Source organism: Sphingomonas sp. 3-13AW, assembly GCF_049311085.1.
Lineage (GTDB): Bacteria > Pseudomonadota > Alphaproteobacteria > Sphingomonadales > Sphingomonadaceae > Sphingomonas.
Genome location: NZ_JASNVZ010000001.1, coordinates 281,200 through 338,870 on the forward strand (window position 1 = coordinate 281,200; position 57,671 = coordinate 338,870).

Genomic DNA, 57,671 nt, shown 5'->3' on the forward strand with positions numbered 1-57,671 from the left:
GCCAGACCTGGATCGGTTCATCATCTCCGAACATGGCTTAGATCCGTTTCCGCTTCTGCTTCTGGTTTGTTTTTGTCCACAGTTCGTAGACACGTGGCCCATGTAGATCCCGATGGTAGCTGGTGTTCCGCAGGATGCGGTATTCGGTCACCGCATTGCGTGTGCACCAGTCGGTGATCAGGCGGCGCATTTCCCAGCCGCTCTCGTTGCCGGTATAAATCAGGTCGTCGGGCGGACAGTCAAAGCTCGCGCACGAGAAGCGCAAGGCGTATCCGTCGTTCCGCAACGTAGCTTCGATGACGGCCCACCTGGAGCTACCGTCGTACCATCTCATAGTCGGTACCAGGGCATGAAACGGCAATCGTCCTCGGCCACTCTACATCTCCTTCCCGATTCCGCACGCCGCCTCGACCAAGATCAGCGATCCTGGCCGGGCTCATGACCTCTACGACCGTAAACATGGCGGGTGCCGCGGGTTTACGTCCCCACGGGCGACAAGAGCTCAGTCGCACGACCGCGGCCGGCGATACCCTCAACGAGATCCAAAAGTCGTTCGGCAGTGCGAGCGTCTCTTTGGCTAAGCGCCAGGAAGCTATGTCTAAGCCCGGCAATAGATGCTTGATCCGACTGGCGATCCACCCGCAACAGCTCCACCAAATCCATGACGATGCTGAGGCCGGCGGGCGGCAGGGCGTCGGCGGTCTGGTTCACCAGCTGGACGAGTTGTTCGCACGCAGCAGCATCAGCCGGGTGAAACTCTGGCCGTTCGTGATCCGGATCCAAGCCTCCCTCGATACACAGCTCGCGGTACCGAGGAGTGTCCCAATGGTAGTCGGGTTCTTCAATGGGAAACGCGGCAACAGCCTTGAGCCATGCATTAGTCGTGGGCGGCAACGTGCCCTGAGTAAAAAACCACGGCGGGTTATCCACGTCGAGGATGCTCAGATGTGTGCGACCACGCAGTGGAAGCACCCTGACTGCCATTCGCCGGCCGTCCTCCGACGTCACGATCACCTCGCGAACGTTCTCGTTCCGCGGGTTGCAGCCGCTCATTCACTCTCTCCGGTATGCTCTGGGAAAACGTGGGGCGTAGCGAGCGGGCGCGGGCCACCTGCGTCGACGACCACATGATGGGCGAACGAGGCGTTGAGATGCTGAGGCTCAAGGCTGGATCGCTCCTGCATGCCCGCCAGTTCGGCGATCTCTCCAGCATCCTGGGTCGTCACGCCGCGGATCATGCTGACAACCTGGTCGAAGCGGGGGCAACACTCTGGATCTTTTCCCCACCAGCGCCGTGGATGCGCCAGTGGAAGGCGCTGGTCCACGATTAGCAGGGCTGTGCCCGGAGGGGCGCCATCCGAGAGGATGCGCTCGATTTCCGGGATTGGAGGCAGCTTGGCCGCTTCGTCGATGATGATCTGGAGTGACCTCGCAGAAGGGCCCTTTTCGGAACGCCATCTCGCCACAAGGTCAAGGGCAAGCGCAGCAAGCGGGCCTGCGCCAAGGTTCTGTTGAGGATAGATGAAGGCGGTTGTCGCCTGGTCCCGGTCAGCGAACGCGCGGATGATCGATGCCCCGTCGTCCGGCATGACTGGATCAAGGACCTTGCGCACCAACGAGCATTTCGCGATGATCAGGGCCTGGTCCACAGTACCAAGGATGCCGCTACGCTCTCTTGGCGCCATCCTGATGAGTGGCGTCACCTCGGATGCAATCTGCGCCGGCGCCCCGGACGCGAGGCAGTCTTCTACAACCAGCATCAGAGCGTCATCCAAGCCACTACGCAGGACGCTGGATAGCCAATCGACGACAGCGGGAAGCGAGGCGATACGAGTCCGATAACCGTCAGTCGGGATGCGGTGCGGATGCAGCATCAGATATGAGCAGAGTGCGGCGAGCAGCAGACGTGCGCGTTCTTGGAAGTAGGGGGTACCGCGGCCACCCAGGGGCACCAAGACGCGAGCGACGCGGAGCGCGTGGCCCCAAACGTCTTCATCGACGGCAAAGTCCGGATGAAGAGGGTTGAAGGCAATGGTCTCGCCGCCCTGCAGCGGTGCCTGAGCCGAGATGTCCAGCACCAAGATGCGCGATTCCGTTCGGGCATCAAGAGACAGGGTTGCACGGAGGATTTCCAGCTTCGGGTCGTGGATGATCTGAGAGGCATCTGGTGACAGCGCGATGGTCGGCAGGACGATGCTCATCGTCTTACCGACGGCCGGCTCACCAACGCAAAGCACTGCGGCTTGGCGCGAGCTGCGAACAAGGCGCTCATCGGCGACGCCTAGAACGATACCTTCCCCGCCTCGGACGTTGAGGATCCGGTCCTCGCCCGATGGTTCCGATCGCACGGGAGGAGAGGAGCCGGCGATGATCGGCGCGCGGTCGCCCCTCGGCCCTGCTCGTGGATCTCCGGCGCCCTGCTGGATCAATGCGGAGCCTGGCATAGCATCGAGCTGCGTAGCCGGCTCGCCACCGGACCGGACATCAGCAGGATCGGCGAGGAAGGCGCCCCAGTGGGCGCGGCCGGCTCGCCGAGCCACGATGTCGAGGCATTCCTGGTAGGTTTCGGCGCGAGTTCGCGCGAGGCGGCGGGCGGCGCGCTTGGCGTCCGCAATCATGCGCGATTTGTTGTGAGTCATGGCGTGACGACGCTCCAGATAGGGCTTCTTGGATCGCACCGTCCGCTCATGCGCGCCGCGCCCCGTTGGGAGGGTCGGGGGCCTGGTCGATCAGCGGTCCCAGGCCGGGTTCGTCAAGGCGGACGACCGGCCCCCGCGTGGGCCGTGCCTTCTTTCTGGATGAAATTGGTAGGCGCGTCAATACTTGCCGAAGGGGCCGCCTTGCTCTTGCCCCTCGGCGCGTGGGGTCAGGCTCGATTTCTCTCCAAATAGCCGGCGATAACAGACCGCATTCCCTCAAGGGACTTCTTGCCGAAATTTGGCATCTCAAGGAGTACGTTATCCGCCGGGTGCTCGACGTCGCCAGTAAGCATCCGGAGAGGGCCGCGTTGATCTGCGGGAAGCGGTTTCGACGCTCAGTCGGCTACCTTTCGACTCTCCACGTCAGGACGTCGTGAGTTTCGCCAGCAGCGTCCCGGACATTCTTCATACTACTGGTTACGACGAGACCTTCCTCCCGCAGAGCTGATTTGGTTTTTGCAAGCAGGCGCATGGGGCGGTCAATTCCGGCGAGCCAGAGCGAAACATCGCTGATGGCTCCACCTGCCTTCAGATGCGATACCGCCCAAGCGGTTTGTTCATGCTCGGACTCGCACTCATAAAGCCTTTTGCCCATTTTGCCTCCTGTTATGCGGTCATGCCGCCTTTGCGACGAACTCTGACTTACATGATTGCCAGTTCCAGGTCAGTAATTCGTCGAGCCGGGACTGGGGTATGTCGGCGATACGGGCGAGTACGTCGGCAAGCCAGGCCTGCGGGTCGTTGCGGCCTCCTTTGGGAGGAGCGCCTCTCCACCAGCTCTTGCGAATGGTAGGCATCAGAGTTCGCTCCTATCAGCGAATAGAGGGCGGCTGCTCCATCTTATGGTTGGCCGCCCAGAAGACGGCTCGGGCTGGCTCTCGCCGACATGCTGCGAGATGATGGCGCTTGCCAAAGTCATGTCGATCACCTGCTTGTCACGCTTGGAATAGAGCGCGTTCAACTGCGACAGCTTCTGCTTGGCGTTGTGCACGAGAAACAGGCCGTTAGACGCTTCGCGATGCATACCGCCCGAACCAGCAACGAGCGTCTGCCCGTGCGAGTTAGCATGCTCGATCGCTACAGGGTCGATAAAGGGAGTAAACGCTATCCCCTCAAGCCGGGGGTCGCGCGGGTTCTCGTCTTGGTACATCCACAGCAGTTCGATGACCTCTACTTCCCGCTCCTCGGTCGGACGAGCCACCACGAGATGGCCACGGACCCGACGTGCAGCCGCGCAGCCGTCAAGCATATCTTGGAGTTCGGCATCGGGGTCGTCAATCGGCTGCAGATTGTAGCGAAGGCGCTCGTAGTGTTCCTCCATGCGAGCCGCCTCCTCCAGTGAGATCGGCTCGTACGGTCGGACGGACGGGGAGGGGCGGGCCGAACGGAGTGAACGCTGCAAGTCGCCCCAGGTCGCAAAGCCCTTCTCGCGGGCGAGTGCATTCAATTCGGCTTGATGCGGAGTTCCGTTCGCTACAGCGCGCAGACGTGCCTGCTTCTTGAGATTCCGAATGGTCTTCATCGAACGCGGTCCTTGCCTTCGTCGGATTTGCGCTCGCTGCCCGCTGGCGACCACTTCCGACTAGGTTGGACGGTCGAAGGTTCACATTTGTCGCCGCTCCCGGTGGGTTCGCCGTTGCGGGCGGAAGGCCTGCGGTGTGGCCTAGAGATGTTGTAGGATCTACCGATACGAGTGGTCAAGACATGGATCTTGCCTTTGTGCGCGCAAAACTTCGTGATAAGGGGACGGGACCCGCGCTTATGACAGCCGGTGAACGAGCTCTGCGTAAGCTCTCTGCGCAAACGCCTCCGGAGACACCCCGGGAAGGTTACACGTCGTCCCCGGTCGCGCTGCCGTTGTACCGCGAGGGTCGGTCGTCCGTTTGTGATAGAAGTCGCGGGTGACGAAGGCGATCATGCCATCTCCATCGGACCGAGTGCCATGCGGCTCGTCAGAGTTAATCACGAAGATAGTGCCAGGCTTCAACTCGAACTCAGCGTCACCGACAAACATCACGTGCCGGCCCTCGGCGATGACCACCAGCCCGTACGTGTAGCCAGCGCCATCCTGGTGCTCTGCGATCCCTCCTCGATGGGCGTAAAGATCACCACACCTAAGGGTGAGAAAGGGCCCATTGCTCAACGTGATCTCTTGATCGAGGTACGATCGACAGTTTTCGTTGAGGTACGCGCGGACATCATCCGCCACACCTGGGGCGATCTTGACGGCGTCCGGAAGGATCCTCGGAGCAACGAAGTCGACTGCGAGCGACGCGGTTGCAGCGCCCAGGGACGCTCGCTGATCTCCCGCGGCTGTCTGCGTCAGCAGCCGTTCCGAGGCCAGGAGGGCAGGTGTTGACGCGGCCTCGTCCAAGCGTGGCTCTAATAGCATTGTGGTTTCCCGACCCGCCGCAGTCACGATCATGGCTTGCGCACCGAACGGCTGAGGCTGCGGCTCATCTTCACGCCCGACAACACCGAGTAGCTACCGTTGGCCCGTCGCGAGATCGTTGCCGGGCCAAGGCCCTGCCTGTCCATCTCAGCTACTTTCATGCGCACGGTTTCGCGTTGCTCCTCCGGGACCTCAGCGATGGTCACAACGCGGGAGCCCGCACCCGTTCCGGTCATGGTCGCCAGGACGTCAGCCAGATCCATTCCGCGCATTTTCCTCATGTTTTTCCCATCCTTATCGCATTCTAGGTCGCGCCTTGATCTGCTCCTCGGCGAGTTGGAAATTCGTAGAGGCAGTTGCAGTGCGCTTCAGGCCTTCAGGACAGAGTGCGGCACCGGCGGCTGTATGTGCAGTAGCAGGTCGAGCGCAGCCGGCCTGCCTTCTTCGTTCAGTCGGGCACGCATTGCGGCGATCTCCTGCGGGTCAAAGGGGCAGGGGACGAGCATCTCGCCCATAACCTCGGGGTGACGCTGTCGAAGGACCGCGATCAGGAAGGATCTGGGGTCGAGACCTACCTCCTCCGCGATGCGTTCGGCGGAGCCGATCGGGACGGGATACAAGCCGGTAGCGTAATGGCTCAGCTGCGAGCGGCTTTTGTAGCCGAGGGCGCGGCGGATCTCGCTTTGGGTACGGTTCGAGGCCTGGATCGCCGCGTCCAGCATGACACTGGCAAGCGTGTCTTGGTATGCGTGATTATCATTCGAATTCGGACGACGCCTTGCTGGCATAGGAACTCCTTGTTGAGGATGGATCATCTCATGCGTTGCTGGCACGTGTCGAGCGACACACATCCAGATTTCGTGCACATCGCTCACGATCTGTCGGGCCGGTCCGTCGTGAGTGTGAGCCGCAGTTAGAGCTTGGGGACTCGATGTCCTGGTCGGGGTCGGAGGTTTGCGAAGGCAGGGGATGCGCCCCGCAAGCACGCCCTCGCAACGAGTGATGCGATAGCGATGCGAAGTAGCGCCAGATACCCGGCATCTGGCCCGCCCCTTGAGCAAACCGGACGTCCAGGTGCAGCAGCGTGGAAGGGCAATCGCGTCGGTACATCTCCGCCGCCAGCTTTAAGCACTTGCAAAGGCGGCGGTGCCGCCAGCTCGAGCGACACCGCCAGATGCCATACCTACTTTTTCTCGGGCTCTGCCCGAAGAGCGTTCAGACACTTATCGCCTGCTGCGGGATCCTTCTTCACCGCCTCCAGGACGTCGACTGCGTATTTGGCGTTGAGCTCCGGCCCGGGCTCGCCATCCTTGGTCGCCGTCTCGTACCGACACGAAAAGAGGTTCTGGTAGGAGATCTTCAGCGATGCCGGGACCACCTTCTCGACCTCAAGGATGGAGGCCATCTTCGAATAATCCGGTCCGGTTGGCTTGGGTGGCTCTTCTTTGCCGCACGCGGTGAGCGCGAGGACAGCGAAAATGGCGACAGGTCGGAGGTGCATGGCGATTTGGTCCCACGTTGAAGATTCGCCCATCTTTTAGGATGACGCGTCGGGGAGGGCAAAGCTCCATCGTAGCGAGCGGCCGGCTAAGGGCGCTTGACTTTGCCAGTCTCAGGAGACAGTCGTCCCATCCAGAAACTACCTTACGCCGAGGCCGCCTTGAACAATTTCCGCACGCGTGCCCTCATGCTTCTCCTGTCGGGGGTCGCGTGTCCCGTTGTCCGCTGCAGCGCAGGTAGCTCCCGGCGATAAGATCCTGATGCGCCGTGTGATCACGGCCCCGCTGGCAAGGCCGTCTGACCAAGTGCCGCTACCCCCCGAGGAGGTAAGGGAGTTCCGGCTGGTGCCGACCGTGGTCTAAGGATGACCATTTTCTTGGCGCCTTTGTGAGCAGCAACTGTGACGCTTATCTGGCGTTGAAGGCAGTTTCTGGTCGGCGGTGCCACTGAGTGAGGCAAGAGCCGGTCGTGAAAACTCTGCCGGCTATAGACAGCTCCACTCGGGATGTTCGGACGCGTATACGGGTTTAAAGGACCTACACGTCGCGGCGGCCGGCCCGAAGGCGTATGCGCGGGTTACGCATATCGACCCTACCATATGCCCTCGCAGCGCCCTGGCCGCACTGCGAGGGCGTATGGCATTCAACGCTCGCCGGCCTGATCGCCAATTAGGGCGCGAACAGCGTCAATGCGATCCTGGCAGTGCCTCGCCAGCAGGTTCGCTCGCTTGATCAGCGGCTCGATTGCGTCGACGTCCGGTATTTGCCCCTGGTTCGGCTTCAGCCTTGCTGCGATCGCCTGGAGCTCCTCGTAGGCCTCTGCGAACTTTTCCGGCGCCGGTTCCTCTGGGCTTCTTATCGCTACGCTGCTCATTGTCGTCTTCCTTCCTGTCGGTCGTGATGGGGGCAAGGGCGATGATGCCGTCGCGCGTCTCAGCCTGAAGCGTCCCAGCGCTTCGCAAGGCTTCAATGCCAACGAGCGGGGATCCCACGGCGTCTCGCAATATAGCGTAGCCAGCGGCCAGGACGGTGCGAGGGTGCAGTGCGTCGGCGCGATCGTTTGCCATTGCGATGGAGGCAGTGCAGTCGTCTAGCGTCTGGACCGCGAAGGCTTTGATCTGATCCGCAAGTCGCCTGACCTCGTCCAAGGCTGCCTGCGGGACAGCTTCAACGCGCGTCGAGATCTCACTGACGGACCGGCCACGTCCGAGCTCGAGTTCTCTCAACGAGGCCTCGGTACTCTGCTGGATGTAGCGCTTCATGTCGCGCAATGCACCCGAGGCATCCTCTCGGCGCTCTCCGGCAAGAATGCGGATATGCTCGGAGGCATGGGCAAGCAGCTGCTGGGTGTCGTCGAGGAGCGCTCGAGCTCCTGGCTCAATACCAGTTGCGGCCGCTCGCACGGCATTGTCCGCGAGCCGCACAGTCTCCTTGGCGTCGCGGTCGATTGCATGCCGCGCCTCTGCGAACCCGGCCTGTGCTGCGTCGAGTGTGCGTACCCCCTGGGAGAGGATGATCTCATAGGCGCGCTGCCCTGCCATGGCCGACCGGGTTACCGCACTGGTGATATACTCGGCCACTTTTGATGGGGTGTCACACGAGATGCACGACACTTCGTCGAGCAGGTTCTTGTCGCGCTCGTGCCCGATGCCGGTCATCACCGGAACATTCATCCGGCACACAGCTTCGGTGAGCTTGTGATCGATAAGCCATGCGAGATCAGCGGAGGCGCCACCACCCCGGATGATCGCAACTGCACAGTAGCGCGTGTCCGGATCCATACAGTCCCGATAGATGCCCCGGAGGAGCTCCACGATACGCGCCGGCGCGTCACGCGTCTGGAACGGCGCCTCGAAGTAATCGAACTGCACGAGGCCGAGGAGCGTCATCCTGTCAGCTGTCGATCGAAAGTCGCCGAGGCCAGCTGCACCCGAGGGTGAGATAACCGCCACCCTGGTGAAGTCGGTTGGCGGGGCAAGAGACCGGTTCCGGCTCCAGTGCCCTGCATCCTTGAGCTGCTTGCGAATGGCCTGGATGCGGGCGTTGAGGTCTCCTAGGGCAAAGGTAACATCGATCTCGAGCACGCTTACGTTGAACCCGTACGCCGGGTTGATCGCCGCCTGCAGCTTGACGAGGACCTGAGAGCCCTCTTCGAGCGGCAGGCCGGCATCTCGAAAGGCACCGTCGATGCGCTTCCAGACGTTTGGGAAGCAGCCGCCATTTGCCTTGGCAACCTGCTTGCCCTGGCCGTCGAGTTCGATGAACTCCATTTTGGTGAACCGGTCGCTCACCTTTAGTGTGTGAAGTTCGCATCGGACCCATTGGGATGGCAACTCACGCACGGCGGCGTCGGCATCCTGAAGATAAGCCTTCAGGCTGATTGACGAATTGCGGTCCTGCGAGCTCATAAGGCCCGCTCGATTGACGGCTGGTTCATATGAGGCTTCTCCATGTCTGGGGCAGGTCTGAAGGTGAAGCGCATGCCGGATGCCTCCAGACCCGCGCTACTCAGCCCTCGACCAAAGGTCGATCAGCGGGACCGGGCTCATCCTCAGCGGGAATTGGCGCCGCCGGTTTGGCCGGAGGAATAGCGTCCTCAATGCTCATCGCATAGAGGCGGCGAAGCACATCCTCCCGAATGACCGAGAGCATCCGCTCGAACAGCATGAAGGATTCGCGCTTGTACTCGTTGATGGGCGTCTTCTGGGCATAAGCGCGCAGATGAACGACCTGGCGAAGCGCGTCGAGCGTAGCCAGGTGCTCCTTCCAATGGTGATCGAAAGATCGCAACATCGCATTCTTCTCGATCTCGACCCAGGCTTCGGGGTCCGCGTCCGAGGCCTTGCTGGCGAGAGCGCTCTTGGTCGCGTCCAAGAGCCGCTGCGTGATCCATTCAGGGTCGACACTCTCCTGCTCGCGCCAATCCGTGATCGGAAAGTCCAGTGAGAACAGGTCCGTCACCCGATGAGCCAGATCCTCGACGTCCCACTGTTCCGGGTAGGATCCTTGAGAGCATGCTTCAGACACTAGCTGTGCGACCGTCTCTTCGCGCATCTCGTCAACGAGATCGTCAACACGCGTAGCATCCATAATCTCGCGCCGCTGGGCGTACACGACGTTCCGCTGGTCGTTCATGACGTCGTCGAACTGCACGACCTGCTTACGATTGTCGTAGTTCCGGGCTTCAATCCGCTGTTGAGCCTTCTCGATGGCCTTGGTGAACATCGGGCTCGAGAGGGCCTGCCCCTCGCCGAGATTGCTGTTCATCATCTTGCCCAGCAGAGAGTCGGCGCCGAAGATGCGCAGAAGGTCGTCTTCCAGGCACAGGTAGAAGCGGCTTAGGCCCGCATCCCCCTGGCGGCCTGAACGGCCGCGCAACTGGTTGTCGATGCGACGGGTCTCATGCCGCTCGGTGCCCAGGACGAACAAACCTCCAGCCTCCTGGACCAGACGCTTCTCCTCGGCGATCTCACGCCGCACGACGACTGCGGCATCGTCATACGCGGGAGTCCCCACCTCCAACGTCGGATACTCATCGAGCATCCGGAACTCGAGGTTTCCACCGAGTTGGATGTCCGTGCCTCGGCCGGCCATGTTGGTTGCGATCGTGACCGCCCCTGCACGGCCGGCCTGCGCGACGATGTGGGCCTCCTGCTCGTGATAGCGGGCATTCAGCACGCGGTGAGAGACGCCTTCATCGCTCAGGTACTGGGAGAGCAACTCGCTCTTCTCGATGGAGACGGTGCCGATGAGAACCGGCTGCCCGGCCGCCTGCCTCTCACGGACGGTGCGCGCGATTGCGGCATATTTCTCCTGCAGGTTCTTGTAGAACTGATCCTCCTCATCGATCCGCCGCACCGGAAGGTTGGTCGGGATGGTGACGACTGCCATCTTGTAGATGTCGTGGAACTCGTTGGCCTCGGTGGCAGCGGTGCCGGTCATGCCGCCGAGCTTCGGGTACATCCGAAAGTAGTTTTGGTAGGTCACCGAGGCGAGCGTTTGATTCTCTGCCTGGATCTCGACCCCTTCCTTGGCTTCGACGGCCTGGTGCAGCCCATCCGCCCAACGGCGGCCTGGCATCATTCGGCCGGTGAATTCGTCGATCACGACGATGCGTCCGTCACGAACGATATAGTCTGCGTCACGTCGGTAGACGGTGTTCGCTCTCAAGGCCTGAGCGAGATGGTGAACGACCTGGGTGTTTTCATAATCGTATAGATTGTCACCCGAGAGCAGCCCCGCTGCTTCCAGCAGCCTTTCCACCTTCTCTGTCGATTCTTCCGTCAGGACTACGGAACGACGCTTCTCGTCGACCTCGTAATCCGCCGGGTTCAGCTCCTTCACCACCGCATCGACGCCGGCATAGAGCTCCGATCGGTCCTCGGTCGGGCCAGCGATGATGAGAGGAGTGCGCGCTTCGTCGATCAGAACGGAATCCACCTCGTCGATCAGGGCGTAGTGGAAAGGCCGTTGAACGAGATCCCCGCGGTCGAGCTTCATGTTATCCCGAAGGTAATCGAACCCGAACTCGTTGTTGGTTCCATAGGTGATGTCGGCGGCGTACGCGGCTCGGCGCTCCTCCGCCTCGATGCCTGGAACCACCACTCCGACGCTGAGCCCGAGGAAGCGGTATAGTCTGCTCATGGTTTCGGCGTCACGCCGAGCAAGGTAATCGTTGACGGTGATGACGTGAGCGCCCTTGCCTGGAAGAGCGTTGAGGTATGCCGCCAGCGTCGCAACGAGCGTCTTGCCTTCACCGGTGCGCATCTCGGCGATCTGCCCACGGTGAAGGACAATGCCTCCAAGCATCTGCACGTCGTAGTGACGCTGACCGAACACGCGAAGGGACGCCTCGCGAACGGTGGCGAACGCCTCGGGAAGGAGCGCGTCGAGCGTCTCGCCGGCGCCCAGCCGCTGGCGAAAGCGAAGGGTTTGACCGCGAAGGTCGTCATCGCTCATGACAGAGACAGTGGGCTCGAGATCATTGATTTGCGCAACCAGGCCGCGCAGCGGCTTGAGGTAACGGTCGTTCGATGACCCGAAGAGAGCCTTGGCGATGCCAGCTAGCATGAAGGTGTGTCCTGACTTGTCATATGCCGGCGGCGAGCGCTCACCTAGAAGAGGCGTCGCCGACCGGTACCGTAACGGCAGTTATAGGATGGAACCTAGAGTTCGGGAACAGCGTGGGCTGGCGGCGGGGCAGGCGGATGTCGCCAATCCGCGTACGCGGCCCTGCACGGTTGTTTCGCTTACGCCTTGGACGGTTCGACCGAGCGGGGGAGGGCTCTCAGACGCCGCGATCAGTTCTTGATGATTGCCGCAAGCAAGACGCCAGCGTCCACAGGCGAGAGACCTAATGCCGACTGATACAACGATATAGTCACTCGACATTGATCGGCCGCCGGGAGGGAGGTGAGCGTATCCTCAGCCAGTGCGGATATTTGCACGTCGGTGATGCCGCCTGCCTTCATACGCTGAACGAGCTCAGCGAATAACTCTGGCGCCGGAGATTTCCGGGTTTGGGGGGCGCTCGTCGCATCGCCAGCTGCGCGGATCTGTACAGCAGCAAGACCCGCAAGCGCCCGTGAAACCTCCAGGGTCTGGGGTAGCGTCGTGTCGCCGCCTTGCGCCGCATAGCGGGCACACGCCTCTGGATCGCTGGTAGCGAGGGTGGTCAGCAGCGCGTACTGCGCGGCCGCAACCTTGCGGAGACTTTCATCGGACGATTGGCGAACGCGATCTTTGATGCCGGCGAGTGACGTCCTCGTCAACTTCATCGCCGACTGCTCGGGATCGTTGGCTGGATTATCGGACTCCAGTTCCGCAAGCAGAGCTTCCTTGATCGCCTCGTAGCGCTCCGGGAATTCTTCACGAAGCGCGAGGTACATAGGCGAGGCTGGCCCAGTCTGTTCCAAAGCGCCGAATATGGCTTCCAGCCTGGCTTTTCTGCCCGCCTTGATTGTCTCCGGATCAGCGGCAATGGGCTTCACCTCCTCTTGAGCGGAGGATGTCTCAGATTTCGGTCCGCGGGGCGTCGGACCATCCTGTGTGGAAGAGTAGAAGGTGAGCGCAACGACGCCAGCGCTCACGGCGAGGGCACCCCCTGCGATTTTATTCCGAAGCCGCATCAACTTTACCCTGATTTCAGGATGAGATATCACAGGAGAGCAATGGATGCCAGAAGCCTAGCGCGTCGTCCGCCGGGCACCCGTGCTCTGTTCGGCAGCCATCGAGGGGGCCGATCGATGTCCAGCTAGGTTGGGTGGCCGCGACACGGTATCAATCGCCGCCGCCGCAACCGCCGCTGCAGCTAGAACCACAGCTAGAACCGTCACTCGCCGCCGACCCGTCGGAGTCACAGCCCTTGGCTGAGCAGCTAAGCAAGGCGATCTGGGAACCGTCGTCGACTATAGCCTGATTGCCGCCGTCTCCCGGAGAACGAGTCTTGGCCGGGTATACCCGGCCGGTATCGGGGCGCGCTCCCGGGACGGCGCGGGGCTTGGGCATCGGGGCGACTTTCCGGCCCGGCGGCGTCGCCGCGCGCGTTCTGTAAAGGAGGATACCCCCGCCGAGAAGCACCGTCATCGCGATCGCTGCGTGCCCCGTTAGCGTTGCTACGACAGCCCCCGTGACCACGCCGGTTTGTGCCGCAACCATCTTCAGGGTTCTGGAAGGCTTCGCGTCAGGCAGGGGCCGATCGTCTGACCCTGGGCTGGGCCAGATGGAAGAGGGCGGCTGATCCTGAAACATCCTCCGGTAGAGGAGCAACGTCGCGGCGTACAGGTCTGCGTGGAGGCGACCGTCGGCGTCGGTTTCCAGTCCGGGTTCGTGGTGTAGAGGCCTTCCCAAAATGGTGCCGCAAAGGACTCCCCAATAGTGTTTTGTATGTGTCAGATGCAGATGCCACGCCCGGTCCACATCTTGCGACGGAACGACCATGGTCGGCGAATACCAAGCCATCAGCAGAAAGCGGAGGTATTCGGCGTACACTTCCTTTGCGTAATCACGAGACCACCGGTTCTCCTTGGCCAGTTTGCCGATAAAGTCGATCCTGGCTGCGGGATCCACGATCGTCATCTTCTGGAGAAGGCTCGCGACCTCCGAAGGCGGTCGATATGATCCATTCGCCGCAGCATTTCGCGCGTCGTTCATTCAGGAACCTCCCCTTATTGTGACCGGAAAACTATCGGCACGTATCAGTGGAGCGGCGGGAATAGCGCCCGCTTCACTGCAATCTTAGAACTTTCTGAGCCAATCGACGAGCCGGTCCGTAACGATCTGTTCGTAGACCTCTGTGTCGGGCATGTCGAACCGCGGCAGATACACCTCTCCAACATTTGGAAACTTGTCCGCGATACGCCCAATCGTCGGGAAGCTTCTCTTGTCTGCTCCCACACCGACGAAGTGGAAGAAGATCGGAAGCCGCTGCGCATCGGCGAGAGCCCGGTCTAGATTATGGTTGTCGTCTCCGTCGTTCTGACCGTCGGTCAGGACCATCATCAGCGCTGGTGAGGTATCGTAGACCTTACCGCCGAGTAGCCCCCTGATGCCCGGTGCCCGCTGCGGGGAGAAGAACATTTCCGTGCTCATTCTCACGATCGGAGCATAGCATGTCGAACCGGTCGCATTGAGGTGACGGCTGACGAATCCCGCAAAGTTCGCCGGCGTGGCGACGCCGATAGCCCGACACTTATGATTGAAGGCAAGGCAATCAAGCTCGCCGTTATCGTCGAACTCAATAGTGACGCCCATGATCTGATTGAATGCTTCTTGCAGGCTGCCGCCACCGATCTTACCGGCCATCGACCCAGACTCGTCGAAAGCAGCACCCACCCGCAGCGTCGGTGCCTTGAGGATATTCTTCTTGGCAAGGCTGACTCGAAAGCTCGCCGCCTTCTTGCTCAGATCCACTTTCATTGCCCCTCCATAGCTTTTGTAAGATCGTTGACTAACCCATTGCCGCAGACGGGATTTGCTTGCCGCGGGGAGATTTCTAGATCACCTCGACCTGGCCCGGGAATTCGTCGGCGATGGTCTGCAGCATGTCCCGCTGGAGTCCGGCGGTCAGCCGAGCGACGACTTGCACCTTGAACCCGAAAGCGAGGTAACCTCTGATCGCCCACATCACGCAGTAATCCGCCGCAAAGCCGAACAAGCGGACGGTGTCGACGCCCTGCGCCATCAGCTTGCGGTAGAAGGCATCTCGCTGACGAACGGGCTCCTCTGCGTAGAGGCGCTCAACGACTAGGTGAGGCTCGGCCCACTGGTCAAAAACCCCCTTCTCAATTTTGTAGGTGGGGATGCCGAGGGCATGGGGGATTCTCAGGTTGATGATGTTTTCCCAGCCGACCTTACCCTTCTCAACGTGAAGATCGAATCCTGGGACACCGTTGCTCGGATCGCCCAGGTTCTCCGCACTGCCGAGGAAGGTTTGGAGATCATGAGTGTCGAAGCTGGCCACGACAGCTGCGACCTCGGCCGGGTCGAGATTTGCCATGTATACGATGATTGCGCCGATGATCTCCTCCGCGCCGGGGACTGGAAGCCTCATGCTCCGGAAGATGAAGTCACCTTGGGTGTCGACGGGGACGACAAGAACGTTAGGCTTATTGCTCACGAGTTTTGTCCTTCTTGAAACCTGTATAGCGGAGGCGCGACGGAGGTGCGGCCCGGGGCTTCGGTGACCTCGTCATGTGAGGTTGAGATTGTCTCCTTGAGGCGACCGTTGCGGTTAACGCTGCGCGGGAGCCGGCTTCACACGAGTGTCTCGCGCGCGAGCCCCACGCCTTGGCTTCCAAATATCTGGAGGTAACGCGTCAGCTCCCTCGGATCGATCGACCTGGCCTTGGCAGTATTGTCCGAGATTTTGACCGTAGCCCGGTTCTCGGCTTCTACCGCCTTGGCGACAATCGAGATCGGACGCATCAGATCCGGCCGGCCCGGCACCGTCCCGCGGAAGCCGTTGGACGCATTGGTGCCCCAGCCGTAAGTGTCCATGATCCGCCCGTGCAGCGCCTTGTGAATAGCGATCATGTCCGAGCCGTTGCCGGGTTCCCCTGGAAGATCGATATCGAGGCCGTCCGAGAGGATCAGGAGTTTGCTGGCAGGGTCGGAGCCTTTCGACTTCCAGAACCGAATTGCCTCCTCGCCTGCCTCGACGGACTCCTTGGAGTCTGGCCGGTACCCAGTCCAGGCCTGAGGAAGAAGGTCCTGCGGGAAGCCTTCCAGAAACTGGGTGGTCCCAAAGGTATCGGGCAGAAACACGCGCAGCCTCTCGGGAAGGACAGTCTGCACGTCCTTAAGGACCTCATACTGGCTGCGACGAATAGCCTCTTCCCCGTCCTTCGCAGCAAGTGCCGCGTAGACCATGCTCATCTCATGGGCGATCGTGCCCTTCACCTCGACCCCGAGCTCCTTCGCGTGAAGCAGATTGGAGGTTCCGACGAACTGCTTCCCAAGAACGTCGCGCATTGTCTCAATTACCCAGCGCTGCCAGAGGAAGCTATGTCGGCGGCGTGTGCCGAACTCAGAGAGGGTGAGTTCAGGAGCCTCCTTCACAATGCGTTCGAGCTTCGCGTAGAGCCTCACCTTCGCTCGAGCATACATGATGTCGAGCTTCGACTTCGGAAGCAGGCGCAACTGCGCGCGAGCGTAAAGCTCGTTCACGATCGTGAGGAAGTGGATCTCCCAGTGTTTGACATCGAGCCAGTTTCCCGTTGACCGCAGCACGAACTGACCCGCCTCCTCGTCAACCGAAAGCTCGTAGTCCGGCAGCTTGGATATCGCCATGCGGTTGACGTAGCTGTCCTTGAACAGGCCGGAGTGGCCGTAGTAGGACTGCCCACGCATATGGATGATCTCGCCTGGCGTGTAGGTGACGCTTTGCGCATGATCGAGCTGCTCTCGCAGTTCAGCGAGGGTGATGTGATCCGCCAGCCGGACGTCTTTAGTCCGGTTCTCGAGCTGGAACGTCACATTTACCATCGGATGCTTCTCGTAGATCGTCGCGCCCATGAACCACTTGTACGCGTCATCATCGAGCCGGCTGCGGACGATCGGGTCCATCCTGTAGTTATGGTCATGCGCGCGCTGTGCGAAATCCATTTCCTAGCTGCCTTTTCTTGATTGCATCCTGGTACAACGCCTACCGGCGACCGCAGAGGCTGGGTGGCCGCGAATGGCTCGTGCGATACTCCGGCGTGAACCTCGCACGTAGTTGCTGGTAACTCGACCAGCAGGTCTCGCGCCCGACCGGCGTTCCGGGTCGGGAAGAATGGCCCGCGCGGTCAGGCGATCAGGCCGCCCGGATCTTTCCGCCGTTTGGGATTACTTCCCTGACCAGGGGCATGGAGACGAAGTCGTTCAGGCAAACTGGCCGAGAAATGTGATACCCTTGGATTACGTCGCATTCCATCCCGGCCAAGATCTCTAAGACCTCCTGGTTCTCGACGCCCTCCGCCACCACTTTCATCCCAAGCACATGAGCGAGCTTGATCGTGGAATCGACCACCGCGGCGTCACTACGATTGGTCTGCACATTCTGCACGAAGCTGCGGTCAATCTTGATTTCCGTCGCCGGGAGCTTCTTCAGATAGGACAGCGTGGACTGTCCGGTGCCGTAATCGTCGATGGAAATCGCTACGCCCATTTCCCGAAGGCGATTTAGCTCTTCTACGCCAGTCTCCCCGGCGAGAGCAGCGGACTCGGTGATTTCCAAGGTGAGACGGCTTGGCGGCAGGCCATAGGCCTCTAGCATCTCACGGATTGGTCCGTGCAGCTGGTCCTTGCCGAGGACCCGCGCTGAAATGTTGACGGCGATGGTGAGGGATCCTTCGAGATCTGAAAAGTCACGGATCGCCGTACGCAGTACGTGAAGCGTAAGCTTCTCGATCCGATTAGCCTCCTCGACCACCGGGATGAATCGATCGGGGGCGATGAAACCCCTCTCGGGATGTGTCCACCGCACAAGCGCTTCCGCGCCGGAGATCTTGCGGCTCTGCAGGTCATACTTCGGCTGATACGCGACCCACACATCGCCGTTGTCGATGGCAGCGTCGAGCTCGCTCAAAAGCGACAAGCGCCAGTTGGCATCTCCCCGCTCGCTTTCGTAGCGTTCCCAACGAAGGCCTCGGACGGCGGCTTGGTCTGCTGCAAGCGTGGCTGCGGCGACGGCGTCCTCCTTGCCCAGGGTGACATCGTCGCAGATGCCGACGGCGATCGTTGCGTCGACCGTCAGGTCCCCGATCGATATGCCCTGGGAGAAGATCGCATACATCCCCTCGATGCTATCGGCGATCTCCTCGACGGTTCTACCAGTCGTCCAGGCGAAGCTCTGTTCGTCTGTCTGGAAGATCGCCTCTCCGTTGTTGGCCATCTCCAGCCGGTGGTGCATTTTGCGCATCAGTTCGCCGCGGGCGGACACACCTAACAGAGTGGTGGCCGCGATGTAGTTCCGCATTCTGACCACGACCACGACCGAACCAGAGTCATCATCAAGGTTCATGGCGAGCATGTTGGGGAGCTGGCTTGAAGACGATCGAGTGAGATACGTCACGATGTAGCGAATTGCCGCATAGGCACTATGCATGACACCGACGCTCAGCGTCATCAGCAGTGCAGGGACCATGTCGACGTTAAGTGGTGTCGTTGTGTCTAGCACGTACGGTGTGATGAGGATCCCGGTGATGGAAGCTGCGATGCTGAACCAGAGCACTCCGTCGCGCCCCAGCATGGAACCAATGCCGAGGACGAAGGCGAATGCCAGCAGCAGCAACCATGGTCCGCCTTCCAGAGGGCGGTGCTTCAGGAGCGTCTCAGCGCCGACAGCCTGAAGGAAAACACCCGGAATCCGCCCATAGTTTGGAACAGTGAAACGATCGCCTAGCGTCTCTGCTGTCGCGCCTATGATGATACGCTTGTGCTTGAGGTCCGACTTCGGAACTGACCCGTTGATGACGTCCGCGTAGCTGTAGATCGGGATCGTTTCAGGGTTGATAGCCCAGTCCAGCTGGAAGGACTTTCCCACGGGGCCATACCGGTCTGCGACCAGGCTTGCCATCGTCGGACGTGGCTGCCCGCCGATGATCTTCGCATAAGGGAGCGACCGGGCATAAAAGTCCGGGTCCAGGCGAATGTAGATGTTCGCGACCGTCGCATTTGCAGCAAGTTGCGCTGTGGGCATGGTCGTGGTTGCCCCCATCCGCCCGCGGTGCGACGGGGCGTCGGTTACGACACCAGGCAGAACGACTTTGCCCCCAGCCCGCTTCAACGCTGACGCGAAGATCTGGTCCTGCTCTGGGTCCGGGGACGGCGTGGCGAATGAAATGTCGAACGCGATTTTCTTCGCGCCGGCATCATGGAGTACGTCGACCATGCGGGCGTGAACGCTCCGAGGCCATGGCCATGCGGACACCTCCTGCATGCTTCTCCCATCAATGGCCACGATCACGACATCTCCCGACGCGTGATGCGACAAAGTGCTTTGACGAACTCCCTCAAGGGCGCTTTCGAGCGGGCGGCCGAAGTCGCTAAGGCCGGCGAGTACGCCCACGCCACATGCGAGTGTGAAGATGGCCATATTCATAGCACTTCGGCGCATCAGGATCTCGATGACCCTGATGACGAGGCTGCTCTGGAACATAAAATGTCCTTACTTCCGGGCGTGCCGGTTCTATTTTTCCGGTCCCTTGGGACGACTGAAATCTAACCTCGATGCGGAGGTCTTACACTCTTGCGAAGCGAACTCCGGCACTCCGACGTTTCTAGACAGCTTTCATGACACCGTCGCCGACAACGACCACCCGATCGGCAGCTTCGATGGTCTCTTTGCGGTGCGCAATGACGATGCGGGTGATCCCCATAGCAGAGATCGCGGCATTCACCGCCTTTTCGTGCTCCATGTCCAGATGCGCCGTTCCTTCGTCCATCACGAGAAGGCGAGGCTTGCGATACAATGCCCGGGCCAGGAGAATGCGCTGGCGTTGCCCGCCGGAAAGACTCGACCCCATGTCTCCGACGAGTGTGAGGTGCTTCATGGGCATGGCTCTAACATCGTCAGCAATCGCAGCCCCACGCAGAGCCTCCCACATTCGCTCTGTGTCGAGCACGTCGAAGGCAGAGACGTTCTCTGCTATCGTTCCCGCGAACAAGACATCGTCCTGAAGCACCGCGCCTACCTGTTCGCGGAACGATCTGCGCCCGTAGCGGGCGAGGGGTATACCGTCGATCAGCACTTGTCCGTCAGTCGGCTCTATAAGACCGAGCAGGATTTTAGTGAGTGTCGTCTTACCCCCTCCCGACGCCCCGGTGATTGCCACGTGTTCGCCAGGATCGATTTCGAGGTTGATACCGCGCAGCACGAAGGGATCGTTCACCCCATAGCGGTAAGTGACGCCTTTCAAGCACACGCCGCCCTTGAACTCGATCGGCGCATCCGGCTCGGCAAACCCCGGGTCTTCGTCCTGGAGAGCGATATCTGAAAGCCGGTCCAGGTGAAGACCCAGCATCTTGTAGGCGACCGACTGGTCGATGAGTGATCTCGTCGCGGTGGAGAACTGCAGGCGATAGGCGAGAAAGGCGAAGATCATGCCAGTGGTGAAGCCGCCCGCGATCGCCCCAGAGACGGCAAGCCAGACGACCGCAACGATCTCGATCGACGAGATCAGATTTCCTGCAGACATTTGCCACGCACGGATCCGGTCATACGCATATGCTGAGCCGAGAGACTCAGATAGTTTGTTCTGCCAGGCAGCATGACGCATGGTCTCGCGGCCTGCCAGGCGAAGCGTGACGATGCCCCTGAGACTCTCGATCATCGTACTTTGCTCACGTCCTTGTGCCACGATCCTCTGGTTCGCGGCGCTTCGTTCCGAGGAAAAGAACAGCCAGCGAACGCCGGCGTACGCGAGGAGGGCCGTCACTGGGATGAGAGTGAGCAGCGGGGAATACACGACCATCAGGATAAGCGTCAGCAACGCAAGCAGGCCGTCGATTAGGGTCGCGGCCGCAGTATCCGTCAGGAACCTCTGAATTGGCTGCACGGACTGGAACCTGCTTAGAATGTCCCCCACGGTCCGTTTTTCGAACCAGCCAATCGGCAGCCGCAGCAACCGCCTCGCGACGTTGGAGGATATGCCGAAGCTCAGGCTTGTTCCGGACGAGAGCAACACAAAGGAGCGCAGCAGATACGCCACTGAACTGATGACAGCGAACAGGCCAAACCCGAGGGCAAGGACCGTGAGGAGGTCCGCGTCGAACGACGGCAGCGCCTGATCGACCGCAAGTTGCAGGAAATATGGAGATGCCAGAACGTGTGCCTGGAGCACAAAGCTCAGGAGTGCGACTTGAAGCAGGGACCTTCTGAAGCCTGAGGAGCCACTCCATAGCTGGCGCATGGCGAGAGGGGCTCTGTCCTTCTCTGGCTGGAAGTTGGCCGAGGGGCGCAGTTCGAGTGCTACTCCGGTGACGCGCTTGCTCAGCGACGCCTCGTCGTACCAACCCGCACCTATTGCGGGGTCGAGGATATAGGCCCTCTTCTTCTCCACCTTCTCCACCACCACGAAATGGTCGAGGTCCCAATGCAGGATTGCGGGGGTTTGCAGACCCGACAGGCCCGCCAGCACGCCCGCTCCCGGCGCGATTTTAAGCGCACGGGGCGAGAGGCCGAGAGCATCGGCCGACTGCATCATCGTGCGCAGTGTTATACCCCGTGATGAGACACCGAACCGTCGACGGAGGGCCGGCAGATCGAGATCGTAGCCCCAACGGTTGGCGACCATCGCCAAGCAGGCAAGACCACACTCGGTAACCTCAGACTGACGAATGAGGCGCATCCGCCGTGAGGGCATCATGCCGGTATCAATGGGGAAGGGGGCCGTCATCGCCTCGCCACTGCGTAAAGGGGATCGAAAAGAAGGCCGAAGAGGCTTCGGCGGCGGGTCATGATCCGAGCTGTAACCATCATGCCAGGACGCAAGGGGCGCGTCTCTCCGTAGGCACGCACATCCAGGCTGAGGAGATCTGCCCTGACGACAAATGCGTCCTGAGGATCTCCCTCGGGGCTGTCTACCGGCACCGCAGCATCAGAGACGCTAGCCACTCGCGCCAAGACGGTCCCGTAGGTCTGGTACGGGAAAGCATCAACCGAAACCCGGACTTCCTGGCCCGGCTCGATGAACCCTGAGGCCGTAGTGGGAACGTTGAGCACGACCTGCATTTTCCCGCCTTCGGGGATTATGCTGAGCAAGGGCCGTCCGACGAGGGCAGGCTCCCCCTTATGGGAGGTAATTCCGGTGACCCTGCCTGCTGTGCCTGCAGCGAGGACATAAGACTGAGCACGATCGGCATCGGCCGCGTCCTGATCAACAGCCGCCCGCTGGCCCTGCAAGCTTCGAAGCCTGATGGCGAGCTCGCTCTTTGCCTTGGCCATTTCCGCACGCGCTACCGCCACTTGAGACCGTCTGGTTGCTTCATCCTGTTGTAGGCGAGCTAGGTCCTGCCTTCGCTGTGAGGCTCGGTCTTCACGCTCCCGAATCTCCTTCCCGGAGATGAAGCCGCGAGCTGCGATGTCCCTGACTTTGTCCAGGTCGCCTTCAGCGCCTTTCACCATCACCACCTGCTGGGCGATCTGATCACGGATGCTCGCAATCTCTGCTTCGCCGCCCGCGATTTGCGCTTGTAGGGCCGAAATCTGCGACCGTGAGTCCGAGATAATAGCCGGTTCCTGTTCGTCGATCGCAATTCCCCGGCGTCCTATAGCGTCCTGCCTGCGTCGCTCGATCGAACCTCCGTTTTCGATGGTAGAAACCGAGATACGCACAAGCGGCTGCCCTTGATCGACCACCTGGCCCTCGACAACGAGCATCTCTTCGATCACCCCGGCCCGGGTCGGAACGACGCGCGCCATACCCCGGTCCGGCTGGATCTCACCTCTTAGGGTCGTGGACTTGGAATAGGTCGCGACGGAGAGAAAAATGGCTGCAAGGGCGACCGACGCAAAGAGGAAAAGCCCCAGCATCTGCCAGGACACGGGAGGGACAAGGCTCACCTCCCCGTGGAGCCTGTCTTGGCTCCTCATCGCTTCAGGTCTAAAAAGTGTCAAGGAATCCTCCGTCTGGAGGATTGTAGGATTAAAATCAGCCTGGCGCCATCTGGAGCTGTTTGGGGCCGAGCGTCAGGCTCGGCCCCAGGCGGAATGCCTCAGCCGTCGACGCCGGTGTTGCCGCCGCGGCCGTCGTTGCCGCCCATCGTCCCCATCGTCCCCGCCGTGCCGGTCGAGCCGTTCGGATGGGTGATGCCGGAACCACCAGCGACTTCTTCGATTTCCATCTCGTCGAGTTCGACGGGCTGCATGTTTTCGGTCTGCATATGCTTCTCCATTGTAGCCGGATATTTCCGGCTTCGTTAACTTAGCGGAAAGCCCGACGCAGCGAAAACCATATTTTTAGGATAGGTGTGGAACTCGAGGAGATCACCTGGACGTCAGACGTCAGCTAGGACTTCTTTGCTCGTGGCTTGCGGGGCGGCGCCTTGCGGACGGGGGTCTTCCGAGCACCACTCTTCGCCGGCGATTTGCGAGGCGAAGCGGGGGCGGCGGAGGATCGCGACCCTCCCGAACGCGAAGGCTGGCGCGAAGCGGCGCGGCTTGAAGATCGCCCTTCACCACGCGGCAAAGCAGTCAGCTTGCGAGGCGCGGGGCCACGCTTTAGGCGCTCCATTTCATCTTCGAGCTCCTTGGTGAACCGGTGCCAGATCTCGATCGCAGTTGCTGGATTCTTCTCGATCGCTCTGAGTTCCCGTTCCAGATCGGCCGTCGCGATCACATCGACCAAGCGGTTGCCGTCAGCTCGAATGACCGCGACGAGTTCGCGTCCTCGACGGGTCGACATGAGCCTCTTGCCGGAGGTCTCGGTAAAATGCCGCCAGGCGAGCTTCTCGATGATTGCAGCGCGTGTGGCTGCCGTCCCGAGTCCTCCGCCAGACTGGAGAAGCTCCTTCACCTCCGGGTCGTCACTCTTGGATCCGGCCGTCGCCATCGCTTCGACCAGAGAACCTTCGGTATAGAATGCAGGAGGCCGCGTGACCTTCTTCAGGACCTCCGCCTCATCAACCTGCGCCCGCTGACCGTCCTTTACTGCCGGCAGCATCTTGTCGGCGTTCGGGTCACTTTCCCCGGGATCGTCTTTACCCCACACCGCCTTCCAACCGGCTGTGCTGATGATCGTGCCGGACGCCTTGAATGGGACACCCTCGATCATGCTTGAGATCGTCGTCGTCGCGCCCTTTGCGTCGGGCAGGAGGGCAGCCAGAAACTGGCGTGCCACCAGGTCGAACAGCTTTGCCGCGTCCGGTCCTAAAGCGACGACATCAACCACCTTGTCCGTCGTTATAATGCCGTGGTGGTCGCCCACCTTGGAGGAGTTGAAAATTTTTGGGCGGATCGTGGGAGCGACGTCCGCAAGGTCCCTGAACGCCGGCTTCTTCCGAAGTGCCGCGAGATGTGCAGGCATGTCGCCCTTGATAGTCTCTGGTAGATGGCTGAACTCTGTGCGGGGGTAGGTGACCGCACCGGCCTCGTACAGCTTCTGGAGCACCTCGAGCGTCTTGTTCACGGGCCAGCCGAATCTGGCAGAAGCTACGGTTTGTAGCTTGGCGAGGTTAAAGGGCGGGGGAGGCGTGAACGTCTTGGGCTTTTTCTCAACCTTGAGCACAGCATCGGCGCCGCGGATGCTGCGGGCAATCTCCTCCGCCTGATCGGGATTGAGAATGCGCTTTTCTTCCGCCGGCGAATACATGAGATCAAGATGCCCCTCGGGCAGATCGAAGCCGGCACGGACCTCGAAGTAGTCCTTCGGCACGAAGTTCTCTATCTCAAGGTCGCGGTCAACAAGCATCGCGAGGGTAGCCGTCTGGACCCGCCCTATCGAGATCGCTTCATCACCATACTCGCACGCGCGCATCTGGTAGTAACGGCTCCAACTCATGCCATCACACCAGTCCATCGAGGATCGCAGGCGGGCAGCCATGTAGTACGGCTTCGTTTTCGAGGCATCCAAGAGGTTGGCGGCGGCCTTGTTGACGCTCGTGGGATCGAGCCCCTCGTTCCAGAACCTCAGCGTCGGCCCTTTCCAACCGGCGTGTTCCAGCACGTACCAGGCGATCGCTTCCCCCTCGCGAGCCGGATCGGTCGCGATGACTATTTCGTCCGCCTTCTTCACGAGACCGCAGATAACCCGTAACTGAGCCCGCGAATTACCGTCCTCAATGGGCTTTCGCAGGAACTTCCGCGGAATGATCGGCAGGTCCGCGACATTCCACTTCTTATAGCGTTCGTCGTACTCGTGAGGCTTGTAACTCTCGAGTAGATGTCCGCTTGCCCAGGTCATCACGTCGCCGTTCGAGAGCGTGATGAAGCCGCCCTCCCGGCTCTTCTCGCCCAGGATAGACGCGATTTGCTGCGCGGATATGCGCTTCTCAGCGAGCCATAATCTCATGTGACCGTTATAGGATGGGAGGGAGATTTGAGCTACAGGCTCGGCGACTGCAGACTGACGCGTTTCATCAACGCGTGCAGGGGTAGGCTCGGGCGAGAGCCTTATACACTCCGGCGCCTGCCGGCTCGTCCAGAGACTTCTCGTCAGCCTGGACATACTGGAAGAGCGCGAGAACCTGCTGATCAACGGTCACGCCGTCGGGCACGCAGGCAGCGTTGCGGGGATCGACCCCAGAGGGCCGGCCTACCGTGCGAACGGCAGCCGTATAGCCTTCGAAATACGCGATGCAGCTTGGATCGCTGACACCCTGCGATACATCGCCTCTGGCGCAAAGGCCGATCATATTCTTGACCGTGAGGTTCTGAGCTGCAGCGGGAGCGATCGGTAGCGCGGACAGAACGGTAAGCGTGGCGAGGGCGAGTATCTTCTTCATGGGCGTTAGTCCTGCTTTGCGGCTTCGTCGTCGCTCGGACACGAAGCGTGATGATACAGTTTCCGATCCCTTTGTAGGATGGAACTCGGGAGAACCGAAGAGGAATCCCGGGAGCCGGACTATTCAGGCGGCCGGGGAAGGGAAGGCCCGCCTACGAGGTTCATACGATCGTCCAGAGCCCTGAGCGCGCGATGGCCTTGCGTGGCCGGTTCAGAGTCCGGGCGAGGCTTCCAAAGGAAGGGGTATTCCTACGCCACAATGTAGGGGCTGCACGTCGGATACAACCGATTCTCGCTGCTAAAAATCCGCTTTAGAAGGCTTACCTAAGCATTTGGAACCCAGCCTCTTTTGGTGCGTGGCGAGACCACTCTGTTGCGCCGATAATTGCTCCATTTCGAGGCGAAGACGAGCGCCCCGTCCTCACTCACCGAACCGTCCGAGAACGCGGCGTGGCGGAGTCTAGGTCCCGGCGAACGAGGAACAAGGTCTGCGCATCTCGATCTCACCTTCCGGTATGCACGCTTCAACGTGCAGCGGCCGCGTGATGTCGAAATGGCGCCAGTTTTCGGATGGTAGTTGGCGTTTGATGCTGTTCCATCCTATACCGTGGCCGAGGCTCAAGAAGGATCACGAATGAAGACGCACATCATCGGCGCGCTGGTCGTGCTCGCAGGTCTGTCTGGCTGCGCGCACAAGCCGGCCTGCTGCGGGCCGCTGCTGCCGCCGCCGCTCCCGTTACCCGACGCCGCTGAGCAGGTACGGGCGAAATCGCCACTTGCCACCGTCGTCGTCGATACTGTCCACTTCGCGACCGATCGTTCAGATCTCTCGGACGAGGCAAAGGACATTATCTATCGGCAGGCGCAGTGGCTACTCCGCTACCCTGAGACGACCGTTGTTGTCGAAGGGCATGCGGATCACCGAGCGTCGGCGACCTACAATGATGCCTTGGGCATGCGACGGGCGCGAGCGGTCAAAGACTATCTGGTGAAGGCTGGCGTCGACGATGCGCGCGTCACCGTGGTGAGCTCGGGAGAGCGTGAACCGGTCACAGGTGGCCGTGACTCGGTCAGCCTGAGCCTCAACCGCCGCGCTGTCACAAAGGAGCGCTGAGCCATAGGCGCGAGAGTCGCCATCGGCTGGGAGGGGGTGGTCAACCGTGAGCATGTCCAGATGCTCCATGAAGCTGTCCACCTCCTCCAGCGCGCTCTCCGTCGTGTCGGCGGACGATGCGCTCCCGGGTAAGCCGGCGCGAATGATACTCGCCAGCAGCTCGATGGCTTCGGTTCTCTTGGCAGGATCGAGATCAACGCGCATCGTTGGGGAGGACGATCAACCCAAGCACGGAAGGAGGCGCCGACAGTTCTTCTGCCGGCGCCTCTCGAGTTAAGCCGCCAGGCGGGCCTCGTGATCTACGCGACGCGTGCCAACCACATTCTGCTCGTTGATGTCGACGATGATTTGCGCGACACCTTCGAGCTCAGGCAGGTCGTACATGTCGTCAAGAAGGATGTTTTCCACCAGGCTACGCAGGCCACGGGCGCCGGTCTGAGCCTTGATCGATTCTTCCGCGATCCGTCGCAATGCCGCGTCGGTGAAAACCAGTTCGACGCTTTCGATGTCGAACATGCGGTGGAACTGCGCCACCAGTGCGTCCTTCGGTTCCGTCATGATCCTGACAAGCGTGTCCACGTCCAACGCGTCCAGCGTTGTCAGCACTGGCATTCGGCCGAGCAGCTCTGGCTTCATCCCAAACGCCATGAGGTCAGCAACGGTCACGTGCTTCATCAGGTCGCCGGAACGACGCTCTTCGCCGGTGCCCACACGCGCTCCAAAACCGATCGAGGTCTCCTCAAGCCTTCGCTCGACGATCTTCTCTAGACCGACGAAGGCGCCGCTCCCGATGAACAGGATGCCTGAGGTGTCGACCATGTAGGTTGCAGCGTCGGGGTGCTTGCGACCACCGCCCTTGACTGGAACCGATGCCAAAGTCCCCTCCATGATCTTAAGAAGGGCGTTCTGTACGTCCTCGCCCGAAACGTCGCGCGTGACCGACATGTTCTCCCCCTTCAGAGCGATCTTGTCGATTTCGTCGATGAAGATGATACCGCGTTGCGCACGAGCTACGTCTCCATCGGCAGCCTCGATGAGACGGCTGAGGATGGTCTCTACGTCGTCGCCGACGTACCCGGACGCTGTGAGGCTGGTTGCGTCTACGACAGCGAAGGGAACGTCGATCTTCTTCGCCAGGGCCCGTGCAATCTGCGTTTTGCCGCTCCCGGTCGGGCCCACGATGACCATGTTCGACTTCTGCAGGCCGATGTCGTCGAGAACCTGATCGTGCGCCAGGCGCTTGTAGTGGTTGTAGACCGCGACCGACATGACACGCTTCGCCTTCTCCTGGCCGATGACGTAATCGTTCAGGTGCTCATTGATCGCGCGGGGCGACGCGAGTTCTGCGATAGCGTCCAGCGCCGCGTTCATGGCGTCTTCCCCTTCCAGGCGCGTGGCTGTCGCAGCAGCTGCGCCAGCCGACTGCGCATCCAGCTCCGCGGAATGCTCAACACAGCCGTCGACGCACTCATTGCAGATCGCAGCGCTCCCCTCTGAGAAGATGCGCTTAACCTGCGTGTTGTTGCGGCCGCAAAAGCTGCAGTTGGTCTTGTTCGCGTCGTTGCTCATCAAACTTTCCTTTTACTCGGCCTTTTGGCCTTGGCTTTGGGCGACGCGGCCCCTGTTTTTCGTAGTATGGGTGAGACGTTGGCAGTTACGGCTGGAGCGGTTGCGAAGGCTGCGGTCTTGAGCGGTTCTCCCGCTAGCTACCCCGAGCAGACCGCCATACTGATAAGGCTTGCCTCACGTACCGCCCTTTGGAACCGTTCTCGCGTCAGGCAGTGGCACGAAGGAGAACAAGTGGGCTTCTGCCGAGGCGATGCTGCCCTTAGGGTCGGTCGCGATCGAGAGGATGCGCGGCCCCGCCACGTCATCATGCGTGACGCTGTAAACGATGAGACCTGAGGGAGCGTCCTTCGGGGGGCGGCGGGCCGCAATCGTGTAATAGCCCTCGTCGGTAACATATTCGATGGCCGCTGGGGCAAGACCATCCCCAGGATTCCTGCTCATCATCACGGCATGGGCATAAGCCGCGCTCTCAGCGGCGCTGCGGTGTCGATGGCATAGCAGCCATATTGCTCCATCTGCATCGAAGTCGAGCTTCCGGATCAGCGTCGAATGAGAAGACACGACATTCGAGATCTTGATCACGGGGTGAGGCGAATAGCCGTAATGCACCCGACGTGTGACCTCCCCGGTTTCATGCGGATCGTAGCCGGCGACCTCCTCTATAATCTGCTCGTATCGGTAGATGGCAGGGAAGGGCGCAACGACGTTCATACCTCCGGCGTCACGTCCGAAATCGACAAACTGGAGGTCAGAATTTTCCAGCTTCACAGCCATCGTTGTTCTCCGTTATTTTCACTCAGGCCGCGCGCTTAGGGTTTCGCGGTTAGGCATCAGGCATCTGCGTACAACGGGTTTGCCGCACGAAACCCAGATCGACCAGCCTGGGTCGTATGCTCAACATCGATCTCACAGTGCAGGCCATGTCGGTAGATCGATATGATCGTGTCCATGTTCTCCATGAATTGAGGGCGCTTCCCCTCGGGAGCGGCGGCGATCACCTGGAGGCCCAGTTCGTCCATGAACTGGAGACAGGCGGCGATATTCGCGTCGTCCAGGGCGTTGAAGGCCTCGTCGAACAAGGCAAGCCCAAGGCCGTGCTGGCGGCGCCCCGGCACTGGAGTGCCATAGCAAGCGGACGCCAGGGCAGCGGCGATCGCGATGTAGAAGGGAACCTGGCGTTCACCACCCGATCCAGTGCTTGCACGGCTACTGTGCGTGGAAACGATCCTTCCCTCCTCGTTGCGGGTGACGAGGTCGAATTGGAGATAGTTGCGGTAATCCCCCACCAGACCGGCGTCGCCATCGGATTCGATCATGCTCCGCACTCGCGCTACCCCGCGGGCCACATCGGCTCCATAGGTTGAGGGGTTGGCGAACAGGTCCGTCACGTCGTCGGTCTGTTCGTGCACGCGTCGTGCCACCTCTACGATTTCCCTGTAGCCGGCGTCGGTGTCTACCTTGATCTCGTAGAGCTGCCGGTGGAACCGGCGCATAGACAGTTGCCTGTTCAGGTCTGCTATCTGCCTTTTCGCCTCCACTATCCGGGCATAGAGCTTCACCAGGAGGTGCTCGCGAAGTGCACCCTCCATTGTGACACGCGCCTCGTCCGCCTGCTCCTTGTAGCGCCTGAGGCCGTGACCCGCGACGGTCTCAAGCTGCGCATTTACCCATGCTGCTTGCTCGTCGGGACCGGCCTCCGGATCGAACCCTTCTGAACGGTGTCTCCACGCGAACTCCTTGGTCATCTGCGGAGCGGCTCCGCCGAGCCTCGCCGACTGGTTTGCCGCGGTGCGATGAAGGCCCATAATCGATGTCTCGAAGGCATCTGAGCCATGGCGATCGAGCAGACCGCCATACTCCCGTTCCAAGGCGTCCAGATCTGGGGATCGAGCCTGCAGCTGTTCGTCCAGCTTTTCCAGATCGTTTAGCGCCTGAGCCAGGTCCCCGTTCACCGACTCTGCATCAGTACCTGCGCGATCCTGCCGGAGTCTGGTTTCGTAAAGGTCGCGGTCAACGCTCGCGAGCGTTGAGCTGAGGCTCTTTTGGTCCTCTTCAAACTTTTGCAGGACATGGGACAACTCGGCTGGACGTGTTCCCTCGAGGGCGGACGCCCGTTCGCGGAGGGATTTAGCCGATGCCGAAGCGCGTCGAAGAGATGACTGAACATCCTGCAACCGTTCTTCTGTGGGCATTATTCTGCCTTGTCGTAGCTGGCGCTCTGCATCACCCAGCTTTTCCATCTCGCTACGGTGGGCATCTGCGCGCGACTGGCGATCGGCTATCTCGTCCTCCAGCCGAACGAGAGCAAGCCTGCGAGCCTCTCGCCCGAGCATCGGCACTGCCACTCCCTCGATGGTGCGAGCAGCGCCACCGATGGATAGTGTCCCGTCCGACAGCACGGCTTGGTGGCCGCTTTCCAGTGCCTCGACTGCGTCCGCGATAGCGATCGATCCCAGGTGCGCGTCGACAAACGCTCGCGCCTCGGGACTAGCCGTCTCCACTCGCGACGCCAGACTGTCCGATGCTCGCTCAATGTCCCGTTCTGCCGGCACCACAACGCGACAACCGGCAAGGACACGTCTGTTTCGGCGGATCATCGACAAAGCCGCTGGTATGTCCGCGTGTGGCACCACAACCGCTTCCCTGGCCGGCCCCATCACCGCTTCAACGATTTCACGCCATGCATCATCCGGGACCTCCAACAGGTCGCAGACGGGCGTCGCATCGATGCCCGCGTCCGATAGCATATCGAGGAACCGGGCTGTTCCCGCGCCGATCGCGCCGCCGCTTTCTCGCATCCGCTTTAGGCGACCCTGCATGTCGGTCATCTCCGCCCGAAGCACATGCTCGCGCCCGGCAACCGATATGCGCCGCTCTTCGATGCTGCCCAGAGCCGCATCCACGTAGGGAAGGAGGTCTTGGAGCACACCATCAATGCGCTCTCCATCTTCGGGATTTCCGAGCGACTTCACGAGACGCGCACCTCGAGCGGCGACCGCATCCAAATCCAGACCGGAGAACCTGCCACGCAGCGTCATAACGGTGTGAGCCAACGACTGCCCTGCGGACAGCAGTTCATCACGTGTACGTTCAGCTGCTGTGGCGAGGCGTTCTTGCTCTGCGGCGTCGGCGATCAGGGCGGACACCGCCCGGCCGACATCGTCATGCCGTCGGGCCTCCTCGGCGCGGATAATGCTGCGGCACACTTCATCCAGCGCCCCCCGCACTGTTGACGCCTCCCGCTCAAGGGCCTCCCGCTTGGCTGTGAGGGCGGCCAGGACTGTCCGGAGATCGGAACGTCGTTCAGCCACGCGATCGCGCCGGAATCGTGCAAGCATCCACTCATATGTCGCGGCGCGCGTGGTAGCCTCACCTAGTTGACGGTGCTGATCTGAAATCTCCCGGAGCTCGCGTTCTTGCAGTTCGAGATCCCCGATTTTTTCCTGAAAGCCCCGATAGCGTGAGACGGATTCACGCAGGGATTGGATATCAAGTGGGTCAGCCTCAAGGATGTAATCCCGGACAAAATCGTTTGCGCTCGAGATCTCGCGGAGCTGCAGGCCATTGCGGGTGGCACGCAGGAAGCGCTCTGCATCAACCGAGCGCTTTCCCGCGAGGTGTCCGAGAAGCGTCTTGGTGAATGTCCCTCCGAGACGTGAGCGGTAGTCCTCCACCGGCTGGGATCGAGATCGCAAGCGGCTGATGAACGCGTCATATGGCAGCGGCGTGCGGCCGCTGCCCAGGTCTGGTTCCAGGAAGTCTTCGGCGCACAGATCTCCGCCCGGGAGAATGAAAGCGCCGACGGTTTCCTCCTCCTGATCGCCGGCTCGTGCTAGCAGGGATATCCCGGCCGACAGGCGCTGGCCTTGCTCGCCCTCGAACGTAACACACACGTAGGTAATCGAATTCTCACGCATACGCTGGCCGTCGACGGTACCCAGACAATATCCGTGCACCGAGCGGGACGGCTCATCCCGGTTGCGTCGCACGGATCCAGATGTGACGTTGCTGCTCGCGTTGAGCTTGAGGTACCGTCGGTTGTTCGCGGTGACGACAAGTTGGATCGCGTCCAGAAGCGACGACTTGCCGACGCCGTTTGGCCCCAGGATGGCCGTAGCGCCTCGCATCTCGATGTCCTGGACCGAGTAGAGGTACCAGTTGACCATCGACAGTCGGACGATGTGCGTCATTCTTCTTCACCTTCGAGCAGACCCGGCTGTGCTGCCCCTTTTTCCGAGGTTGCCCATTCCTCAAGCCGGCCCATCCAGTCATCCCCCGTGAGGTGTCGGATCGCGGGCCGGATCACCACCTTGCAACTGGAGATGCCACTCTCGGGCTCCGTGACACGTATGAAGCGCCGGCGATCGAACGCCCGGAGCATTTCATAGGCGCGCGACCATACAGGCCGAGGACGACCGGACATGGGTTCATACCGGTCAAGAACGTCATCCGAGGTCGTCTCGACCTCGCCGTCGTCGCCCTGCCCAAAGTCGGAAACGCCGCGTTCGAAGACAGAACGCAGAACCAGCAGCAGGATCGTCTCGTCGTTTTGAAGAACTGAGCGAGCCATCGGATGCAGCGGCACCAGTGTGAGCATGCGCTCGCGTTCATCCACCACCAGGCTCCGGCCCACCGCGGCCATGAGATCGGTGAAGTATTCGACATTCCTCGCGACAATCTCGTAGTGCTTCTGGCACCCCCAGTCGTCCCGGAAGACGCATTGTTGGACGAGCAGGCGATCCGCTGCGGCCGAGAAATCTGACGCTTCGTAGCCGGTGCCGGAGTTCCGGCGGGCCTCCAACGTCTCAAAGAGGTCGGTCAGCACGCTTCGCTTCTCCTGGACAGCATGAACGGATGGGAAACCGTCCATCCGTTGTCGTGGTATGTGGACCGGTCGACAGACACGTCATAGAGATCGCGCAGGCGTCGGCTGCCGTTGATAGACAGCGTCCTGAGGCGCTGCAGCATGATGACGTGGACAGGATCGGTCACGGTGATCTCGGTGGATGAGACGGATCGGCGTGCGCCAAGTGCGATCTCAGCGAACTGGACCACGTCGTTGTCGCGGGGTGTCATGGCGAGCGCATGCGCGCGCAGAGCTCTTCCAAGCTCGATCAGGTAGACGTTGGGCTCTCCAACGCTGACAGCCGTTGGAGGCGGTGGATCTCGTCGAACGCGAGGACGCCGCAGGGACGCAGCAGAGAGCAACCGAAGGTCGGGCGAGAGATCGGAAGGCGCAGCGACCGGGTCTTGCATCGCAGAGCCCACGTAAGACGCCAGGCGGGCCGTCTTGGGCCCGAGCGCCTCGTCGACCTGCACCATGTAAGAAAGCGTTCGCACGATACGCTTCTCGAGCCGCATTCGAAACTCGTCGATCTCGTCTAGCCTGTCTCCGGACTGGACGAACACGGAACCGATGAGGGCAAGGTGTTGCGCGGCCCTCTGGAGCCCCGCGTCGGCATCGGGGGCAAGCCCTTGTTCGACGTACCCTGCGGCGACCTGGGCGAGGAGAGCTTGATCGGAAAGATACGCGCTCGTCGCGGAGATGACGCGGTCTCGGTGGCGGAAGGGATTATTCCGGGTCTTGAGCGCCCGATAGTCGGCGATCAGGCTCCCAGCCACAAACTCGTCGAAGAACCCTGAGAGGATCGCATCCGGATCGGGGCTGGCGAGAATGCGGCGCTCGATCGCGCGCAGTCCACTCAAGACAGATCCGAGGTGTTGACGGAAACGTCGGGCCCGGCCAGCCGTGTCTGCCAAGGCTGCCGCTCGCTCTCTGGGCTCGTCGCCCACGTGCGTCACAACAGCATCGATTGCTGAGATCGTTCCTCCATAATGCTGTGCCTCACCGGTCTCGATGCCGTCGAGTGCATCCAGAAGGAGGGCGACACCTGGCTCCACATCGACCAGTACGTTGTACCCCCGTCGATGCTCAACAAGCCAACCAGCTTCCACCAGCCTGCGGTAGGCGAGTTGCGGGTTCTGGGTGATCTCGGTCCGATCCCCCGTCACCGCACTCATCACGGCACCATCAACGTCCTCGTTGCGCATGACGTCGGAAATGAAGCCAACCACATCCTCTCGACCCCGTTCTGCCTCGACCTCGTCGACGAAGAAATGGCGGTACACGGCCATGAGAAGGCGGGAGTAGCCTCGTCGCGACGGCGATGCCAATGGCCCGAACAGGCCGGGCGGAAGATGCCCAAAAAGAGCGTCAGGCGTGTCTGCCGTGCGCGTCGGGGAAACCGTGGAGGCCATCGAACAGTTGTAGGATGGATCGCACGATCCGTGTAGGTTTCGGGCCCGCGATCTAGACGATACGCGACGTCGGCATCAGGCACACGACTCCCTTGCCGGTCATGTGGAAGACCAGCCCTTCGCCCGACCGGTGCATGTTGATCACACCCGACACAAGCGGGCCGAGTTTCACATCGATGCTTTCGCTAAAGAAAAGCATATAGTCACCATCGACTGTCAGCTTCTCGCTCCCATCAAGGGTTAAGAAGCTGAGCTCGTTTTCCGAGACTGGGCTTTCTACGATTGCGAGGCCATATCCACTGAGCCTCGGCTGCACCAACTGGTTGCCTGACATGACCCCCGAAACAGTGTTGTGCTTCTTGGTGTCGACCTTGACCTTGCCGCTACAAGCGTAGAACGCCCGGTCATCGAGCAGCAGCGGCCCGTCATCATCGAGCTCCACGATGATAAAGTGCTTGCTCGCGGGTTCAGCCCAGATCTCTCCTGTGCCGGTGTACTTCACGCCGTAAGGGGATTCACCGGTGCCGGCCGATGCGAGCTGACGCGAGAACCAGCCTTTCCCCGGCTCATGCTTCATCACGTCCACATCGATGTTGCCCTTCATGTACTGCAGCGCGCCAGGCTCGAGGATGACGGAGGCGCTCTCTAGGCGCACGCATATCTGATGGACCGCAACCTCTTGTACATGCGGCTGATAAGAGATCGTGGCTGCACTGCCTGCTCCCACGGGGACCGGGAGCATCTTAACGATTTGGCGAGCCTCTCTGTACCGCCAGACCTCGAAGGTCACACCATCCGCCGTTTTCGTATCGAGAAGTTCGCGAACAAGATCGGTCATATTGCTCTCCTATGCGGCTATGGCTTCTTGACTTTCCGCGACCCTCGCCAGGTGACGCAGAACGCTCTTGCGTACGTCCGCGAATTGCCCGTGATAGACGATGCGGCATGACGCTTCGTACTTGTTCAGAATGTCCACGATTTCGTCGGGACAACCGTAGGATCGGAGCTTCTCTGCTTGCTTTGCGGTGCAGGGCTCATTGAGCCACCGACGGTTATCCAGGCGGCTGTCATCTCGTTCAATCGTCCGGATGTAATCGGCTGCCGCGGCAAATGCCTGCCGGCGCGAACCGACGTGGAGGACCTCCACCGCCCCCCAGGGACGGGTCGCGGTCTTCCGACCGATCGCAACCCACCGGTGGGGATCCCCACGCTTGCCCTGCAGCACCGCGGCAAACCCATGTCCTCCTGATACCAGCAGTGTGCGGCCGTCCCCGTGGATGTCCGTCCAACGGAACTGGGACCGATTGAGGTTGATCTCCTCGAGTATCGGTACGACCACCTGTTCCGGGGCCCCCTCCTCAGAGGCAGGCCCGGCCACCTCCAGGGTATCCCTTGCAGGCGCTTCCTCCTGCTGTCGGGCATCGAGGACATCGTGTTTGAGGGACGTTTTCTCGTCGAGCTCGGAATGCCGTGCCGCTGCCCCTGCGAAGTCGAGGAGGATCATATCCCACTTGATGACGTCCGGGAATTCTTCGGCGTCGACCACGCGCATGCCCCGTCCGATCGCCTGAAGGAACGTGCTGAGATGTATCATCGCTCTCAGGATGATGACGCAGGAGGTCGGAGTGTGGTCGAACCCCTCGGTAAGTATCAGGCAGTTACATAGAACCGGGAATTCGCCAGCCTTGAACGCCGCAATCGTTGCGTCCCGCTCAGCTTGTGGCGTGTCCTTGTCGACGGTTCTGGCGTCGATCCCTTGAGCGATGAACGCTGCAGCCACGTTCTTGGCGTGTTCGATGGTGGAGCAGAACGCGATCGTGGGCCGATGCTCCGCTCTTGCCCGCCACTGGTCCACCACAGCCTTGTTGAAGGCCGGAGTATCCAGAATTTTCGCGACGCCGACCTGGTCATTCTCGCTGCCTTGGGCAGCCTCCGCAATCTCCGCATCCACGCCAAGGTTCACGCAGAAAGCGCGCGGGGGTACGAGGTGGCCTTCGTCGAGGAGTTCCTGAATGTAGATCCGGTGGACGATCTCGCCGAGTTCGTCCGGAAGCGGTTTCCCGTCGGACCGGTCGGGCGTGGCAGACATGCCGAGAACGACTATTTTGTCGTTGTTATGCACCGCCTGGCGGATAATTCGCTCCCAACCGGGCGCGGCCGCATGATGGCACTCGTCGACGATGAGGTCGGTGAATACCCCCATCTCAGCGAGACGATCAAAGCGGGCGAGCGTGGGCACGTTTGCGAAGACAACCTCGCCGCTCCAGTCGTTCTTTTTGCCCATAACGACAGAACATTTCAGGCCGCTTATCCGTCCGACCTTCTTGAGGTTCTGGGATACAAGCTCCTTCGTATGCTGAAGGACCAGAAACCGTCTCTTCTGCTTCCCGGCCTTTTCCTTGCGTTCCTTCACCCACAAGCCGGCCACCACTGTCTTACCCGCTCCCGTCGGGAGAACTAGCGTGGCCCGGCGGGCTGTTTTGACCCGCTTCCTCGCCTTAGCGAGAGCGGTGGTCTGGTATGGACGTGCGAGCATCGACCCTTCCAGCCCTTAAGCCACGAGGCTATGGCTAAAGGCGGTCAGCAGGAAGGCGGAGGTGTAGGTAGACACCGTTCACCGACGCTTGCTCAATCGCTGACATTGCTCATGTGTTGGCGGCTCCAGTCCGATTGATTTCATGGCTTCGGCAGTTGCATCGGCGGTTTGGCGCAATTGCTTTACCAGCCACTCCAGTCCGAAATATGGATTATGCAGGTCCTGCTTCATAAGAGCCGCCGTAATCCGCGCCGCGTAGTTCGCGCTGCCATCACGTGAAAGTTCCTTAAGGCTCAAGCCGGTAGCCTTTTCGAATTCCTCGGCAACTGTGACCAAGGAAGCGTTCAGACGAGTGCGTTCTTGGACGCGCTCTTCAATGCGCCGTTCGATCTTATCGCGCTCGGAAGCCAGTGCTTCGTCGGCGACTCGTTGTGCCTGCTTGCTCAACTGTTGGTCCGAGCGGCGCAGCAACGCTGCAAGAAAGTCTCGACTAATTGGATCCGGCCGCCGACGCTCGGCCGGAACCGGTGTCGTCCAAATCCGCCCGTCGAATACGCGGAGTCCCCACCCCGAAGGGAGCTCCTCGGTCTTTACGACTCCCGGGGAGGCATGCACCCACCAGAAATCGCAGTAGCGGGCTATCTGTTCGGCTTTGCCGGGATCCTTGAGTTCGCGCTGCCAGTCAGAGCGATGGGTCTTTATCTCCACCCCCTCGAGATCGATCCCGCGAGAGGGCCAAAGCCCCATGATCACAGCATCGGCGAGACGTGAGTGGCGCGCGCCCGTAGCATCGCCGACCTCCCAAAGAATGGCGTGGACAGGAGCCTTCCATTGCCGTGACATGGCTATACGCATCATGTCAGTGGAGATGTGCACCTTCTCTTTGGTGCTCTTCTTTCCTGCCATGTCAGCGCCGATACGTCATGATGATCGCCTGGCGTGCAAGCCAGGCGAACTCTGGTCCGGTGATGATGCCGTAGGCGCGCAACAGGGAGACAGGGTCTCCAGTGGTGACCCGGGCGACCGCTCCCACGATGCAGATTGCGACCCCGTGACGGCAGCGATGTTCGTTGCGCTTCGAGGAAGATCTATTGCGATGGTTATACCCGCGGGAGCATCCAGGCTGGCTTGTCCCACGGGCACAATCTCTCAGTGAGAGGTCTTGAAGGTCTCGATGGCCGAGATGCGGCGCTTGCCCGAAAGTGGATCCTTGATGATCTGCACCACGGTGAAGCGTTCGCGCATTTCTGCGATCGTGCCGGCGACGTCCAGGTTTGGGTCCTGGTGCTGAATGCGCTTGCAGAAGGTTGCGAGCGCTGATTCCGGATCTTCTGCGTGGATCGTCGTCATCATCGATCCGTGCCCGGAGCCGGTGAGCTCCCAGATTGTCTTGGCGTTGCCAGTCGAGACCTCACCACAGATGATGATGTCCGGCGTCATGCGGGTCACGAGGTTGATCGCCCCACCGTCGTCAAACTTGTTCACCTGCTCGGTGCGGGAAAGCACGATATGCACCCGGTTCGGATGTGGCACCGCCAGTTCCCGGGTGTCTTCGATGGTCATGAGCCGCAGCTTGGGATCGAGCTCGGTCAGGATCTTGTTCAGCAAGGTCGTTTTGCCCGTGCCGGTGGCGCCAGAAACCACCAGGTGCGAGCCCTTGTTGATGGCGTCACGCAGTTTCGAAAGATCATCCGTGGACGTATCTGGCATCTCCTTGAACTTCGGAGCTGCCTCGACGCGAACGCCGGCGACCAGACCGTAGTGGGAGAACTCGATGAGATTGTCATCTCGCGGAGCCTGTCGGATTGCCATGCAGACGCCGCCGCGGGGCTGCGGGATGTCGTAGATAAAGTTCTTGTACATTCCGGCCGTGAAACGATGCCCACCCGGAAGCTGGGTATAAACGACGGGCATCTTTCCCGCGCCGTCGCCGAACTTCTGGTTATTCGCATTAGCGAGGGCACGGCAGCACAGTTCGAGATACTCAAACGTAAGGTTCGGGTCCTCTACGGAGAACCACAAGGATTCCCCGAAAGCCGCACGACGTCGCTTGATCCACACCTCACCCGGCTGGTTGATCGCGATCTCTTCGTGATCCTTGTGCGTATAGTACGGATGGAGATGCCGGAGGATCGCATTAAGGATCCGGTCTTGTTCGGGGACGGCCTTCTTCTTGCCGCCTCCCAATTCGACGATGTTCGACATATTGCTCACCTGTCCCACGGGGCCTGATTGGTTCCGTTCGAACCAGAGTTTCCGCCCGATGTGCCGTTGAGGACACGAGGACCAGGGCTCGGCGCGCCTGGAGCGATGTAGTTTCCGTTCGCGTCAATCTGACCCGTGCGAATGCCACCGTCGCCGCCGCCATTCTGCGGGGATGGCTGCTGAGGCTGTGCCTGCTGCGGACCCTGCTGGGTATTTGAAGGACGGAATCCTGCAAGGGACCCGGTGCGAGCCGGGAAGCCTCCACCCGCCGCACCGTTCGGTACGCCGCGGGAGTTCGGATCTTGGCGTGCGTCCTTCTCGTTTGCAGGCTTGAGGCGGAGATCATTGGCCGACCAGACCGTAATGCGAGTACCGGCGGGAACCGTGACCTGCACCGTCAACTGACGCCGCCGACCGAAGAAGTCGGAGTTGATCTGCTGGATCGACTGACCGAGCTGCTGCGCGGCCACCGCTCGGCCGTCTTGCGTTTGGGTCGCACCGCCTACACCGCCGCCGGTGGTCTGGACCTGCTGCCCCCCGAGGCCGACCGTAGCACCCGCCTGGACGAGACCAGAAAGGACGGTGAAGCCGTAACGCTGGAGATTGCGCTCGTTCACGCGGCCGGGGATCCCACCACGGCCCATCGCATCGCCGCTAGCGGCGTCGAACAGGAAGCGCGTTCCATCGGGACGGATCAGTTCGGTCCACTGAATGCCGACGCGCTCGTTGCCGCCGCCGACGTTGCCGATGACCTTCGTACCACGGGGAATAACGATGGTGCGACCGTTGTTGCCGTAGACATCGCGATCAACCATCGCGACCGCGGTGACCGTGGCGCGGGTATCGATCGGAACGACCAGCACGGCTGGAAGAGGCTTGTCCGGGGTGATGACCCGAGCCATGTCGGTCGGGAAGCTGGAGTAGTTGCCCTCCACGCCGATGTTATCCCAACTGGTGTACGGCGAACGAGCAGCAGCTTGCAGCTGATTGGCTCCCTGGGGCTGAGCCCCCTGCAATCCCGAACCCCGACGTGCGTCCAAATAGGCGCCCTGGTACTGCTCGCGAACCGACGGCCCCTGAGGAGCAACCGTGGCTGCCGGGGCGGACTGCGGCGGGATCGCTCCAACCTGGCCAGCGTCGACCATGCCGGGAACGGGCGCACCAGGCCCCGTCGCGCCGAGAGCGCGGGTCGATACCCCGGTCAAACCGAGTGTCTCTTGGAACTCCTGAACGCCGGGCGTCGGGTTGCCGGGCGTCGCGGGACGTACTGTCTCAGCGATAACACGGACAGACGTGTTGACCGTGCGATCCCCAGTCCAGTGAACACTGGCGTTGCACGATTTCCCAGCTGCCAAGCGGCTGGGAAAGGCAGGGCAGTCGAGGTTGCTGATCTTGATTGCCGGCGCGTCGGCCTGCGGAACCTGGATGTCCTTGATGCCGACCGCCCCATTGTTCGCCGTGAGCGTCACGAGGATATCGCCCGGCTGATCAGGATTGAAGGTCAACGTTGCGGGGGACATGCTGAGCGTCCCCGCCACTTCGGTGGCTTCTGCGGCCACAACCGGAGCCATCGAGTCTGATGCGCCGAGCGTCTCTCGCGGAGCTGTCGGCTTATCCGATCCGAAGAAGAGGAAGTACATCAGGCCGAGCAGGACGAGCATGCCGATGCCGCCGACCACTGGGATCATGATCTTCTTTTGCTTACGAGGATCCATCGCCATTTCTCGTCACCTGTTCGCAATTACCGAGCACGCGGTCCCGCCCGCGGAAAGCTCGGCACAAAGATCCGCGCCTTCGGCGACGGTCGAAATCGGAACCACGCGCATGCGCTTCTGACCGTTGTCGGCGGCGACATACTCGACGCGCTTTCCGTTCAGAGCAGTGGCATGCTTGCCCTTCTGCTGCTTCCATTGAGCGGCAAGAACGGCTTCGTCGCCGACACCCAGATCGACGGCGTACCCTGCGAATGCGGCCGCCTTTGCGACCGGAACGAGAGCCGAGGACGCTGGAGCGGGCGCGAGGGACGCCGGAGCAGGGGCAGGAGCCAGGCCCGCGGCTGGGACTACAGAAGCCGGGATGTCGACCGCCTTGATGGCCGAGCGGACCACCACCGGAGGAGGGGCCTGAGCCGCAATCTTGTCGATCTGCGCACCCGTTACACCAGGACGGCCGGTGACCGGAGACGGAGCGAATGTGACGTCGGCCGGCTTCGTGACGGGCTTATCGACCGTCGACCGCGAACCCGGCTGAGGCCGGATGGTCGTGGGCATCGGCGTTGTAAACTTCGGCTGCGGAAGGGGTACAACCTTCGTGTTTCCCTCTCGGCCGACCGTAGCGGGTGTCGCGGGAACAACGGTCTTCGACTGTGTCGACCGCAGAAGGCCATGCCCCTGGGGAAGATCGGTGGGCACACGGATCTGTTGCTGGCCGGCCGTGTTATACTCGACCAGCTCCTTATCCTTCGCGCTCACCGAGCCCTTCTTCCGGATGCAAAGCATGCGCTGGCCGTTGCGCAAGACGATGTCGCCGAGCGCTTCAACGACGATCATGCGTCCGCCCGGTCCTGCGGTTCGGAAACCCACTGGCGTCTCGACGCCCTGGATCACCAGCGAAACCATCGGCCACTCGGCGATCTGAGAGGCGTTGGGGCCGTAATCGATGTAGGTAAAGCGGTCGTCTCGGAACACCTTGTATGGCAGGATGCCGCCGACCTGCTTGCGAGGCACGTAGACCGTCAGATCCTCGACCACCGTGCGGGGGTCGAAGTCATAGTTGTCGGAATAGTCGTCCTTGCCTTGTTCGGCGGGGTTGCTGCTGGCGTATGCATCCCGAACGTCTGCAGCTGTCGTTGCCGGATCGGCTACTCGCGCCCCAGGCCGGCCGTATGACGGCGTCGCGATGAAACCCTCGTCGACCGCCGCTTCCATGACGCCCTTGCCCGGAAGGGCCACATCCACGAGGAAGTCGGAGATCGTTTTCGAGTTGTACCCTTCGGAGCGCAGGTAGAAGTTGAACACCTGGTCGTCCTCGGTGAACACGACGAGGCTGGTATCCACACCCGGATAAAGCGCCTTGATGGCAACAGTGGTTGGCGTAGGCACACCAACCTGGAAGCCGGCGTCATCGCCAGAGAAAGCCTGGGCGACGCGCACCCCCTCAGGGAGCTTGATCGTCGTGATCATGCCCTCACGAGTTCGGATCGGAAACACGTCCTCCTTGTTGTAGAGGTACCGAACGTACCCCGGACGCTTGCGACTTGCGCCGCGCGTACGGAGTTGGTCGTTCCATGCGTCCTGCGTCAATCCGAGCGACTTGACGTTGGTCGAGCGCCCAGGAGAGGCCCCACCCTTGTCCGACCCGGTCTGAGCGCCCGCCAAACCGGGGACAGCAAGGATCGACAGCGCGGTCGCCGCGAGAAGAATTCGCTTCACTGTATCAGCTCCTGCGCGTGACGGAATAATCGGTGACGGTGAAGCCGAGCGGGTTCAGCAGGCGATCGTTGAACTGCACGCGCTGGGGCTGAAAGGCGACGCGCATGGTCGCGACCCACTCCTGACGGCTCTCCCCTGCTTGCACGATGCCCGATTGCGCAGCCGAGGCATTCACTCCGAAGCCGCCCGTCGACGGAGCGGGAAGAACCTGACCCGACGAGTGATCGACAGTCGTGAAACTGACCTGCCATGTGCCGCCCGGAAGGAGGTTCACGGTGTTGATCTGAACCTCACGCGAGTAGTTCTGCGAGACCAACTGCTTGAGCTCGTCATCGGCAGCCTTGCGGAACGCCTGATATGCCGGCAGCGCGGTCTGGGCGGCAATGCGGGATTTCGGGCCCCACTGCTGGTTCATAACCGCGAAGTCCGGCGTCACCTTGTGACGGAGGGAGACGTACTGACGGACGCTGTCTTCGGTGGCGAAGCGCATCGACTGTGCGTCCGCCTCGAACGCCTCAATCCGAACCACCTGGCTTTCCTGCCCCTTGAAGGTCACCATGTAGGGAACGACCTTCTGCAACGGGAAAATCGTGATCATCAACATGATCAGTGCCACGTTCATGAGGCCGGAAATGACGGCGACCAATGTTACTGATCGGAGGGTCCGCTCGATAGCACGCACATAGGAAGGCTGATCGCTGACGTTTTCGGGGTATTCACCAAGATCGTCGCGGACACCGTCGTCCGGCGCCTCCACGCTGGGCGCGCGCGAACCTTCAATGTCGTCACCGACTGCCTTGCCGAGACTTACTGCCTTCGACTTGTCACCACGACCGAACATTCTACGAATTCCCCTTCGAAACCGGAAGAACCACCGGGTCGCACTTGCCCTTCCCTACGCAGGGAGATTCCTGCAGGTTGTTGATCCCACGACCGACGCCGATCGGGACCGAAGTGCTCTTGGATTGGGCGCTACACCCCGTGACGAGGGCAGCGGCGAGCAGAACAAGCACAGATCGCATGGTCATGGTATCCCTTCCTAGGAACGTTCTAGGATGACTGGGTGGAAACAGGTAGCCCTATTTTCAGGATAGCAGCTACAAAAAAGGGGCCGCGGGGGCGCCGCGGCCCTTGTGGGGAAACATTTATCCGAAAACTAACGCGCTACGTAGTAGGGACTGCTGGGGTTGCTGGATCCGCGCAAGCAGGCTTCCATTTCCTCGGCGCCCATCGATAGCGGTCGGCCGGCCCCATCGGTTTGGGTCGCCACATAATCTGCCGCGGCCTGGCACTGAGCCGGATCGAAGCCGGCATGGTCCGGCAGTTGGACCCCTTGATTGAGGACCGCCTGGAGACGAGCGAGTTGGCCTCGCGCAGCTTCAATCGTGATGGGATCCGAAGACTGAGTGAGGGCGGCGCCGAGCTGATCGCCCTCCGCGGCAATCTCTCTGAGCTTCTTGGTCACTTCGTCCTGCGTGAGCGTCGTGGAAGTTTCGCTCTGGGCCTCGCTTTTGTACGCGTCGGCGGCCTGCTCCGAGAACGCTGCCTCCGTGCAGATGCCACCCGAGCCCTCTTCACCATCGATGCGCGGAGAGAACTTCCAGGCGACCTCCTGACGGACGTCCTCCCAGTCATACAGCATCTGGGCGAACTCGGCCTCGTCCGCATCACCCTTGATGTAGCTGTCGATCGAGCGCCCGTTGTTGTACTGGTCACGCTTTCCGTTCACCAAGTTCTTGGCGATGCTATTGAGCATATCGTACTTTATCGGGTCACCCCAAGTGCCGATGAACTGCCGAGGATCGGTCTCAGAAGCGAGAAGCTGCTGAACATCGAGATTGCGCTTCTGGAACTCGACCCCCAGCGACGCGATGTCGCGTGAGCGCAGAGCGTCCATCTGGCTTTCCCAACTCGAGAGCGCGGCTTTCAAAGCGCTCTCGATATAGGGACCGTTGCTGCACTTGCCCTCGTGACAAGCCCACTCCCGCGCCTTGATCGGCAACTGAGCCTGAAGGTTCGCCTGGCGGTTCTGAGTGTCGAGGCAGTCGTTCTTGGCGACGCTGACGATAGACTGAAGTTGCTCGGCGCTACGGCTGCGACCGAGCAGGTCGAGGAGGCTTTGAGCCTCGAGAGCCAACGTCGCGATCCGCTGCAGTCGAGCGAGGTCGCCATTGTCTATTGGCGCTTGCGTTGGGCCGGTGGCCACGGATGCCGGCATTGCGGCCGTGCCCTGATTGACCGGCATGTTCGTCAGCTGGGACGTCGAATAAACCTGAAGGTACGCCTGCCAGAGATAGTTCTGGGTGGCACGCGCCTGGGCGAGCGCCCGCTTCGCCTCGCTGTTGACTGCCCAGTCGGTACGCAGATCGTTCGACTTGCACGCGGCCGACTTGATGCGCTTGGCGTCTGCCACGGTCGCATCGAGGGCCTGTCCCTTTCGCCACGCAAGCGCGATGCCATCAACGGCTGCACCGCGTGCCGCCGTCTCCCGCGCAATCGTCACTTCGGTTACAGCGTCGCCAGAGGCATCGCCTTCAGCGAAGAACTTCGTGCTTCCGCTTTTGGCCTCGGCAAAGCTAGTCGATGCTGTCACGCCTGCGAACGAGTGCGGGAGATCCTGGAACACCTGCTTGTCGACCAGGCTGGGCTGGTTCACCGCCTCGTTGAGCTTGCCCATGATGTTCTGCATGTTCGTCCAGCCCTTGATCTCCTGGATCTTGGCCTGAGCCTTCTGTGCTTCCTGGGCACGCTTCGTGGCGATATCGGCGAGACGCTTGTAGTCGAACGTGATGCAGGGCGGCGGCATCGGCGAGCCGATGAGCATGCACGGGCTGACAATCTGAGCGTTAGCCTGCTGCGGCATCAGCAGAGACGCACCGAGGGGTCCGGCGGTCGTACTGACGCCGAGAAGCAGAATCTTCTTAAACAGTGCGCGCATTGCCGTATCCCTCAGGCGACGTTCTTGTTCTAGCGTACGCCGACCGACGCGCTGTCGCTGTTGATCGCGCTGGCCGAGTGCACCTCAAGCAACTGCGCGAGCAGCTGGTTCGTCACCGCGGTCTGCCGCAATGCCGCAAGTTCCACAGCCGTGTTAGCGGCAACGTCACTGCGCAAATCCGTCGAGGCGGCGACCTTCTTGCTAAGCTCGTTCATGGTTTGCTCGACGCCGTTCAGATCGTTCTTGGCGTAGACGGCGAGGGCATAACCCGAGGTCGCCGAGTCACGCAGCGCCGCCTGGCGAACCCCGCTACGCGCCGAGATATCGTTCATCGTCGCGTTACCGCTCTTGTAGAACGCCTGGATCGCGAACTTGCGGCCCGACTCGATGTTCGTCTTTGCTTCGCTTGCGAGCGCCGGCGAAATGCCCAGATCCTTACCGACGTTCGAACTTGGCAACGCGTCGAGCATGCCCGGCAGAGTCCCCTTGAGGCCAGCCAGCGCGCTCGTGGGACCATCGAAGCTCAGTCCGGGGAGCTTGAACAGGTCACCGGAGAACTTCTTGACGTTTATGGCGTCCCCGAGGGTGCCCTGGATGCCCTGCACCTGCTTGAGCTGCTCCTGCAGAGCCTTCAGCTGCTGGACACCCTGCTGGACGACCTTCATCGTCTGAGCGATGTTGCCCGGATCGATGACCGGGATGCCGCCAGCATTGGCGGGAGTGGTAAATGCGGTCGCAGCAAGAAGGGCGACCGCGCCGGCAACGAGCTTGTTCATAATCACGCTCCTTCTGATCAGGATTTGATGTAGTGCGGAAGGAAGTCCGCCCCGTATTGCTGATGAAGCTTCTGGACCTCCAGAACCTCAAGACGCCCGGATTGATAGATCTTCATCCACGGTCCAAGGCTCGACAGATCCGTGTTCAGAATCACCGACTCCTGGTTCTCGGTGTACCGCTTGAGCAGCACCGCATACTTGTTTTTGCGGTGGCTCTTACCGGTGACGAACGCCATTTCCCGCGGCGACAGCTTCCAGTCTGCGTAATCCTCTGGCTCAGCGGCCGGGTTACGGAAGAAGAACACGGTGGGGCACTGGCCGCGAATTGTATCGGAGAGGCCGAGGTCGGCAGGGGCAGTCGGTCGCTGGAAGGCCGAAATGATAACCTGGCGCTCCTTGCGCCCCTCCTGCAGCAGCTTCTTATAACGAAGCTTGAAAGCCTCATCTCGGAGCAGCGGCTCCGTCTCGTCGATGAAGATGAGGCGCGGGTCGCCCTTCGCCTCAGCAAGAATGCGATGCATCAGGTATGAAACCATAGCTGGCGCAAGCTTCGGGTCGCTCATGATGTTCGTGAAGTCGAAGCCGGCAAGACGCTGGCTGAGGTCAAGCGTGTCGCTCTCTGCACAGACGATCGGTCCATACTGATTATCAGATGTCCACGAGATCATCCGGTCGCGCAGGGGAGAGCCCGCCTGGAACGCGATGTTCCAGAGCTTCTTCAGATTCCTGCTCTCATTGTCGAGGCCCGCGCTATAGTTGATATCGACGGCGCTCGCGATCTCCTGGGAGAGTTCGTACTCGTCTTCCTTGACGTTCGCGACCAGCTCCAGCCAGTCACGGAGGAACTTCCGGTTCGACGGGGTATCGTCCAACTGCATCGGATTGAGAGCAACCGAACGGTCCTCTCCATCGAAGAACACGTAGCTGCCGCCCAGGGCTCGCGTCACGATCTCGCAGCCACGACCGCGGTCGAAGAAGAACGCCTTGACGTCGCTATGACGCAGGGACTGAGAGGTGAGAAAGGACATGAGCGTCGTCTTGCCGCCACCGGAAGGACCGATGGATAGACAGTGACCCAAAGGCGGGTTCGAGCCATCGGGAACATGCCACTGAAATGCATAGGGCGCGCCGTCCAGCGTCTCGAACATGGCGATAGGGCCTTCGCCCCAGTTCGAGTTCACGCGACCGACAGGCGTGTTCTGGAAAGTCGACAGGATCGCGATCTCACCGGAGAGAAGACGCTGCGGGCGGGTCATGCTGTCAAAACCCGGGAGCAGGCTAAACCAGTGTTGCACAGCGGTGTTCTTGGCCCACAAAGGATTCAGACCAAGCACCTTGATCTGGGTGAGCCGATTACGCGCCTCAAGGACATCATCCGGCGTGTCGCCATAGAGAACGATGGTAGTCTGAACCTGAGCGAGCTCTTGTTCCTCCTCAGATTGAGGCTCCAGCGCGGCTGCCACGATCGCGAACTGCCCAGCCGCATCGGACCCGGGCTGGAGACCCGGCGCCATCTTCTCCTGCCACCGAAGCCCGGCCAGGGCTTTGCCCTTGCTGATTGGCTGAATATCGTGACAGATCGTCATCTCGATGGGGTAGCTGAGAAGATCAAGCATGTGAGATTCGTAGAGCGGTGTGGTCCACTCCTCGATCACAAAGACCGCAGCATACTTGCGCTCCGGCCCATTGCTGAACTCGAACATCGAGAGGTCCTTGTCGTAGCGGACCACATCGGCGCACATCCGATAGCTGACGTCGCGACCCCGCGTGCCGCCGAGCAGCACTGGTCGCGTGATGGGCGACAGCATGCGCGAATAGAAGGACAACGGAGTCATGGCCTCGGCGGCGCGCATCTCCTGACCGCTCTCATCGCGGAAGGTCTGGGTGTCAGCCTGTTCGAGGCTCTCTGGCACCTCGTCGACCTCGATCAGCTGCTTCACACCATAATCGTCAAGGAGCGACTTGGTCTGGTCGGCAGCTTCCTTGAGGCGTTCGACGCCACGCTTCTCGTCCTTGATGCTCAAGACGACGTAGAACTCGGTCGACAGCGGTCGCGGGAGCCCGTGTGCCCAAGCCCGCGAAACTTCGCTCATCACCCCGAACTTGTTGGGAAACTCGGACGGCTTCGGGAGACGGTCACGAATGAAGAACTCGCGGACGCGAATTCCCATTTCGTTCATGGTCTCAACCCAAGCCTGACGTGCACCGTTCAGGGTGCGTTGACGCCCCTTGTCATTGAACTTGAGATCGGTCCCGCGCACCGACAGAACAACGGCGTAATAGCCGTCTTCGCATACGATCGTCTTGCCATCGTCATGCATGTAGCGGAACTTGAGCTTGTCAGCGAGGCGCGTTTCTTTAGGCCGGGGAATTGCACGCTGCGCAACCTTTGGGATCGAGAACGCGACAGCACCCGCCATGGCGGCGAGACCGCAAACCCCAGCCATGAACTGAGCCACAACGCTCGGCTGGAAGACGTAGCTCGCGAGTGCGGATTCCATGCTGACCCCAATCTTCAGATATTCGAGAAGTAGTGCGAGCCCTTGCCTCCGAGGTTCGACGAACCGACCTTGCGGTTGTCGAGCGAGAAGACGATGGACATCGCGTATCGCATCTTGAGCCCAAGGACGATCGCCAGCACGTGGAACCCAGCTACGAAAAGCGGGAACCCGAACATGGCGATCGTCATCAAGCCAACTGCGACCAGTAGGAGAGTAAAGAACAGCGCCAATCCGAGGCCGAGGACTGCCAACGGCCAAGGAGCCCAAAGGACCTTGAACGGTTGAGCTACCGCGGGAAAATGATTCTGCTTGCAGAAACCCTCCGACATGGAGCTGCTCCCTCTTCCTGTTGCTTAGCTGGTAATGTCGGTCATCGTCTCGGTGCCGCTGGAGTCACCGGTGAACGCGTTCACGAGGCTGCCGATGACGCCGAAGACGACGCACGCGCAGAGGGCGGTGATCATCCACTTGACCTTGACCTGGCCCCAGAGCATCGGCGCGGCGCCGACCAGGAGCGAGACAACGGCGGCGGCAAACAGGATCGTCCGCGTGACACCGGCGGCGCTGCTGGTGCGGGAGGTGATGCGCTCTTCGAACTGGCCGAACGCGGCATAGGCTGGTTCAGCCTGGATGAAGCCAAGGAAGCCAACGAGAGCGACGGCCGGCAGAACCCGACCCCACTTTACGCGGGCCAACGAGGCCCGAACGGCGTGAATGGACATGAACGTATCCTCATTTAGAATCCGCCCGGGGACGGGTGCGGCAACAACTGCCGGCGATCTACGTTATGTGACGAAAATCTTATTCCGACAAGGCCGTTTCCGTAAAATCCGGTGATGCCATCCGTAAACGCCTAGGAGCCACCGAACTGGCAGGCCGACGCACATCAAAAAGGGCCGTCCTTCGGGAAGGACGGCCCTCTGAACAGCGCGTCACAGTGTCTTAAGCTTCGCCTACAAAGGCCTGCACGAGCGCGCCCATCATCGAGATGACGGCACACGCAGCTAAAGCGGAGACCATCCACTTAACTTTGACTTCGCCCCAAAGCATCGGGGCTGCTCCGGCAAGTAGCGCGAGCACGGCGGCGGCAAATAGAATGGCCTTTACGGCCGTCGCGATATCTTGGGCTTTGCCGACAAGGTTCGTAGCGAGGTTGTCAAACGCGAACGCCGGCTCGATCGCGAGGAGCGAGAAAGCCCCTACGACCAACGCGCATGCCACCGCGCGCGCCCAATTCACGTTGGCAATGTAACCGCCAAGCGACTTGCCGCCCATTCCACTGGTCCTCGTTCAGCCCGTAAAGATCCGGGGCCGCGGTCCTTATGGGATGAAAGCCGCACCGGCGCAACCGTATCCTAAAAGCATTCACCGTCAGGTTGACCGGAAATGGGGACCCTCGGCCTTGTCAAAGGTCATCGCAGGCTCCTTCGGCCCCCCGGCGTTCATCTTTTCGATGAAGTTACCCCCAACGTTCTCAAGCCACGCATCGGTCTGATCCAGCCCCCGCCGGATCATGAAGTTCGCGGCCGCGGCCTGGTAAAGGACCTTACAGTCACGTGGCATAACGCCATCTGCGTCGATCTGGCTCGTTACTACCGATGCCAGTTCGAGCTGGTTCGTGAGATTTGCGAGGACCTGGGCAGCCCTCGCCAGGCTGGCATGCTGGCTTTCTCGGGGAGCCGGCTCGATCAACTGGTAGTAGTCGAGGAAGAACGCGTCGATGCCAAGCAGCCGCTTTGCCATGAGTATGTCATGACGAATGTTGTCGATAGTCGCTCCGGGGCAGTGGAGGTAGTAAGCAAATTGGCGAGCTGGTGACGCTGTGTAGGCGTCGTAACGGCTTTCAAAGCGGGCAAAGTCTGACTCCAGTCGGTCCGCGTTAATCGCGAGAGCTCGCGCAGCGCACATCCGCTCGAGATCGGTATCCGACCTTTCCAGCGTAATCACTAGATGAGGTACTTCTTGGGCGCAGAGATTATAGGATAGCGTGGAGATGAACGTAGTTTTGCCGGTTTTCGATTTAGCGCCGATGTTGAACATCCGCCGAGAGTGAAGGCCGCCGTTCGTCGTTCGATCGAACAGATCGATCAACGTCGGAATCTTCCGGCGCGGACTTTTCATCTCAGCCTTCAGCCGCTCGCTCGCCTGACGTCCGCTCATGAACCGATTCCGTGAACTGAGGGTCGACCGGTCTATAAGGCTTGTGGTGCGAGCGACTAGCGAGTCCACGGAGTCGTCGGAATGCAACGCAACTTTCTTCGCGCGATCGAGCGCCTCGATAAAGCGCCGCCGCCGTGAAGCCTCAAGCAGTTCTGACGATCGCTCCAGCACTATGGTGCGAGAGGCTGAACTGCGGTCAGCTAGGATCTGAACGTAATCCCGGCGTTCATCGTTGAGATCACCCCCGCAAAGGCTCGTGACAGCTCTCGCGGTTATATCGTCACGGTCCTCGGCGAGTCGCAGGATCGCTCGCCAAATTGCCCGGTGAGCTGCGGTACCAAAATCGTCAGCAGTTATGTTTTGAAGATCGTGCAATAGCGCGGGCTCATTCACGAGACTGCCAAGAACTTCCTGCTCGGCTTCTGTCGCTTCAGTCCGCGGCCGGAGCTCTTCTTCGTCAGTCATACGCATAGACCCCGGGGTCCTCTTCATAAGTTGGAATGTTCTCGGAAGGCGGCGCGTTCATGTATCTCAGATCACCGGACTCGGTGCGCCACACCTGGCGCCGTTCTGAGCCGGTGTCGCCCTCGTGGCCCTTGGCCGTCCAGCCAACGACCTCCCAGGACGCGCCGGGGGCTACGCTGATCCGCCGCTTGACCCTCCGGGGCATCCGCGGCGCTTCCTGAAGCTCAGGCGGCGCCTGCGGGGCTCCTGCAGGCCGTGCTACCGGCTTGCGCGCTTCGCCCGCTTCCTTCGCCAGATTGGCAAGGATACTCGACAGGTAGGACAGCGGCCGGCCGAGCTGCTTGTTCGGGATCGCCTCGACCCCGGAGCGCACGAAAGGCTCGCCCCACTGGCCGATCCATTCCGCCAGCTTCTTACGGGCATTGTCCGCGTCGACCGGACCTGCCTCGAGCAAGCGGCGAACAAACTCCGCCGGTACAGCGGTTTCGTTCGCCGAAGATCCTGCGGATGGCCTGTACCCTGGGGAGCTTGATACAAGCTTCTCGGATTGAGCTTCATGGAAAGCACCAGTTCCACGGTTAGAGGGCGCAACCGGTGTGTGTTTGCCCCCCGGTCCCTGCAGGAACCTGTTGGCATGGACAGCTCGTTCGGTTCCTGATTCAGCTTCATTGATCCGCCCGCGCCTACGCACAGACTCATCTCTCTTATTCTTCTCTGAAGAATGATTAGAGATAGAGAGATCCGCGCACGGCGGGCGGACGCGCACGTGAGATGGACTCTCGTTTTCGTCAAGAGTTGCGAAACCCACGTTTTCCGCCATTTCCGGATCATCGTGCGCCGAAGGTATGTACATATGTGCATAATCACCGGGGAAGTCGGCATCGTCATTTATGTACGCGTGTGCATAGGAAGCTGAATTATGCACATGTGTACGTTCCGAACCGATGTACATATGTGCATCCGAAGGGTCGGTATGCACATGTGTGCAGTCCTCGGCTCCGCACACATGTGCATAATCGCCCGCAATTTGCACATGTGTGCATGCAGGTGAACCGAGCGCGTGGTCGGCCTGGGCAGCGGCTGCGCCCTTCTTGCGGGTCGCCACACGCCCCCGCGTCAGCTTGATTTCGGCGCCGTTCGCCTTCTGCTCCGCGGCAGCACGGAGATAGCGCATGTTTGCTGCCTCGGAACGTTTCGCCATGATCTGCGCGCGATGCTCGAGTCCTTCTGCTACGTGCACCACAACCAATTCGCCGTGACTGAGCGCCACGGGGTCGAGCAGGTGCGAGACTCCTTGCAGCAAGGCATGGAGGAATAGCCCATCCTCTCCCGTGCCCTGGCCAAACTCTGCCAGGGTCATGGGCCGCCCGGCTTCAACGTGATGGGCAGCGACCCTCATCACGATCGCGACCGACGCGTTGTCATGTAGAGCGGCGACGGCACTGAAGAAGTTTGGGTTGATACGAACGGGAGGGGTGCGGGTAGGAGATCTGCTCATGCGGCCTCCTCCCTCGTCCCGCAGACAGCCTCCATCTCATCATCCTCATTTGCGATATGGTCGCGCCGCCAGCGGGCATGTTCCCGGATGAGCTCTGGCGAGATCCTGTTTTCGAATGCCATGTTTAGCCGTTGCAGCATTCGGGCCCGGGGCATGTTTCCGCGCAGGAGAAACGCTGCCATATAGTTCTTCGTGATACCCGTCCTGAGCAGGCGCATGGAATAGGTGTCTCCATGGCTGGAAACCTGGGCGACAGTCTCGCCGAGCGGGCCGCTGAACATCTCTTCTCCGGAAAGGCGCCCTCGGCGGCGCATATCATCGAGAGATACCTCTCCTGAGGTATGGAGCTGGAGGCGAAGGGCGGTTAGGTAATGGCAGGGTCGGGTTGGCTGCGCCGCCAAATCCCATAGCGTTCTGATTGGAACGAGGGAGCGGGATGACAGCGACGCATAGTCGACGCCATCCCTTCGAATATACTCCGAAAGGTCCACGGGCTGATCCTGAAATCATGAAAAAGGTGTTGTAGGCTTGCTACGATCCGGACATTGCTCTAGTCAAGCGTAATCCGCAGTGTATTTTTGCGGATGCAACGAACGGTGTAGCGCGTAGGTGATGATGGGTGTAGTGCAGGCTCCTTGCTTCGGCGCGAGTAGCCGGGTGATTCGAGAATTCCGAACATCCAGTTTAGGATGGGAGGAACCGCCGTGGTAGCACGGTGTTGGATTGTCGCGTTTTCCGGATGGGGGCCCTCAGGCCAACTTCGGGGTAAGGAACTGGATTAGGATCCCTAGGAGACCATTATCATGGCAGCAACTGCAGCACGAAGCCGGGCGATGAAGACGCCAGCCCACCTGAATTTGGAGCTCGATCCGATCGCTCGCGGCGTGGTGTTTCCAAGCCACGTGCGCGATGTGCGGCGGTCGAAGGGCTACGAAACGCTTCGTGACTTTGACGGCAAGGCCAAGGTCGGCGGAACCGTCATCACCTATAACCGTCTCGCAAAGATCGAACGTGGCGAGGTCATTCCGGACGCCGCTGAGATCACCAGCATTGCAAAGGCGTTGAAGGTTCCAGTCGACGCCCTTCTCGTCGATCCGACGAGCCCGATGTTCGATCGCACGGCCTGGGCGCGCGATCACATCGAGGCTAGCCTCAAGAACCGGGGCGGTGACGTTGAGGCGATGAAGCTCGGCGCAGCGATGCGCGTTCATCGTCTCTCGCTCAAGCTGTCCACGTCGGATCTCAAGGAGTACGGTCTGCCCGCAGCAACCGCCAGCCGCATCGAGAACGCCGACCGACCGCTCGAGCGGTGGCCGCGTGACGTCAAGAACGGCATCGCCCAATTCTTCGGCGAGAGCAGCTTCCGCAAGGTTGAAGATCGCGTCCAGAAGATGTTCGAGGCGGGTGAACTGACGGTCATGCTTGCCGAGCTGTTCTCCGAAGAGGCGATCCAGGCGCGCAACAATCGTCGCCTGCGCTCGCTGCTGACGCAATTGCCCGGCACGGCTGCCAAGAAGATCACGGAGCATCTGGACGAGCAGTACACGAAGCTGCCTGACATTTTGCGTACCACTGCGCGGTCGCGGCATCTCGAATCGATGCTGAGCGGGTCGCAGGACAACGACTTGATGGTGCGGGCGGGCGACGCGGAAGCTGCCCCTCCGGCTGGTGGCGCTGACGTCGAGACGAAGGGCACCGATGACCTTCCTGTGCTCGGCGCGCGGCTGCTCGGCAATCGTATCACGCTCGATGCTGATACGGGTGCTAAGATCCGTCGACCGAGTGGCGTAGGCGCTGATGCGTATGCCGTCCGTGTAGACGTGTCGAGCGTCGGCTCGCGGATTCAGCGCGGTTCTGTCGTCGTGGCGGAAGAAGGCCATAAGATCTCGGGTGGTGATCTCGTCGTCATCCGTGATAGCTACGACAACTCCGTCATGCTGGCCGAGGCTGTGGTAGATGAAGGGCACACCTTCTTCGAAACCCAGAACCCGAAGAGCAGCATCAGCCAGGCCGATCTGACCCAGGACGAGGTCGTGGCTAAGGTGCTGGCTATCCTGATGCCGTGACCGTTCGATCGAACTGACGAAAACCCAAGGGGGCGGTGGAGACACCGCCCCTTTTTTGCACTCAGGTCGTCAACCTCAGCGGCGCGAACGTCGCTGATGCCGCTAATGCACACATGTGCATAAATGCGTCGGATATGCACATATGTGCATAACGGCGCCTAACTTGCACAAGTGTGCAAACCGGGATTATCGGCGGCCGATATTGAGGCCCGGGAGAGCCCCGTACAGAGGCGATCGGACTCAGTCAGCCCGTTTACCGCCCAAGGCCGGTGCAAGCGCTGTACGGGGCTCCTGAGCGGTTCTGAGCCGATCCAAGCGGCGGCGCTCGCCCTACCTGAGAACGAAACGATCAAGGTGCGTCGGACCCGCCGGTGTGTAGCGGTAGCCAAGGCCGCCTCATGAGACGACCGCTCGGAATGTTAGCGACCAGCTACGCACACGGGCCCGGATGACGCTCCCTCAGAATGGCCCGGATGTAAGTGGAGGTGGCGTTAAGGCGACCCGTGGTCCCTGGCAGCGTCGTCGGCCACTGCTCGAAAGGGGTTTGGCGAAAGGCGCGTCGCACTGCGCCAGTACCGCCAGCCTCTCATTGTGAGTGACGCTCTAGAGAGACACACGCCTGGCGCAGCAGGGCTGCGCCAGCACTACGTGTCCAGCTCGGACGCTCACGTCCAGTTAGCGCTTCGGCCGCAGACCTTTGCCAAGGCCCTTTCCGGAAGACTGCATCCGCTGGAAGGCCTTGACGTCAGCCTGGAGCTGCCGCGCGAGTTCCGGATCCGCGCTGGCAAGCGCTGCCATTGCCTGCCGGTCGCGCGCGAGGTCCGCAGCGAGGCGCCGGCGATCGCTCAGACTGCGGTCCTGCTCTCCCGCCTTGAGCCACTCGTCCAGCGCTGCGTTCTCGCCGCGGAGAGGGGTAACAGATGGGCGCAGGTTTTCGAACACAGCCTGGCCGGTACGAGGCGTCTGCGGTTCGTCGCCGAACAGGGTCGGCTGCTGCGGATCCGTCCTCCTTGCGACTGGTTCCTCGACGCGACGATCGGGCGCCGATGTCGGCGAGGGGGCGAGGGGTTGGGTTGTATGCACAGGATGCTCCGGACCGGTCGGTTTGGCTGTTGCAGGAGCCCGGGCGGGTTCTGCCGCAGGACGCGCTGCCGGAGCCGCAGGAGCTGCAACAGCCGGCTGGTGCGGAGCCGTACGCTCGGTGTGGGTGGAAAGGGGCTCCGTGGATGCGGGCAAGCGCTCGCTGGGTGCCTGAGGAAGCGGGCGTTGTGGCGCCTCATCCCGCTTAGGCCGACGGGACTGCTCAGCCGACGGCGGAACGATCTCAACGATCTTCTCCTGGCGTTGCTTGCTCGTACCACGCAGCGCTTCACGGGTTGTCTTCAGGCTGGCCTGCATCTCTTCATCGCCGACCCACCGTTCAGCGATCGCCGCGACTTCGCGCGGGCTCTTTGGCCCAAGCTTGTACACGCCGTCCTTCTCGACGATCGCATATGGGTGCTTCTCGATGAACGAGCTCAAGCGGGCGAAGTCTCGCTGCTGCTCGCGATGCACGCCGCGGAGACGGTTCTGGACGAACGCGGGCTCGAGATCCGAGGGGATGATGCCGACGACTGCGAGGGCCTTTTCGTCCGCGACGTAGGCGCCCTCGACCAGGCGAATGCGAACGGCCTGCCGGCTGATGCGCGCAAGCACGCCGTCAGCGCCGGGAACGGCTGCGGCGTCAACCAGCGGACGAGGTTGCTCGGCACGCTCGAGTGCGGGGGCGCCTGTGGCCGCCGGCGCGCGCTCGACTTCGACCGTACGGTCGCGGCGCGCGGAGTCTCGCGTTGCAAGGGCGGCGAGAGCCGCCTGACGCATGGCAGGATCCTCAGCGTAGTCCGTAAACGCCGATTTCCACTGGGGCCGAGAGACCCGAAGGCTCAGGACGACGTCTCCCTGATCGTTGCGCTCACGGTGTACGGCGTGGGGGTTCTTCCCGACGTAGGTAACCACCTGCTCGATGAGTGCGTCCTGGCTTTCTTTGATCTTCGCCAGACGTGCGTTCATGGCGCCGTAGTTGCCTGCGTCCAGGAACTTTTCGTCCCCTGGGCGAGAGGTGAGCGGCACAAAGCGACGATCCTTGCGGACGAGGCGACGACGCCCCTTGAGGATCGACTGCACCCACGCATCCATCTCGGCCTTGTTGAGCGCACGGCGGTACTCGCCGTCCTGTCCCTGGAAGCTACCGTCCTCGCGCTGACGACGATTCTTGATCTCGGCGCGACGGCCGGCCTTGTCGTCGGAGCTACGCGAGAGGAGCCGTTCGATCTCGGACTCTTCTCGTTTGGCGAGAGCACGCAGCCGGTCTGCTGTTTCCGCCCATCGTTTGGCGGCGTCCAGCATCGGCCCCATGAACGCCCCAACTTCCTTGATCTCGTTCAGCGCTTCGTTCTGACGCTTTGTCAGACGGATGGCATCGGCCTTCTTGTGCGTAGGCAGCTTGTTTTTCCTCGCCGCCTCAAGTTGCTTTTCGCAGGTCTTGTCGACCTTCTCCGCGCGCGAGATCAGGCGCTCGTAGTTCTTCTTTACGCTGAGGGCGTGCGAGGCGAACTCGGCGGCCTCGTCGCGCCTTTGCCGCCAGCGTTCGATGCGCGCGTGC

47 protein-coding genes and 1 pseudogene (2 of these 48 only partly in view) are annotated in these 57,671 nt (G+C 61.0%); 2 read left to right on the forward strand and 46 right to left on the reverse strand.

Features of this window, described 5'->3' with window-relative positions:
- From QP045_RS01480 to QP045_RS01595, 24 genes and pseudogenes are all read right to left on the reverse strand, one after another.
- On the reverse strand, nucleotides 1-34 hold the start of the coding sequence (locus QP045_RS01480; RefSeq protein WP_422513178.1) for a hypothetical protein. 356 nt of this gene lie to the left of the window's left edge; the window shows 34 of its 390 coding nt (coding positions 1-34); its start codon is at nucleotides 32-34; its stop codon lies beyond the left edge, outside the window.
- Nucleotides 35-37: 3 nt separating this feature from the next.
- Nucleotides 38-265, reverse strand: coding sequence for a hypothetical protein (locus tag QP045_RS01485; RefSeq protein WP_422513179.1), 228 nt, complete (start codon nucleotides 263-265; stop codon nucleotides 38-40).
- 212 nt (nucleotides 266-477) lie between these two features.
- Entirely contained in the window at nucleotides 478-1,053 is a 576-nt protein-coding gene (locus QP045_RS01490; protein ID WP_422513180.1) for a hypothetical protein, read from the reverse strand.
- The gene (locus QP045_RS01495; protein WP_422513181.1) at nucleotides 1,050-2,678 is read right to left on the reverse strand and encodes a type IV secretory system conjugative DNA transfer family protein; all 1,629 of its coding nucleotides are present in this window, start codon (nucleotides 2,676-2,678) and stop codon (nucleotides 1,050-1,052) included. The genes QP045_RS01490 and QP045_RS01495 overlap by 4 nt, the downstream gene beginning before the upstream one ends.
- A 364-nt stretch (nucleotides 2,679-3,042) precedes the next feature.
- A complete protein-coding gene (locus QP045_RS01500; protein ID WP_422513182.1) occupies nucleotides 3,043-3,294 on the reverse strand; it encodes a hypothetical protein in 252 nt (83 codons plus the stop codon).
- A gap of 19 nt (nucleotides 3,295-3,313) precedes the next feature.
- Nucleotides 3,314-3,439: pseudogene (locus tag QP045_RS01505) on the reverse strand (transposase domain-containing protein); the annotation flags it as partial.
- A 56-nt stretch (nucleotides 3,440-3,495) separates the two neighbouring features.
- Nucleotides 3,496-4,221, reverse strand: coding sequence for a hypothetical protein (locus QP045_RS01510; protein ID WP_422513183.1), 726 nt, complete (start codon nucleotides 4,219-4,221; stop codon nucleotides 3,496-3,498).
- Between the two features lie 237 nt (nucleotides 4,222-4,458).
- Nucleotides 4,459-5,124: an AraC family ligand binding domain-containing protein gene (locus QP045_RS01515; RefSeq protein ID WP_422513184.1), complete on the reverse strand. Its 666-nt coding sequence runs from the start codon at nucleotides 5,122-5,124 to the stop codon at nucleotides 4,459-4,461.
- Complete coding sequence (locus QP045_RS01520) at nucleotides 5,121-5,354, reverse strand: hypothetical protein (protein WP_422513185.1); 234 nt, start codon at nucleotides 5,352-5,354, stop codon at nucleotides 5,121-5,123. Before QP045_RS01520 ends, QP045_RS01515 begins: the two co-directional genes overlap by 4 nt.
- 105 nt (nucleotides 5,355-5,459) lie before the next feature.
- A complete protein-coding gene (locus tag QP045_RS01525) occupies nucleotides 5,460-5,813 on the reverse strand; it encodes a hypothetical protein (RefSeq protein ID WP_422513186.1) in 354 nt (117 codons plus the stop codon).
- A gap of 461 nt (nucleotides 5,814-6,274) precedes the next feature.
- Nucleotides 6,275-6,496 (reverse strand): hypothetical protein, encoded by a 222-nt coding sequence (locus tag QP045_RS01530; RefSeq protein WP_422513187.1) that lies wholly within the window; start codon nucleotides 6,494-6,496, stop codon nucleotides 6,275-6,277.
- Between the two features lie 780 nt (nucleotides 6,497-7,276).
- The gene (locus QP045_RS01535; RefSeq protein WP_422513188.1) at nucleotides 7,277-8,998 is read right to left on the reverse strand and encodes an exodeoxyribonuclease VII large subunit; all 1,722 of its coding nucleotides are present in this window, start codon (nucleotides 8,996-8,998) and stop codon (nucleotides 7,277-7,279) included.
- 100 nt (nucleotides 8,999-9,098) lie between these two features.
- Nucleotides 9,099-11,660 carry a preprotein translocase subunit SecA gene (secA, locus tag QP045_RS01540; RefSeq protein ID WP_422513189.1) on the reverse strand — a complete coding sequence of 854 codons (2,562 nt, stop codon included), beginning with the start codon at nucleotides 11,658-11,660 and terminating at the stop codon, nucleotides 9,099-9,101.
- Nucleotides 11,661-11,890: 230 nt separating this feature from the next.
- A complete protein-coding gene (locus QP045_RS01545; RefSeq protein ID WP_422513190.1) occupies nucleotides 11,891-12,580 on the reverse strand; it encodes a hypothetical protein in 690 nt (229 codons plus the stop codon).
- 289 nt (nucleotides 12,581-12,869) lie between these two features.
- Nucleotides 12,870-13,742: a glycine-rich domain-containing protein gene (locus QP045_RS01550; RefSeq protein ID WP_422513191.1), complete on the reverse strand. Its 873-nt coding sequence runs from the start codon at nucleotides 13,740-13,742 to the stop codon at nucleotides 12,870-12,872.
- 84 nt (nucleotides 13,743-13,826) lie between these two features.
- Entirely contained in the window at nucleotides 13,827-14,507 is a 681-nt protein-coding gene (locus QP045_RS01555) for a VWA domain-containing protein (protein WP_422513192.1), read from the reverse strand.
- A gap of 76 nt (nucleotides 14,508-14,583) precedes the next feature.
- A complete protein-coding gene (locus tag QP045_RS01560; RefSeq protein WP_422513193.1) occupies nucleotides 14,584-15,207 on the reverse strand; it encodes a cysteine hydrolase in 624 nt (207 codons plus the stop codon).
- A gap of 137 nt (nucleotides 15,208-15,344) precedes the next feature.
- A complete protein-coding gene (locus tag QP045_RS01565; protein WP_422513194.1) occupies nucleotides 15,345-16,694 on the reverse strand; it encodes a nicotinate phosphoribosyltransferase in 1,350 nt (449 codons plus the stop codon).
- Nucleotides 16,695-16,884: 190 nt separating this feature from the next.
- A complete protein-coding gene (locus QP045_RS01570) occupies nucleotides 16,885-19,230 on the reverse strand; it encodes an EAL domain-containing protein (RefSeq protein WP_422513195.1) in 2,346 nt (781 codons plus the stop codon).
- A 121-nt stretch (nucleotides 19,231-19,351) separates the two neighbouring features.
- Nucleotides 19,352-21,469, reverse strand: coding sequence for a peptidase domain-containing ABC transporter (locus QP045_RS01575; RefSeq protein WP_422513196.1), 2,118 nt, complete (start codon nucleotides 21,467-21,469; stop codon nucleotides 19,352-19,354).
- Nucleotides 21,466-22,689: an HlyD family secretion protein gene (locus QP045_RS01580; protein ID WP_422513197.1), complete on the reverse strand. Its 1,224-nt coding sequence runs from the start codon at nucleotides 22,687-22,689 to the stop codon at nucleotides 21,466-21,468. The genes QP045_RS01575 and QP045_RS01580 overlap by 4 nt, the downstream gene beginning before the upstream one ends.
- 98 nt (nucleotides 22,690-22,787) lie before the next feature.
- The gene (locus tag QP045_RS01585) at nucleotides 22,788-22,955 is read right to left on the reverse strand and encodes a hypothetical protein (RefSeq protein WP_422513198.1); all 168 of its coding nucleotides are present in this window, start codon (nucleotides 22,953-22,955) and stop codon (nucleotides 22,788-22,790) included.
- A 125-nt stretch (nucleotides 22,956-23,080) separates the two neighbouring features.
- Nucleotides 23,081-25,081: a DNA topoisomerase gene (locus QP045_RS01590; RefSeq protein ID WP_422513199.1), complete on the reverse strand. Its 2,001-nt coding sequence runs from the start codon at nucleotides 25,079-25,081 to the stop codon at nucleotides 23,081-23,083.
- 67 nt (nucleotides 25,082-25,148) lie between these two features.
- Nucleotides 25,149-25,514, reverse strand: coding sequence for a Rap1a/Tai family immunity protein (locus QP045_RS01595; RefSeq protein ID WP_422513200.1), 366 nt, complete (start codon nucleotides 25,512-25,514; stop codon nucleotides 25,149-25,151).
- 633 nt (nucleotides 25,515-26,147) lie between these two features.
- Here QP045_RS01595 and QP045_RS01600 point away from each other — a divergent pair.
- Entirely contained in the window at nucleotides 26,148-26,627 is a 480-nt protein-coding gene (locus QP045_RS01600) for an OmpA family protein (protein ID WP_422513201.1), read from the forward strand.
- 273 nt (nucleotides 26,628-26,900) lie between these two features.
- Here QP045_RS01600 and clpX read toward each other — a convergent pair whose 3' ends face one another.
- The 21 genes from clpX to QP045_RS01705 all read right to left on the reverse strand — a co-directional run bounded on the left by clpX (nucleotide 26,901) and on the right by QP045_RS01705 (nucleotide 53,245).
- Nucleotides 26,901-28,196 carry an ATP-dependent Clp protease ATP-binding subunit ClpX gene (clpX, locus tag QP045_RS01605; RefSeq protein ID WP_422513202.1) on the reverse strand — a complete coding sequence of 432 codons (1,296 nt, stop codon included), beginning with the start codon at nucleotides 28,194-28,196 and terminating at the stop codon, nucleotides 26,901-26,903.
- Nucleotides 28,197-28,370: 174 nt separating this feature from the next.
- Nucleotides 28,371-28,970, reverse strand: a complete 600-nt coding sequence (locus QP045_RS01610; RefSeq protein WP_422513203.1) for a hypothetical protein — start codon at nucleotides 28,968-28,970, stop codon at nucleotides 28,371-28,373.
- Nucleotides 28,971-29,026: 56 nt separating this feature from the next.
- Entirely contained in the window at nucleotides 29,027-32,386 is a 3,360-nt protein-coding gene (locus tag QP045_RS01615; RefSeq protein WP_422513204.1) for an SbcC/MukB-like Walker B domain-containing protein, read from the reverse strand.
- Complete coding sequence (locus QP045_RS01620; RefSeq protein ID WP_422513205.1) at nucleotides 32,383-33,021, reverse strand: DUF4194 domain-containing protein; 639 nt, start codon at nucleotides 33,019-33,021, stop codon at nucleotides 32,383-32,385. Before QP045_RS01620 ends, QP045_RS01615 begins: the two co-directional genes overlap by 4 nt.
- Nucleotides 33,015-34,331: a Wadjet anti-phage system protein JetA family protein gene (locus QP045_RS01625; RefSeq protein WP_422513206.1), complete on the reverse strand. Its 1,317-nt coding sequence runs from the start codon at nucleotides 34,329-34,331 to the stop codon at nucleotides 33,015-33,017. Before QP045_RS01625 ends, QP045_RS01620 begins: the two co-directional genes overlap by 7 nt.
- A gap of 175 nt (nucleotides 34,332-34,506) precedes the next feature.
- Entirely contained in the window at nucleotides 34,507-35,292 is a 786-nt protein-coding gene (locus QP045_RS01630; RefSeq protein ID WP_422513207.1) for an AIM24 family protein, read from the reverse strand.
- A 9-nt stretch (nucleotides 35,293-35,301) separates the two neighbouring features.
- The gene (locus QP045_RS01635) at nucleotides 35,302-36,990 is read right to left on the reverse strand and encodes a DEAD/DEAH box helicase (RefSeq protein ID WP_422513208.1); all 1,689 of its coding nucleotides are present in this window, start codon (nucleotides 36,988-36,990) and stop codon (nucleotides 35,302-35,304) included.
- Between the two features lie 78 nt (nucleotides 36,991-37,068).
- Nucleotides 37,069-37,896 carry a hypothetical protein gene (locus QP045_RS01640; protein ID WP_422513209.1) on the reverse strand — a complete coding sequence of 276 codons (828 nt, stop codon included), beginning with the start codon at nucleotides 37,894-37,896 and terminating at the stop codon, nucleotides 37,069-37,071.
- A gap of 243 nt (nucleotides 37,897-38,139) precedes the next feature.
- Entirely contained in the window at nucleotides 38,140-39,195 is a 1,056-nt protein-coding gene (locus QP045_RS01645; protein ID WP_422513210.1) for an ATPase, T2SS/T4P/T4SS family, read from the reverse strand.
- Between the two features lie 5 nt (nucleotides 39,196-39,200).
- Entirely contained in the window at nucleotides 39,201-40,916 is a 1,716-nt protein-coding gene (locus tag QP045_RS01650; protein WP_422513211.1) for a TrbI/VirB10 family protein, read from the reverse strand.
- A 6-nt stretch (nucleotides 40,917-40,922) separates the two neighbouring features.
- Nucleotides 40,923-42,626, reverse strand: a complete 1,704-nt coding sequence (locus QP045_RS01655; protein WP_422513212.1) for a TrbG/VirB9 family P-type conjugative transfer protein — start codon at nucleotides 42,624-42,626, stop codon at nucleotides 40,923-40,925.
- Nucleotides 42,627-42,630: 4 nt separating this feature from the next.
- Nucleotides 42,631-43,383 carry a type IV secretion system protein gene (locus tag QP045_RS01660; protein ID WP_422513213.1) on the reverse strand — a complete coding sequence of 251 codons (753 nt, stop codon included), beginning with the start codon at nucleotides 43,381-43,383 and terminating at the stop codon, nucleotides 42,631-42,633.
- Nucleotides 43,384-43,782: 399 nt separating this feature from the next.
- Entirely contained in the window at nucleotides 43,783-45,564 is a 1,782-nt protein-coding gene (locus QP045_RS01665) for a hypothetical protein (protein WP_422513214.1), read from the reverse strand.
- A 29-nt stretch (nucleotides 45,565-45,593) separates the two neighbouring features.
- Nucleotides 45,594-46,340 carry a type IV secretion system protein gene (locus QP045_RS01670; protein ID WP_422513215.1) on the reverse strand — a complete coding sequence of 249 codons (747 nt, stop codon included), beginning with the start codon at nucleotides 46,338-46,340 and terminating at the stop codon, nucleotides 45,594-45,596.
- A gap of 17 nt (nucleotides 46,341-46,357) precedes the next feature.
- Nucleotides 46,358-48,841 (reverse strand): hypothetical protein, encoded by a 2,484-nt coding sequence (locus QP045_RS01675; RefSeq protein ID WP_422513216.1) that lies wholly within the window; start codon nucleotides 48,839-48,841, stop codon nucleotides 46,358-46,360.
- A gap of 14 nt (nucleotides 48,842-48,855) precedes the next feature.
- The gene (locus QP045_RS01680; RefSeq protein ID WP_422513217.1) at nucleotides 48,856-49,170 is read right to left on the reverse strand and encodes a hypothetical protein; all 315 of its coding nucleotides are present in this window, start codon (nucleotides 49,168-49,170) and stop codon (nucleotides 48,856-48,858) included.
- Between the two features lie 24 nt (nucleotides 49,171-49,194).
- The gene (locus QP045_RS01685) at nucleotides 49,195-49,563 is read right to left on the reverse strand and encodes a hypothetical protein (protein WP_422513218.1); all 369 of its coding nucleotides are present in this window, start codon (nucleotides 49,561-49,563) and stop codon (nucleotides 49,195-49,197) included.
- Between the two features lie 220 nt (nucleotides 49,564-49,783).
- Nucleotides 49,784-50,116: a hypothetical protein gene (locus QP045_RS01690; protein ID WP_422513219.1), complete on the reverse strand. Its 333-nt coding sequence runs from the start codon at nucleotides 50,114-50,116 to the stop codon at nucleotides 49,784-49,786.
- Between the two features lie 96 nt (nucleotides 50,117-50,212).
- Nucleotides 50,213-51,466: a DnaB-like helicase C-terminal domain-containing protein gene (locus QP045_RS01695; protein WP_422513220.1), complete on the reverse strand. Its 1,254-nt coding sequence runs from the start codon at nucleotides 51,464-51,466 to the stop codon at nucleotides 50,213-50,215.
- Nucleotides 51,459-52,964 carry a hypothetical protein gene (locus QP045_RS01700; protein ID WP_422513221.1) on the reverse strand — a complete coding sequence of 502 codons (1,506 nt, stop codon included), beginning with the start codon at nucleotides 52,962-52,964 and terminating at the stop codon, nucleotides 51,459-51,461. The genes QP045_RS01695 and QP045_RS01700 overlap by 8 nt, the downstream gene beginning before the upstream one ends.
- On the reverse strand, nucleotides 52,961-53,245 hold the full coding sequence (locus tag QP045_RS01705; RefSeq protein ID WP_422513222.1) for a hypothetical protein: 285 nt from the start codon (nucleotides 53,243-53,245) through the stop codon (nucleotides 52,961-52,963). The genes QP045_RS01700 and QP045_RS01705 overlap by 4 nt, the downstream gene beginning before the upstream one ends.
- A 522-nt stretch (nucleotides 53,246-53,767) precedes the next feature.
- Here QP045_RS01705 and QP045_RS01710 point away from each other — a divergent pair.
- Nucleotides 53,768-55,030, forward strand: a complete 1,263-nt coding sequence (locus QP045_RS01710) for a helix-turn-helix domain-containing protein (protein WP_422513223.1) — start codon at nucleotides 53,768-53,770, stop codon at nucleotides 55,028-55,030.
- A 675-nt stretch (nucleotides 55,031-55,705) separates the two neighbouring features.
- On the opposite strand, the gene QP045_RS01715 is transcribed toward QP045_RS01710, so the two are convergent.
- A protein-coding gene (locus QP045_RS01715; protein WP_422513224.1) for a MobA/MobL family protein crosses the window boundary here: on the reverse strand, nucleotides 55,706-57,671 show its 3' portion. It continues 1,484 nt past the right edge of the window; 1,966 of the gene's 3,450 nt are visible here — the last part of the coding sequence; its start codon lies off the right edge, out of view — the gene reads right to left on this strand; it ends in the stop codon at nucleotides 55,706-55,708.

What these genes read in the sequence shown, in the direction of transcription:
- QP045_RS01650 (WP_422513211.1), bottom strand. Translation starts at nt 40,916, where the DNA reads ATGGCGATGGATCCTCGTAAGCAAAAGAAGATCATGATCCCAGTGGTC.
- QP045_RS01630 (WP_422513207.1), bottom strand. Translation starts at nt 35,292, where the DNA reads ATGACCGATCTTGTTCGCGAACTTCTCGATACGAAAACGGCGGATGGT.
- QP045_RS01530 (WP_422513187.1), bottom strand. Translation starts at nt 6,496, where the DNA reads ATGGCCTCCATCCTTGAGGTCGAGAAGGTGGTCCCGGCATCGCTGAAG.
- QP045_RS01600 (WP_422513201.1), top strand. Translation starts at nt 26,148, where the DNA reads ATGAAGACGCACATCATCGGCGCGCTGGTCGTGCTCGCAGGTCTGTCT.
- QP045_RS01670 (WP_422513215.1), bottom strand. Translation starts at nt 46,340, where the DNA reads ATGAACAAGCTCGTTGCCGGCGCGGTCGCCCTTCTTGCTGCGACCGCA.
- QP045_RS01525 (WP_422513186.1), bottom strand. Translation starts at nt 5,813, where the DNA reads ATGCTGGACGCGGCGATCCAGGCCTCGAACCGTACCCAAAGCGAGATC.
- QP045_RS01510 (WP_422513183.1), bottom strand. Translation starts at nt 4,221, where the DNA reads ATGAAGACCATTCGGAATCTCAAGAAGCAGGCACGTCTGCGCGCTGTA.
- QP045_RS01645 (WP_422513210.1), bottom strand. Translation starts at nt 39,195, where the DNA reads ATGTCGAACATCGTCGAATTGGGAGGCGGCAAGAAGAAGGCCGTCCCC.
- QP045_RS01710 (WP_422513223.1), top strand. Translation starts at nt 53,768, where the DNA reads ATGGCAGCAACTGCAGCACGAAGCCGGGCGATGAAGACGCCAGCCCAC.
- QP045_RS01570 (WP_422513195.1), bottom strand. Translation starts at nt 19,230, where the DNA reads ATGTTCCAGAGCAGCCTCGTCATCAGGGTCATCGAGATCCTGATGCGC.
- QP045_RS01535 (WP_422513188.1), bottom strand. Translation starts at nt 8,998, where the DNA reads ATGAGCTCGCAGGACCGCAATTCGTCAATCAGCCTGAAGGCTTATCTT.
- QP045_RS01705 (WP_422513222.1), bottom strand. Translation starts at nt 53,245, where the DNA reads ATGTTCAGCGGCCCGCTCGGCGAGACTGTCGCCCAGGTTTCCAGCCAT.
- QP045_RS01490 (WP_422513180.1), bottom strand. Translation starts at nt 1,053, where the DNA reads ATGAGCGGCTGCAACCCGCGGAACGAGAACGTTCGCGAGGTGATCGTG.
- QP045_RS01635 (WP_422513208.1), bottom strand. Translation starts at nt 36,990, where the DNA reads ATGCTCGCACGTCCATACCAGACCACCGCTCTCGCTAAGGCGAGGAAG.
- QP045_RS01520 (WP_422513185.1), bottom strand. Translation starts at nt 5,354, where the DNA reads ATGGATCTGGCTGACGTCCTGGCGACCATGACCGGAACGGGTGCGGGC.
- QP045_RS01575 (WP_422513196.1), bottom strand. Translation starts at nt 21,469, where the DNA reads ATGACGGCCCCCTTCCCCATTGATACCGGCATGATGCCCTCACGGCGG.
- secA (WP_422513189.1), bottom strand. Translation starts at nt 11,660, where the DNA reads ATGCTAGCTGGCATCGCCAAGGCTCTCTTCGGGTCATCGAACGACCGT.
- QP045_RS01625 (WP_422513206.1), bottom strand. Translation starts at nt 34,331, where the DNA reads ATGGCCGTGTACCGCCATTTCTTCGTCGACGAGGTCGAGGCAGAACGG.
- QP045_RS01500 (WP_422513182.1), bottom strand. Translation starts at nt 3,294, where the DNA reads ATGGGCAAAAGGCTTTATGAGTGCGAGTCCGAGCATGAACAAACCGCT.
- QP045_RS01690 (WP_422513219.1), bottom strand. Translation starts at nt 50,116, where the DNA reads ATGGGCGGCAAGTCGCTTGGCGGTTACATTGCCAACGTGAATTGGGCG.
- QP045_RS01700 (WP_422513221.1), bottom strand. Translation starts at nt 52,964, where the DNA reads ATGAGCAGATCTCCTACCCGCACCCCTCCCGTTCGTATCAACCCAAAC.
- QP045_RS01685 (WP_422513218.1), bottom strand. Translation starts at nt 49,563, where the DNA reads ATGTCCATTCACGCCGTTCGGGCCTCGTTGGCCCGCGTAAAGTGGGGT.
- clpX (WP_422513202.1), bottom strand. Translation starts at nt 28,196, where the DNA reads ATGAGCAACGACGCGAACAAGACCAACTGCAGCTTTTGCGGCCGCAAC.
- QP045_RS01615 (WP_422513204.1), bottom strand. Translation starts at nt 32,386, where the DNA reads ATGACGCACATCGTCCGACTGTCGATGGTCAACTGGTACCTCTACTCG.
- QP045_RS01585 (WP_422513198.1), bottom strand. Translation starts at nt 22,955, where the DNA reads ATGCAGACCGAAAACATGCAGCCCGTCGAACTCGACGAGATGGAAATC.
- QP045_RS01555 (WP_422513192.1), bottom strand. Translation starts at nt 14,507, where the DNA reads ATGAAAGTGGATCTGAGCAAGAAGGCGGCGAGCTTTCGAGTCAGCCTT.
- QP045_RS01550 (WP_422513191.1), bottom strand. Translation starts at nt 13,742, where the DNA reads ATGAACGACGCGCGAAATGCTGCGGCGAATGGATCATATCGACCGCCT.
- QP045_RS01515 (WP_422513184.1), bottom strand. Translation starts at nt 5,124, where the DNA reads ATGATCGTGACTGCGGCGGGTCGGGAAACCACAATGCTATTAGAGCCA.
- QP045_RS01665 (WP_422513214.1), bottom strand. Translation starts at nt 45,564, where the DNA reads ATGCGCGCACTGTTTAAGAAGATTCTGCTTCTCGGCGTCAGTACGACC.
- QP045_RS01595 (WP_422513200.1), bottom strand. Translation starts at nt 25,514, where the DNA reads ATGAAGAAGATACTCGCCCTCGCCACGCTTACCGTTCTGTCCGCGCTA.
- QP045_RS01565 (WP_422513194.1), bottom strand. Translation starts at nt 16,694, where the DNA reads ATGGATTTCGCACAGCGCGCGCATGACCATAACTACAGGATGGACCCG.
- QP045_RS01680 (WP_422513217.1), bottom strand. Translation starts at nt 49,170, where the DNA reads ATGTCGGAGGGTTTCTGCAAGCAGAATCATTTTCCCGCGGTAGCTCAA.
- QP045_RS01590 (WP_422513199.1), bottom strand. Translation starts at nt 25,081, where the DNA reads ATGAGATTATGGCTCGCTGAGAAGCGCATATCCGCGCAGCAAATCGCG.
- QP045_RS01695 (WP_422513220.1), bottom strand. Translation starts at nt 51,466, where the DNA reads ATGACTGACGAAGAAGAGCTCCGGCCGCGGACTGAAGCGACAGAAGCC.
- QP045_RS01610 (WP_422513203.1), bottom strand. Translation starts at nt 28,970, where the DNA reads ATGGCTGTGAAGCTGGAAAATTCTGACCTCCAGTTTGTCGATTTCGGA.
- QP045_RS01675 (WP_422513216.1), bottom strand. Translation starts at nt 48,841, where the DNA reads ATGGAATCCGCACTCGCGAGCTACGTCTTCCAGCCGAGCGTTGTGGCT.
- QP045_RS01640 (WP_422513209.1), bottom strand. Translation starts at nt 37,896, where the DNA reads ATGGCAGGAAAGAAGAGCACCAAAGAGAAGGTGCACATCTCCACTGAC.